Origin of the sequence: Pseudoduganella rhizocola, from assembly GCF_045984285.3 — a bacterium.
Taxonomy (GTDB): Bacteria; Pseudomonadota; Gammaproteobacteria; order Burkholderiales; family Burkholderiaceae_D; genus Rugamonas.
Genome location: NZ_JBJQIK030000018.1, coordinates 1 through 40,528 on the forward strand (window position 1 = coordinate 1; position 40,528 = coordinate 40,528).

The 40,528-nt window shown below is 64.7% G+C and carries 40 protein-coding genes; 21 read left to right on the forward strand and 19 right to left on the reverse strand.

All coding sequences use genetic code 11. From position 1 onward, the window contains the following. Positions 1 to 131: 131 nt before the first annotated feature. The 3 genes from ACJRPG_RS24155 to ACJRPG_RS24165 all read right to left on the reverse strand — a co-directional run bounded on the left by ACJRPG_RS24155 (position 132) and on the right by ACJRPG_RS24165 (position 2,097). Entirely contained in the window at positions 132 to 1,316 is a 1,185-nt protein-coding gene (locus ACJRPG_RS24155) for an acyl-CoA dehydrogenase (RefSeq protein ID WP_408002662.1), read from the reverse strand. Between the two features lie 93 nt (positions 1,317 to 1,409). Then, complete coding sequence (locus tag ACJRPG_RS24160; protein WP_408002663.1) at positions 1,410 to 1,913, reverse strand: flavin reductase family protein; 504 nt, start codon at positions 1,911 to 1,913, stop codon at positions 1,410 to 1,412. Positions 1,914 to 1,974: 61 nt separating this feature from the next. Continuing rightward, positions 1,975 to 2,097, reverse strand: coding sequence for a hypothetical protein (locus ACJRPG_RS24165; protein ID WP_408002664.1), 123 nt, complete (start codon positions 2,095 to 2,097; stop codon positions 1,975 to 1,977). A gap of 107 nt (positions 2,098 to 2,204) precedes the next feature. On the opposite strand from ACJRPG_RS24165, the gene ACJRPG_RS24170 reads away from it, so the two are divergent. Together ACJRPG_RS24170 and msrA are read left to right on the forward strand one after the other, a co-directional pair. Continuing rightward, positions 2,205 to 3,134: a LysR substrate-binding domain-containing protein gene (locus tag ACJRPG_RS24170; RefSeq protein WP_408002665.1), complete on the forward strand. Its 930-nt coding sequence runs from the start codon at positions 2,205 to 2,207 to the stop codon at positions 3,132 to 3,134. A 49-nt stretch (positions 3,135 to 3,183) separates the two neighbouring features. After that, the gene (msrA, locus tag ACJRPG_RS24175; RefSeq protein ID WP_408002666.1) at positions 3,184 to 3,723 is read left to right on the forward strand and encodes a peptide-methionine (S)-S-oxide reductase MsrA; all 540 of its coding nucleotides are present in this window, start codon (positions 3,184 to 3,186) and stop codon (positions 3,721 to 3,723) included. Here msrA and ACJRPG_RS24180 read toward each other — a convergent pair whose 3' ends face one another. Continuing rightward, complete coding sequence (locus tag ACJRPG_RS24180) at positions 3,724 to 4,926, reverse strand: class I SAM-dependent methyltransferase (protein WP_408002667.1); 1,203 nt, start codon at positions 4,924 to 4,926, stop codon at positions 3,724 to 3,726. Positions 4,927 to 5,052: 126 nt separating this feature from the next. After that, a complete protein-coding gene (gene pdxH / locus ACJRPG_RS24185) occupies positions 5,053 to 6,243 on the reverse strand; it encodes a pyridoxamine 5'-phosphate oxidase (protein ID WP_408002668.1) in 1,191 nt (396 codons plus the stop codon). Between the two features lie 76 nt (positions 6,244 to 6,319). Between pdxH and tcdA the strand changes: the two genes are divergently transcribed. After that, entirely contained in the window at positions 6,320 to 7,171 is an 852-nt protein-coding gene (gene tcdA / locus ACJRPG_RS24190) for a tRNA cyclic N6-threonylcarbamoyladenosine(37) synthase TcdA (protein WP_408002669.1), read from the forward strand. Here tcdA and thpR read toward each other — a convergent pair. Further along, positions 7,152 to 7,658: an RNA 2',3'-cyclic phosphodiesterase gene (thpR, locus tag ACJRPG_RS24195; RefSeq protein WP_408002670.1), complete on the reverse strand. Its 507-nt coding sequence runs from the start codon at positions 7,656 to 7,658 to the stop codon at positions 7,152 to 7,154. The two genes, tcdA and thpR, sit on opposite strands and share 20 nt — an antisense overlap. A gap of 33 nt (positions 7,659 to 7,691) precedes the next feature. Between thpR and ACJRPG_RS24200 the strand changes: the two genes are divergently transcribed. The 3 genes from ACJRPG_RS24200 to cysK are packed head-to-tail and all read left to right on the forward strand — an operon-like array spanning position 7,692 to position 9,667. After that, complete coding sequence (locus tag ACJRPG_RS24200; RefSeq protein ID WP_408002671.1) at positions 7,692 to 8,171, forward strand: FKBP-type peptidyl-prolyl cis-trans isomerase; 480 nt, start codon at positions 7,692 to 7,694, stop codon at positions 8,169 to 8,171. A gap of 10 nt (positions 8,172 to 8,181) precedes the next feature. Further along, positions 8,182 to 8,691 (forward strand): FKBP-type peptidyl-prolyl cis-trans isomerase, encoded by a 510-nt coding sequence (locus ACJRPG_RS24205; RefSeq protein ID WP_408002672.1) that lies wholly within the window; start codon positions 8,182 to 8,184, stop codon positions 8,689 to 8,691. A 40-nt stretch (positions 8,692 to 8,731) separates the two neighbouring features. Then, the gene (gene cysK / locus ACJRPG_RS24210) at positions 8,732 to 9,667 is read left to right on the forward strand and encodes a cysteine synthase A (protein ID WP_408002673.1); all 936 of its coding nucleotides are present in this window, start codon (positions 8,732 to 8,734) and stop codon (positions 9,665 to 9,667) included. Here the strand turns inward: cysK and ACJRPG_RS24215 are convergent. The 6 genes from ACJRPG_RS24215 to ACJRPG_RS24240 all read right to left on the reverse strand — a co-directional run bounded on the left by ACJRPG_RS24215 (position 9,661) and on the right by ACJRPG_RS24240 (position 13,701). Then, positions 9,661 to 10,650 (reverse strand): cation diffusion facilitator family transporter, encoded by a 990-nt coding sequence (locus ACJRPG_RS24215; protein ID WP_408002674.1) that lies wholly within the window; start codon positions 10,648 to 10,650, stop codon positions 9,661 to 9,663. The two genes, cysK and ACJRPG_RS24215, sit on opposite strands and share 7 nt — an antisense overlap. Next, positions 10,647 to 10,964, reverse strand: coding sequence for an ArsR/SmtB family transcription factor (locus ACJRPG_RS24220; RefSeq protein WP_408002675.1), 318 nt, complete (start codon positions 10,962 to 10,964; stop codon positions 10,647 to 10,649). Before ACJRPG_RS24220 ends, ACJRPG_RS24215 begins: the two co-directional genes overlap by 4 nt. A gap of 109 nt (positions 10,965 to 11,073) precedes the next feature. Next, entirely contained in the window at positions 11,074 to 11,574 is a 501-nt protein-coding gene (gene traM / locus ACJRPG_RS24225) for a conjugal transfer transcriptional regulator TraM (protein WP_408002676.1), read from the reverse strand. Positions 11,575 to 11,579: 5 nt separating this feature from the next. After that, positions 11,580 to 12,308 carry a P-loop NTPase family protein gene (locus ACJRPG_RS24230; RefSeq protein ID WP_408002677.1) on the reverse strand — a complete coding sequence of 243 codons (729 nt, stop codon included), beginning with the start codon at positions 12,306 to 12,308 and terminating at the stop codon, positions 11,580 to 11,582. Positions 12,309 to 12,331: 23 nt separating this feature from the next. After that, positions 12,332 to 13,183: a metallophosphoesterase family protein gene (locus ACJRPG_RS24235; RefSeq protein WP_408002678.1), complete on the reverse strand. Its 852-nt coding sequence runs from the start codon at positions 13,181 to 13,183 to the stop codon at positions 12,332 to 12,334. A 35-nt stretch (positions 13,184 to 13,218) separates the two neighbouring features. After that, positions 13,219 to 13,701 (reverse strand): CinA family protein, encoded by a 483-nt coding sequence (locus ACJRPG_RS24240; protein WP_445322696.1) that lies wholly within the window; start codon positions 13,699 to 13,701, stop codon positions 13,219 to 13,221. 242 nt (positions 13,702 to 13,943) lie between these two features. Here ACJRPG_RS24240 and ACJRPG_RS24245 point away from each other — a divergent pair, with 242 nt between their 5' ends. Genes ACJRPG_RS24245 through ACJRPG_RS24255 form a run of 3 tightly spaced genes read left to right on the forward strand, consistent with a single transcriptional unit; the run spans position 13,944 to position 19,014 of the window. Beyond that, positions 13,944 to 14,441, forward strand: a complete 498-nt coding sequence (locus tag ACJRPG_RS24245; protein ID WP_408002680.1) for a TOL_0243 family YfiR-like periplasmic protein — start codon at positions 13,944 to 13,946, stop codon at positions 14,439 to 14,441. After that, a complete protein-coding gene (locus tag ACJRPG_RS24250) occupies positions 14,438 to 16,432 on the forward strand; it encodes a sensor histidine kinase, YfiR-like protein-associated (protein ID WP_408002681.1) in 1,995 nt (664 codons plus the stop codon). The genes ACJRPG_RS24245 and ACJRPG_RS24250 overlap by 4 nt, the downstream gene beginning before the upstream one ends. Then, positions 16,429 to 19,014: an EAL domain-containing protein gene (locus ACJRPG_RS24255; protein WP_408002682.1), complete on the forward strand. Its 2,586-nt coding sequence runs from the start codon at positions 16,429 to 16,431 to the stop codon at positions 19,012 to 19,014. Before ACJRPG_RS24250 ends, ACJRPG_RS24255 begins: the two co-directional genes overlap by 4 nt. Here the strand turns inward: ACJRPG_RS24255 and thiL are convergent. The 4 genes from thiL to ACJRPG_RS24275 are packed head-to-tail and all read right to left on the reverse strand — an operon-like array spanning position 18,998 to position 20,746. Further along, positions 18,998 to 19,963, reverse strand: coding sequence for a thiamine-phosphate kinase (gene thiL / locus ACJRPG_RS24260; RefSeq protein ID WP_408002683.1), 966 nt, complete (start codon positions 19,961 to 19,963; stop codon positions 18,998 to 19,000). The genes ACJRPG_RS24255 and thiL overlap by 17 nt on opposite strands. A 3-nt stretch (positions 19,964 to 19,966) precedes the next feature. Further along, entirely contained in the window at positions 19,967 to 20,113 is a 147-nt protein-coding gene (locus ACJRPG_RS24265; protein WP_408002684.1) for a hypothetical protein, read from the reverse strand. After that, complete coding sequence (locus tag ACJRPG_RS24270) at positions 20,113 to 20,277, reverse strand: rubredoxin (protein WP_408002685.1); 165 nt, start codon at positions 20,275 to 20,277, stop codon at positions 20,113 to 20,115. Before ACJRPG_RS24270 ends, ACJRPG_RS24265 begins: the two co-directional genes overlap by 1 nt. Before the next feature lies 1 nt (position 20,278). Further along, entirely contained in the window at positions 20,279 to 20,746 is a 468-nt protein-coding gene (locus tag ACJRPG_RS24275; RefSeq protein ID WP_408002686.1) for a rubrerythrin family protein, read from the reverse strand. A gap of 164 nt (positions 20,747 to 20,910) precedes the next feature. Here ACJRPG_RS24275 and ACJRPG_RS24280 point away from each other — a divergent pair, with 164 nt between their 5' ends. The 6 genes from ACJRPG_RS24280 to ACJRPG_RS24305 all read left to right on the forward strand — a co-directional run bounded on the left by ACJRPG_RS24280 (position 20,911) and on the right by ACJRPG_RS24305 (position 28,071). Continuing rightward, positions 20,911 to 23,229, forward strand: coding sequence for an NADP-dependent malic enzyme (locus ACJRPG_RS24280; protein ID WP_408002687.1), 2,319 nt, complete (start codon positions 20,911 to 20,913; stop codon positions 23,227 to 23,229). Positions 23,230 to 23,241: 12 nt separating this feature from the next. Then, positions 23,242 to 23,691 carry a DUF2214 family protein gene (locus ACJRPG_RS24285; protein ID WP_408002688.1) on the forward strand — a complete coding sequence of 150 codons (450 nt, stop codon included), beginning with the start codon at positions 23,242 to 23,244 and terminating at the stop codon, positions 23,689 to 23,691. A 199-nt stretch (positions 23,692 to 23,890) separates the two neighbouring features. Next, positions 23,891 to 24,934, forward strand: a complete 1,044-nt coding sequence (gene gmd, locus ACJRPG_RS24290; RefSeq protein WP_408002689.1) for a GDP-mannose 4,6-dehydratase — start codon at positions 23,891 to 23,893, stop codon at positions 24,932 to 24,934. A gap of 1 nt (position 24,935) precedes the next feature. After that, a complete protein-coding gene (locus ACJRPG_RS24295) occupies positions 24,936 to 25,832 on the forward strand; it encodes a GDP-mannose 4,6-dehydratase (RefSeq protein ID WP_408002690.1) in 897 nt (298 codons plus the stop codon). After that, positions 25,829 to 26,953, forward strand: a complete 1,125-nt coding sequence (locus tag ACJRPG_RS24300; protein WP_408002691.1) for a glycosyltransferase family 4 protein — start codon at positions 25,829 to 25,831, stop codon at positions 26,951 to 26,953. Before ACJRPG_RS24295 ends, ACJRPG_RS24300 begins: the two co-directional genes overlap by 4 nt. 5 nt (positions 26,954 to 26,958) lie before the next feature. Next, on the forward strand, positions 26,959 to 28,071 hold the full coding sequence (locus tag ACJRPG_RS24305; RefSeq protein WP_408002692.1) for a glycosyltransferase family 4 protein: 1,113 nt from the start codon (positions 26,959 to 26,961) through the stop codon (positions 28,069 to 28,071). On the opposite strand, the gene ACJRPG_RS24310 is transcribed toward ACJRPG_RS24305, so the two are convergent. The 3 genes from ACJRPG_RS24310 to ACJRPG_RS24320 all read right to left on the reverse strand — a co-directional run bounded on the left by ACJRPG_RS24310 (position 28,068) and on the right by ACJRPG_RS24320 (position 33,745). Further along, a complete protein-coding gene (locus ACJRPG_RS24310) occupies positions 28,068 to 29,060 on the reverse strand; it encodes an HD domain-containing phosphohydrolase (RefSeq protein WP_408002693.1) in 993 nt (330 codons plus the stop codon). The genes ACJRPG_RS24305 and ACJRPG_RS24310 overlap by 4 nt on opposite strands. Next, positions 29,060 to 32,437, reverse strand: coding sequence for an MHYT domain-containing protein (locus tag ACJRPG_RS24315; protein ID WP_408002694.1), 3,378 nt, complete (start codon positions 32,435 to 32,437; stop codon positions 29,060 to 29,062). Before ACJRPG_RS24315 ends, ACJRPG_RS24310 begins: the two co-directional genes overlap by 1 nt. 129 nt (positions 32,438 to 32,566) lie before the next feature. Then, complete coding sequence (locus ACJRPG_RS24320; protein WP_408002695.1) at positions 32,567 to 33,745, reverse strand: YbfB/YjiJ family MFS transporter; 1,179 nt, start codon at positions 33,743 to 33,745, stop codon at positions 32,567 to 32,569. 79 nt (positions 33,746 to 33,824) lie between these two features. Between ACJRPG_RS24320 and ACJRPG_RS24325 the strand changes: the two genes are divergently transcribed. The 6 genes from ACJRPG_RS24325 to ACJRPG_RS24350 all read left to right on the forward strand — a co-directional run bounded on the left by ACJRPG_RS24325 (position 33,825) and on the right by ACJRPG_RS24350 (position 40,474). Continuing rightward, positions 33,825 to 34,409 carry a TetR/AcrR family transcriptional regulator gene (locus ACJRPG_RS24325; RefSeq protein WP_408002696.1) on the forward strand — a complete coding sequence of 195 codons (585 nt, stop codon included), beginning with the start codon at positions 33,825 to 33,827 and terminating at the stop codon, positions 34,407 to 34,409. Positions 34,410 to 34,543: 134 nt separating this feature from the next. Further along, complete coding sequence (locus ACJRPG_RS24330) at positions 34,544 to 35,923, forward strand: MFS transporter (RefSeq protein ID WP_408002697.1); 1,380 nt, start codon at positions 34,544 to 34,546, stop codon at positions 35,921 to 35,923. Then, positions 35,923 to 37,026, forward strand: a complete 1,104-nt coding sequence (locus ACJRPG_RS24335; RefSeq protein ID WP_408002698.1) for an aldose epimerase family protein — start codon at positions 35,923 to 35,925, stop codon at positions 37,024 to 37,026. The genes ACJRPG_RS24330 and ACJRPG_RS24335 overlap by 1 nt, the downstream gene beginning before the upstream one ends. A 98-nt stretch (positions 37,027 to 37,124) precedes the next feature. After that, the gene (locus ACJRPG_RS24340; RefSeq protein WP_408002699.1) at positions 37,125 to 38,117 is read left to right on the forward strand and encodes a LacI family DNA-binding transcriptional regulator; all 993 of its coding nucleotides are present in this window, start codon (positions 37,125 to 37,127) and stop codon (positions 38,115 to 38,117) included. Between the two features lie 76 nt (positions 38,118 to 38,193). Then, on the forward strand, positions 38,194 to 40,083 hold the full coding sequence (locus tag ACJRPG_RS24345) for a hypothetical protein (protein WP_408002700.1): 1,890 nt from the start codon (positions 38,194 to 38,196) through the stop codon (positions 40,081 to 40,083). Positions 40,084 to 40,090: 7 nt separating this feature from the next. Next, positions 40,091 to 40,474, forward strand: a complete 384-nt coding sequence (locus ACJRPG_RS24350) for a 5-carboxymethyl-2-hydroxymuconate isomerase (RefSeq protein ID WP_408002701.1) — start codon at positions 40,091 to 40,093, stop codon at positions 40,472 to 40,474. Positions 40,475 to 40,528 lie beyond the last annotated feature (54 nt).

The window sequence follows — 40,528 nt, forward strand, 5'->3', positions numbered from 1 at the left end:
CATCAAGCTCAAACTAAAAGGGCTGAGTCCTGTGCAATACAGAACCCAGCCCTTGGCCGCTTAGGCAAACTAACCGTCCAACTTTACGGGGTCAGTTCAAGCTGCGGGGTTTTTTTTATGCGGTGTCGTCTTTACTGGAAAGCCTGGATGCCGGTCTGGGCGCGGCCCAGGATCAGGGCGTGGATGTCGTGCGTGCCTTCGTAGGTGTTCACCACTTCCAGGTTCACCATGTGGCGGATGATGCCGAACTCGTCCGAAATGCCGTTACCGCCCAGCATATCGCGCGCGGTGCGGGCGATGTCCAGGGACTTGCCGCAGGAGTTACGCTTCATCATCGAGGTGATTTCCACCGCCGCCGTGCCCGCGTCCTTCATGCGGCCCAGCTGCAGGCAGCCCTGCAGGCCCAGCGTGATTTCGGTCTGCATATCGGCCAGTTTCTTCTGCACCAGCTGGTTCGCGGCGAGCGGACGGCCGAACTGCTTGCGGTCCAGCACATACTGGCGCGCCGTGTGCCAGCAGCTTTCGGCCGCGCCCAGCGCGCCCCAGGCGATGCCATAGCGTGCCGAGTTCAGGCAGGTGAACGGACCCTTCAGGCCGCGTACGTCCGGGAAGGCGTTCTCTTCCGGCACGAACACATTGTCCATCACGATTTCGCCCGTCACCGAAGCGCGCAGGCCGAACTTGCCGTGGATGGCAGGCGCGCTCAGGCCCTGCATGCCTTTTTCCAGAATGAAGCCGCGGATCGCGCCTTCGTCGTCCTTGGCCCACACCACGAACACATCGGCGACCGGCGAATTGGTGATCCACATCTTGGCGCCGGTGAGGGAATAGCCGCCCGCCACTTTTTTGGCGCGGGTGATCATGGAGCCTGGGTCGGAACCGTGGTTCGGCTCGGTCAGGCCGAAGCAGCCGATCCATTCGCCGGTGGCCAGCTTCGGCAGGTATTTCTGGCGCTGTTCTTCGGTGCCGAATTCATGGATTGGCACCATCACCAGCGAGGACTGCACGCTCATCATCGAGCGGTAGCCGGAGTCGATGCGCTCCACTTCGCGCGCGATCAGGCCGTAGGCCACATAATTCAGGCCGGGGCCGCCGTACTGTTCCGGAATGGTCGGGCCCAGCAGGCCCAGCTCGCCCATTTCGCGGAAGATCGAGGTATCCATGCGCTCATGGCGGAAGGCTTCCAGGATGCGCGGCGCCAGCTTGTCCTGGCAATACGCGGCAGCGGCATCGCGCACCATGCGCTCGTCGTCGGTCAGCTGGTCGTTCAGCAGCAGGGGATCGTCCCAGTGGAATGCGGCGCGGGCTTGGCTCATGGTGTTTCGTCTCCGGATGGATTGTGCAATCCTGCCATTCTATGCCGCGCCCCCTGTGCCCGGCTTTCCAAATGGCGACACCAATTTGCTTTTTTAGCGCAGGCTGCCGAATTGCCCGCCGTGGAACACGAGGGGAGGCTGGGGCGAGAATTCGCAGTGCTCCACTTCGCCCACGAAAATCACATGGTCGCCTTCCGGGTAACGGCTGCGGTTATGGCATTCGAACCAGGCGGTGGCGCCTTTCAGCACCGGCTGGCCGGTGCGCGACAGTTCATACTCCACCGTGTCCCAGGGATCGGCGGTGCGGGTGGAAAACAGCTTGGCCAGGTGGGCCTGGTCGGCGCTCAGCACATTGATGACGTAGTGCGAGTTGCCGCTGAAGATGGGCATGCTGTTGGCCCCGCTGCCCAGGCTCCACAGCACCAGCGGCGGGTCCAGCGACACCGAATTGAAGGAGCTGGCAGTCAGGCCGCGGAAACTGCCGTCCGCCAGGCGCGTCGTGATGACGGTAACGCCGGTAGCGAACTGCGAGAGGGCTTGGCGGAAGTGCCGGCTGTCGAAGCCGGGCGCTTCCGCGCGGGGAGAGCTGGTATTCATGGGGGACCTTGTTTTCCCCCATTATGCCAAAGATCGGCGGGCCTAAGCCAAAGAAGACGGGTCAGCCCTTGCGCGCCAGCTGCGCCAGGATGTCGATGACGCGATGCAGCACGGCCGCCGCGAAGTCGGCGTTGATGGCCCGCGTGCTGGTGGGAATCGGTTTTCTGAGGGCGGTGCTGGTCATGGCAGTGCTCCTTGGCTGGTGAAGAATTCCTTGTGCTGACTCCATTGTCATCGTGTATCCTTGCGTTAGCAAACGAGAAATATTGAGGCCGAGAGCAAGGAAAACTTATGCACGACACGACAAACCGGCCACTGCGCTCGCTGTCCGGCCTGCTCGATTTCGACGCCACCGCGCGCTGGGGCAGTTTCAAGCTGGCGGCGCAGGAGCTCAGCAAGACGCCCGCCGCCGTCAGCCTGCAGGTGAAGCAGCTGGAGGAAGCGCTGGGCTTCGCGCTCTTCGTGCGCCATCCGCGCCATATCGAGCTGACGGAGCGGGGCCAGTCGCTGGCCATGGCGGTGGCGCGCATGCTGCGCGAGCTGCGGGTGCAGGTGTCCAGCCTGCAGGACAGCAATGAAGAGCGCGTGCTGCGCGTGACCACCTCGCACTCGCTGGCCTTCAAATGGCTGGCGCCGCGCATTGGCCGCTTCACCAAGCTGTATCCGGAGCTGGACCTGCAGATCGACGCCAGCGACCGCCTGGTCGACGTGGAGGACGGCAGCGTGGACGTGGCGCTGCGCGCCGGTCCCGTCACTGCCGGCGCGCCCGGCGTGGTGTTCGTGGACCGGCCGCTGGTGGCCTACAGCCCCATCCTGCTGGAGCCGGGCCAGCAGGAGCTTGGCCTGGCCGACCTGCAGCGCTTCCCCTTGCTGTTCGACGACAGCCCGGATGCCTGGATCGCCCTCCTGCGCGAAAACGACGCGCTGGACGGGCGCTACGACTTTTCGCGCGGCTTCAGCCACCAGGGCGTGCTGGCGCAGGCCGCGCTGGCGGGGCATGGCATCGCACTGCTCAGCTACCCGGTGGCGCACGACGATATCCGCAGCGGCGCCTTGAAGATGATGCCTTGCCGCCGCAGCCGCAACGGGCGCGGCTACCGCTTCATGTCCGCGCGCAGCAAGGAGTGCCTGCCCAAAGTAATGCGTTTCCGCGACTGGATTACGGCCGAAATGCAGGACATGCAGCTCGCGCTTGAGGCCACACACTCTGGCACCATATAGGGATGGGAAAAAGTGCTACAGTAGGCACCATCCATTGACAGGAGGCAGTATGACGACGAATGCGGCTACCGAAGTCGCCGTACTGGGCGGCGGATGCTTCTGGTGCACCGAGGCGGTGTACCTGGAAGTGAAGGGCGTGACGAAGGTGGAATCCGGCTATACGGGCGGGGCCCGGCCGGACCCGACTTACGAGCAGGTGTGCTCAGGCACCACGGGCCATGCGGAAGTGGTGCGGCTGGAGTTCGATCCCGCGCTCATCAGCTACCGCGACATCCTGGAAATCTTCTTCACCATCCACGATCCCACCACGCTGAACCGGCAGGGCAACGACGTGGGCACGCAGTACCGTTCGGTGATCTATTACCAGTCGCCGGAACAGGAAGCCACGGCGCGCCAGGTCATCGCCGAGATGGCCCATGTGTGGGATGCGCCGATCGTGACGGAAGTGTCCCCGGCCCAGGCCTACTACAAGGCCGAGGACTATCACCAGAACTACTTCGCCCAGCATCCGCTGCAGGGCTACTGCGCCTTTGTGGTGGAGCCGAAAGTGGCCAAGTTCCGCAAGACGCAGACCAAATTCCTGAAGTAGTCAGCGGTAGATGTAATTGCGCGACCAGGGCAGGGCGCGCGGATGGCGGCCGGCCTTGCCGCATACGATCTGGTACAGGCTGATCCAGTCCTGGTCGAAGGCATAGCTGCAGCCGGCCAGGTAGACGTGCCAGATGCGGAAGCGCTTCTCGCCTGCCAGCTCCTTCACCTTGTCCGCCTGCGCCTCGAAATTGTCGGTCCAGATCGCGCAGGTCTTCGCATAGTGCCGCCGCAGGTTCTCCACGTCGAAGGCTTCGAGGTTGCCCTGCTGCATGGCTTTCAGCACCTGGCCGATATGCGCCAGCTCGCCATGCGGGAACACATATTTTTCGATGAACTCGCCGCCGCCGTAAGGCGTTTCCCCGTTGTCCGGATCGGTGGAGGTGATGCCGTGGTTCATGCACACGCCGTCTTCCGCCAGCAGGCGGTTGATGATGCCGAAGTAGTCGGCCAGGTGGCGCAGGCCCACGTGCTCGAACATGCCCACGCTGGTGATGCGGTCGAAGGTGCCGCGCACGTCGCGGTAGTCCTGCAGGCGGATCTCGATGCGGTCTTCCAGCCCGGCCGCCTTCACGCGTTCGGTCGCCAGCGCAAACTGGTTCTCGGACAGCGTGATGCCTACGCACTTCGCGCCGAACTTCTGCGCCGCGCGGATCACCAGCGCGCCCCAGCCGCAGCCGATGTCGAGCAGGGTCTGGCCCGGCTGCAGGCGGATCTTGGTCAGGATATGGTCGATCTTCTTGAGCTGGGCCGTTTCCAGGTCTTCGTCGCCGTTCTCGAAGTAGGCGCAGGAATACACCATGTTCGGGTCCAGGAACTGCCGGTAGAACTCGTTGGATACGTCGTAGTGATAGCGGATGGCTTCCGCATCCTTCTTGCGGTCGTGGCGGAAGGTGCGCGCGATGCGCGCCAGCTTACCGTCCGTCTTCAGCGTGGAGCGGGCCAGGGCGTTGACCACATTGATCATGTCGCGCGCCGCGCCGCGCACCTCGATCGCGCCTTCCACATAGGCCGTGCCCAGGTTGGACAGCGAAGGCGTGAGCAGGTAGCGCGCGGCCGAGGCCTGCGGCAGGCGGATCGTGACGCGCGGCGCTTCATTCGAGAAGTCGAACTTCTGGCCGTTCCACAATTCCACCCGCAAGGGCAGTTTCATCTGGCTGGTGACGCCTGCCATCCAGGCGCTGAGTCGGTTTTGTACGAACAAGATAGCCTCCGGTAAGTACTGCGAAAAAACGACTGCGCTGCATGGCAACGTCGCCCTCGCGAAAGCGGGGGCCCAGGTGTGAGTTCGCGGCGGAACTCCTGGGTCCCCGCCTGCGCGGGGATGACGTTACGGCTGGATGCGTTCCTTGCGCCAGCTGCCGTCCGCTTGCAGCGTATACACGATCCGGTCATGGAAGCGCGACTGGCGCCCCTGCCAGAACTCCACCCGTTCCGGCGCCAGGCGGTAGCCGCCCCAGTGCGCCGGACGTTGCGGCTTGCCGCCGCTGGCCGCTTCCACGGCCGCATAGTTCGCTTCCATTTCGTCGCGGCTGGCGATGGGCTGGCTCTGGCGCGAGGCAATCGCGGCCAGCTGGCTTTTCACCGGACGGCTGTAGTAGTACTTGTCGCTGTCCTCGGACGATGTCCGCTCCACGCGTCCTTCGATGCGGACCTGCCGCTCCAGCTCCGGCCAGAAAAACAGCAGGGCTGCGTAAGGGTTCTGCGCGAGCTGTTGGCCTTTCTGGCTCTCGTAATTGGTGTACCAGGTGAAGCCGCGTTCATCGTACTGCTTGATCAGCACGATGCGGGAGCTGGGGCGGCCCGCGCTGTTGGCGGTGGCCACGCTCATCGCGTTCGGTTCATTCACCTGCGCCTTCATGGCTTCGCTGAACCACTTGGCAAATTGTGCGACCGGGTCGGCCAGCGTGTCCTCTTCCGACAGGCTGGCGCGGCCGTAATCCAGGCGCAGGTCGGCCAGCGCGATGCCGCCTGCCTGCGCTGCCGCGGGGCCGATATTGCGCCGCCGCTGCATGGCCTCACCCAGCAGCTGCATCTGGGTAGGGCTGAAGATCCGCTTTGCCATCGGGGCGATATGACCCTCTTCGCGCTCCATATGGCTCGTATAAGCCGCCACGAAGCGCGCCACGTCGTCGGGAGACAGGGCCGCGCCGGAGCCGTTGGCAATCTTGTCCAGTTGTGAATTAAGTATATGCCAATCTTGCTCCATTTGCTCGTGCTGGGCCAGGATCTCCGGCTTCATGGTGCGCAGCAGCTCGGCATCGATGCCCTCGGCGGTCGCTTCCAGCATGGGCAGCAGGTCCTGCTCCTCGTCCTGGTGGTGCAGCTGGGCCGCCTGGTTGAAATACTTCTGCACCGCCTGTGCGGCCTGCTGGGCGGCCGCGTCGGCGCCGTGGCTGGGCAGGTGGGTGAGCAGGTTCTGCAGGGTGGCGAGCTGCTTGCGGATCTTGTCGTGGCAGTGCTTCAGCACGGCGATCGGCTGGTCGAAGGGAGGCGCGGAATCGGGCAGGAGAGAGGTCATGGCGGTCAATATTGATGGCTTGCTAAGTAAACCATTGTAGATGAAAGCTTCAGGCGGCGTCCGGTAGAATGGCGGGATGACTGAACACGATATCGATTTCGAGCGCCGCTTCGGCGGCATTGCACGGCTGTACGGCGACGCGGCGCTGGCACGCTTCCGCAGCGCCCATATCTGCGTGATCGGCGTCGGCGGCGTGGGGTCCTGGATTGTGGAGGCGCTGGCGCGCAGCGCCATCGGCCGCCTCACGCTGATTGACCTGGACAATGTGGCCGAATCGAATATCAACCGCCAGATCCAGGCGCTCAGCAGCACCGTCGGCATGGCCAAGATCACGGCGCTGGCCGAGCGCATCGCGCAGATCAATCCCTATTGCGAAGTGACCCAGGTCGAAGACTTCATCACGCCGGATAACCTGGACGAGATGATCGGCGCCCACGATTACGACTACGTGGTCGACGCCATCGACAGCGCCAAATCGAAGACGGCGCTGGTGCATTACTGCCGCAGCAAAGGCATTCCGCTGATCGTGATCGGCAGCGCGGGCGGCCAGACCGACCCCACGCGCATCGAAGTGCGCGACCTGGCCAGGACGGAGCAGGAGCCGCTGCTGAAGAAGGTGCGCCGCCGCCTGCGCAGCCAGTACAACTATCCGCCGAACTCGAAGAACAAGCTGAATGTGGACGCCGTGTTCTCCATGGAGCCGCTGAAGTTTCCCGAAACGGGCGAGGTGTGCTCGGTGGACGGCGACGACCGCGGCGCCGCGCCGCAGCAGGGCGTCACCGGCATCAACTGCGCGGGCTTCGGCTCGGCCATGGTGGTCACGGCCACCTTCGGCATGGTGGCCGCGGGCCACCTGCTGCGCAAGCTGGCGGCCGAAGCGGCGCCGGCTGAAGAAGAGGCCGGGCAGCTCAGCGCTGCAGCGCAATAGGGCGGTATTCGCCGTCCGGCATCGACTCCACCAGCGCCACTTCGCGCACATGCCATAGCACCGCCTCGAACCGCGCCGGCGGCGGTGCGGTCTTCGCTTCGCGCGCCAGCGTGATGTGGGGGCGGAAGGCATCGTGCGCGGCAGCCGCGATGCCTGCCTGTTGAAGGCGCAGCATCAGCTCCGCGTGCAGCGTGGCGAGTTCCGGCGGCGGCTGCGTCATGCCGGCCCAGGCGATGCGCGGGCGCGTGAAATAGCCGTAGCAGTCGATCTCCAGACGCATCGGCGCCAGCGGCAGCGCATGCAGGATATCCAGCAGCTGCGGCAGGCGTTCGGCGGGCTGCTGGCCGAGGAAGGCCAGTGTGAGATGCAGCTTGCCGCGCGGCGTGAGGCGGCCGCGCACGTCATCCTGCAGCCGGGCCAGCGCGTTACGTTCGGCATCACCCGGCCATAAGGCAAAAAATAGTTTGTGTCCGTGATTTGTTATCATGGCGCCGCCTCGGAAAACCAAGAAAGAGACATCATGACCCGAATTCCCGTTTTGCTCGCATTTGTTTGCCTCGCCGGCGCCGCCCAGGCGCAGACTCCCGCCGCCGCTCCGGCACCGGCTCCTGCAGCGGCTCCCGTCGTCGTGGGCTCCGCAGCGCCCGGCCCCGTGGCCGACAAGCTGATTGTCACCGATACGCAGGAAGGCAAGGGCACCTCTGTCATCGCGGGTAATACCGTGCGCGTCAACTATACCGGCTGGCTGTATCGCCCCCTCGCGCGCAATATGCGCGGCCTGCAGTTCGACTCCTCGATTCCGCGCGGCGAACCGCTGGAATTCACCATCGGCCGCGGCCAGGTCATCAAGGGCTGGGACCAGGGCGTGGTGGGCATGAAGGTGGGCGGCAAGCGCACCCTGATCATCCCGTCCGACCTCGCCTATGGCAAGAGCGGCCAGGGCAATATTCCGCCGAACTCCGCGCTGCTCTTCGAAGTGGAGCTGGTCGAAATCAAATAAGGAAGACACGATGAAACGATTGTCCGTACTGGGCGCGCTGCTGATCGCGGCGTTTGCCTGCCAGGCGCAGACACAAACCGCGCCTGAAACCCCGCAGCCTCCCGTGCAGCCGGCGGCAGCCGAAGCGCCCGCCGTCCCGCAAGAGCCGGAAGCCGTGCCGGAGCCGGAAGGCGCCAAACTGGTGATCAAGGACACCCGCGTCGGCAAGGGCCGCGAAGCTGCCAGCGGCGATATGGTGCGCGTGCACTATACCGGGTGGCTGTACAACTTCAACGCCAGGGATGGGAAGGGCCGCAAGTTCGACTCCTCGCGCGACCGCGGCCAGCCGCTGGAACTTCCGATCGGCGTGGGCAAGGTGATCAAGGGCTGGGACCAGGGCATCGTGGGCATGAAGGTAGGCGGCCGGCGCACGCTGGTGATTCCGCCGGAGCTGGGCTACGGTGCGCGCACCATGGGCAATGGCATCATCCCTGCCAACTCAACGCTCATGTTCGACGTGGAGCTGGTCGGTATCAAATAGGCGTACACTGGTCTCCCACACACCGTGCGGAGACCACGCCATGAATATTGCAAACGACGTCACCGGACTGGTCGGCAATACGCCGCTGGTCCGCATCAACCGGCTGCTGGCAGGCGCGAAGGCGCAAGTGCTGGCCAAGCTTGAGTTCTACAATCCGGCCCATAGCGTGAAAGACCGCATCGGGCTGTCCATGATCGAAGCCGCCGAACAGGCGGGGCTGATCCGCAGCGACACCATCATCATTGAACCCACCAGCGGCAATACCGGCATTGCGCTGGCCATGGTGTGCGCGGCGCGCGGCTACCAGTGCACGCTGGTGATGCCCGAAACGATGAGCCGCGAGCGGCGCATGCTGCTGCGCGCCTACGGTGCCGAATTGATCCTCACGCCGGGCAGCGAAGGCATGGTGGGCGCCATCCGCAAGGCGGAGGAAATGGTGGAATCCGATAAGCGCTACCTGATGCTCCAGCAGTTCAACAATCCCGCCAACCCCGAAGTGCACCGCCGCACCACGGCCGAAGAAATCTGGCGCGATACGGACGGGCAGGTGGACATCCTGGTAGCCGGCATCGGCACCGGCGGCACCATTACCGGCGTGGGCGAAGTGATCAAGGCGCGCAAGCCGGGCTTCCGCTGCGTGGCAGTGGAGCCGGATGCTTCACCCGTGCTGTCGGGCGGCGCCAAGGGGCCGCACCCGATCCAGGGCATTGGCGCGGGTTTCGTGCCGCAGGTGCTGAATACGCAGATCTATGACGAAATCGTCCGCGTGAAGAACGACGACGCCTTCGACTATGCGCGCCGCGCGGCGCGCGAGGAAGGGCTGCTGGTGGGGATCTCGTCCGGCGCTGCACTGTGGGCGGCGGGCCAGGTGGCGCAGCGGCCCGAAAACGAAGGGAAGATCATCGTGGTGATCATTCCCTCCTTCGGCGAACGCTATCTGTCTACGCCGCTGTTCGCGGGGCTGGCCGATCAGTGAGCGTGACCGTGATGATGACCGTGGCCGTGATGGCCGTGGTCATCATGCTCGTGGGGCTGCTGGTGCAGGCAGCAGGCATGTTCGGTAGTGCCCTGTTCCGTTTGCAGCGTGGTGTGGTGGATGGAGAACTTCTCCTTCAGCTGCCGCGTGATCTCGTCGAGCGCTGCATCGCCGGGATAACCTGAAGGCATGACAAGGTGGGCGGTGAGCGCGGTCTCGGTCGTGCTCATTGACCAGATATGCAGGTCATGCACCTCGGTCACGCCGCTGCAGCGGCGCAGGAAGTCCTCCACTTCCTGCGGGTTCACGTTCTGCGGCACGGCGGCCATCACCATGCGCAGGGATTCCTTCAGCAGCGACCAGGTGCCGGCCATGATCAGCAGCACGATCGCGATACTCACCACAGGGTCCAGCCAGCTCCAGCTCGTGAACATGACGATGACGCCCGACACCAGCACGCCCAGCGAGATCGCCGCATCGGCCGCCAGGTGCAGGTAAGCGCCGCGGATATTGATATCGTCCTTGCTGCCGGCCATGAACAGCCAGGCCGAGAAGCCGTTCACCGCGATGCCGATGGCGGCCACGATGGACACGGTCGACCCCTGCACCGGCGTGGGCTGCAGCAGCTGCTGCACGGCTTCCCAGGCGATGGCGCCGCAGGCCAGCATCAGCAGCATGGCGTTGAACAGGGCGGCCAGCATCGAGCTGCCGCGCAGGCCGTAGGTATAGCGTCCCGACGGCTCGCGCTTGCCGAGCACGGCGGCGCCCCAGGCCAGCATCAGGCCCAGCACATCGGACAGGTTATGCCCGGCATCGGCCATCAGCGCGGTCGAATTCGCAATGAAGCCATAGCCGAACTCCACGGCCACGAAGACGGTGTTCAGGGCGATGGCGATGGCGAAGGCGCGGCCATGGCTGGCCGGGGCGTGATGATGGTGGTGGCCATGATCGTGGCCGTGGTGATGGTGGTGATGGCCGCTCATGGCTCGGTTCCGGTAGAAGGTTCAGCGATATGTTCGAGCATATCGCGCAGCACGCCGCTGATATGCGCATCGGCGGCGGAATAGAATACCTGCTTGCCCTGGCGTTCGGACTTCACGATACGGGCAGCGCGCAGCAGGCGCAGATGGTGGCTGACGAGCGAAGGGCTCAGCTCCAGCGACGCGGCAATCTCGCTCACGGCAATCGGCGCCGGCACGCAGGCCAGCACGATGCGCAGGCGGGTCGGGTCGCCCAGCAGGTGAAACAGGTCCGCCAGTTGCGCCACCGACGCGTCGTTGTCAGGATAAATGCTCATCTCATCAACATATGAATAGGTATTCATATGTTACCAGAAATATTTCCCGAAAATTGGGGACAGACCCGGATTTCTAAAATCAGGGTCTGTCCCCAATTTTTGCGCAACTTTAGGGTTTGGCGAGCTCGGCCTGGAGGGCGGCGCGGGTTTTGGGGTCGAGGCGGGGCAGCACTTTGTTCAGCTTCTCGCCGGTGGCGATGGCGGCGATCTGCTCGCTGGTCAGCGCCGTGGTCTGCACCACGGGCGCCGGCGCCGGTTTGCTGAACAGGGCCTGGGCGCCAACCACGATCAGCGCGGCCAGCACCGACAGGCCGGCCGATACGGCCAGCAGCCGCAGTTCGCGCGGCGTGAACAGGGGATGCTGGGTGGCGATGGGGCGCACGCCTGCCGGCGCGGCCTGGTGCGGCGCAGGCGCCGGCGTAACGCCGCCGGCGGCGCGCGCCAGCTGCGTCAGCTCCTGCGATGCCGCATCGATCTGCGCGATGTGGCGTTCCACCGCTTCCGCCAGCACCGCTTCGTTCAGCGCCACCAGCGCGAATATGGGGTCGTCGACGTCCACCTTGACGCCGGTTTTTTCGAACACGAGGCTGCGCAGCTTCTGCTGGTCCATGGCGCTTACCAGTCCACACGGTCAAGCTGCTCGTACAGGTCCTTGAAGATGACCTTGATGCGCTGCTTTTCCATGACGTTGAATTTGTCGCTGCCTTTCACTTCGTCTAGCGTGAGGCGGCCCGTGTTCATCTTCTTCAGGTCGGCGCCGAAGGTGTCCGCATTGCGCTGTTCGAGCACCACGCGGCCTTTCACGCGGCTGGAATTCTCGGCATAGGTCTGCGATTCGAGGAAGGATTTGCCGGATGCCGACTGCAGCAGGCCGAAATGCTCGTTCTCCCACAGCACCAGCGGCACATTGGTGGACTTGGCGGTGGACACGAAGCCCATCGCCGTATCGTGCAGCGTGTCGCCGCCGCCCACGATGGTGTGGATGTAGACCTTGCGGCCCGATTCTTCCAGCAGCGAGAAGCAGTCGTTCTCGATCAGGTAGGCCACCAGCGGCGAGAAGGTGTTGGCGCCGTTGTCGATCACGCAGTTGCCGTCTTCTTCCAGGATGTCGATCATCAGCGCATCGAAGCGCTTGGGATCGATGGTGCGCGACTCGGTCATCACCGGCACATGTTTCACGTTCAGCGATTTGTAGCGCGAGAAGGTGGGGTTCTCCTGGTCGGTGTCGTAGCAGCGCAACGGTGTTTCGTCTTTCGACTTGAGCCATTGCGCGAGGATGGTGGATACCAGCGTCTTGCCGATGCCGCCTTTACCTTGCAGGATGAAGTGAACCGTGTTTTGCATCTGAAACTCCCGAATCGCTTTTGTCATTGACAGGAGGCCGAGCCGCGATCGCCCGCTTCCTGTTCGGGGAACTCCGGCGATACCGCGTTCGCGGCCGCCAGGAATTCCCAGTCATACCCGTCTTTCCTCAGCACCAGCCGCAGCACGCCGTTGTGCGTGTTGTTGCGCGCCTCGCTGTTAGGCTGCACCAGGCGAAAAGGCGTGAGGAAGGCCCCGCCGGAACCGACCACGAACTGCCGCAGGCCCTGCGCATCGCGCAGGCCGTCGGCGTCCATCGGCGCAAAACGCTCGTAGCCGTGATCGTGCCCGGACAGCACCAGTTCCGCCCTCGCCTGCCGCAGCAGCCGCCAGGCCTCGCGCATATGCGGGTTTGCCGAGTGTCCGCCGGAACTATACAGCGGCGCGTGCCAATAGGCGAGTGTGCAGCGGGCGGGATGCCGCGCGAGGTCGTCTTTTAGCCACAGGAGCTGGCGCTGGTGTTCTTCGCCCTTCATATGGCTATTGAGGGAGACAATATGCCAGCCGCCCGCATCGAAGCTGTAGTAGCCGCGCCCGCGCGGGCCCGCAGCTGCGCCGAAATAGCCATAGTAGCCGTCCGCGCTGCCGCCATAGTATTCATGATTGCCGGGCGCGGGCCGGGTGATGGCCTTGAAGCGCCCCCAGGTGGGATGGTAGCAGTCCGAGAATTCTGCGGCCAGGCCCTTGGGATAGGTGGTGTCGCCCAGCGTCAGCACCAGCTGCGCATCGGGACCAATCAGCGCCGCAGTCGCTGCCGCGCCGCTATAGGCGGGACGGCTGAAGCGGCAGTCGGCGATGTCGCCTGCCGCATAGGCCACCAGCGGTGCGGCAAAAGCGCTGCAGGCCGGCGCCAGCAAGGCGGCGCAGGCGCCCAGCCAGTACCGCGCAAGCTTCAGTTGAGGAAGCGCAGCAGGCCTTGCAGCGCGTGGATCACGGTCTGTTCGCGCACCGCGTGGCGGTCGCCGCTGAACACCAGCCGCTCGGTATGCACCGTGTCGTCATTGGCCCAGCCGAAGCATACCGTGCCTACCGGCTTGCCGGGTACCGCACCGGTCGGTCCCGCAATGCCTGTCGTGGACACGGCAATGTGGCCGTTGCTGTTGCCCAGCGCCCCCTGCGCCATGGCCGCGGCCACTTCCTCGCTCACGCTGCCGAATTGGGCGATCATGGCCGCCGGAACCTCGAGCAATTCGGTTTTGGAGGCATTAGAATAGGTGATAAAGCCACAGTCGAACCAGCCCGTCGACCCGGCAATCTCGGTAATCGCCTGCCCCACGCCGCCGCCAGTGCATGACTCCGCGGTGACGAGCAGCAGACCTTTTTCCTGGAGCGCGCGGCCGACCTGGGCCGCCAGTTCGTTAATATTCGTACTCACGTGTGGCTCCTTGTGCGAAGATTCCGATGGAACCATTCTAGCGCGCCTGCCCCGCATTCGGGCACGCGGATGGTAAAAAATGCGCGGCGCCGCAAAGTGGCGCACGCAATACAGACTAGACGGTACAATTCTTACGGGTCCGGAGGGGGATTCCGGCCGCTGAAACGCGAGGCATTGTGCGCTTGAACCGATGGTTAATCCCCACCTGCTGGGGGCGTTGGCTTCTGCTGGTCTTCGCGATCATGCCTGCGCTCGTCCTTGCCGACAACGAGACCGCGCTGGAGCGCCAGGTCAAGGCGGCCTATCTCTATAAATTCAGCACCTTCGTAGAATGGCCTGCGGCCAGCTTCGCGCGTCCTGACAGCCAGCTGGTCATCGGCGTGGCCGATGGCGATGCCCTTGCCGCGGAACTGGAACGCACCGTCAATGGCCGTACCGTGAACGGCCATCCGCTGCAGGTGAAGCAGCTGAAAAAAGGCGATGCGCCGGCCGCGGTCCATATCCTTTTCATCGGCGACCGCAGCAGCGCCCAGGAGCTGCTGGCGCAGGTGCGCGGGCAGCCGGTACTGACGGTGTCCGACCGCGACGACGTGTTTGGCATGGGCAGCGTGATCAACTTCGTGGTGGCCAATGAGCGCCTGCGCTTCGAGGTGTCGCTGAAGGCCGCCGCCAGCGCGGGCCTGCATATCAGTGCGCGCATGCTGTCTGCCGCCTACCGTGTACAGCAGGGGGGCGCATGATACGCATGCGTTCCGTGCGCTCCAAGCTGTTCTCGATCGTGATGATCGTGACGCTGGCCGCGCTGTTCGTCTCCATCGGCATCACCATCGCCTACGACCTGCATGTGTACGACCAGAGCATCCGGGCGGACATGGAAACGCAGGCCGAACTGCTGGGCCATATGAGTTCCCCCGCGCTGGCCTTCGACGACCAGCGCCTGGCGCGCGAAAACCTGGCCTTGCTGCGGCTGCGGCCGAAAGTGCATGCCGGCGCGCTGTATAACGCCCGCGGCGCGCTGTTTGCAAGCTACACCGCGCAAGGGCGGGCGGCCGCCATACCGCCGCAGACGCAGGCGGAGGGCTTCAGCTTCGCCGACCGCAACCTGGTGCTGTACAAGCGTATCTACGATAACGGCGAACTGCTGGGCACCGTCTACCTGCGTGCCGAGTACGAAATGCTGGCGCGCTTCCTCGACTACCTGCTGATCGGCATTGCCGGCGCGGTGCTTGCCGTGGCCATGGCCTACCTTGTGCTGCGGGGCCTGAGCCGCGTGATCACGCAGCCGCTGATGAGTGTCTCCGGCGTGGCGCGCGACGTGGTGGCCACCGGCGACTATTCGCGCCGCGCCCAGCGCATCGGCAACGATGAACTGGCGGAACTGGCCGATGCCTTCAACCGCATGCTGAGCGAAATCGAAGCCCGCACCAGCGAGCTGCAGGCGTCGAACGCGGAGCAGCTGCGCACGCAGCAGGAAGTGCTGCGCCTGAACTCCGAACTGGAGGAGCGGGTGCACGAGCGCACCATGCAGCTGGAGCTGGCCAACAGCGAACTGGGACTGGCGATGGAGGAGGCGCGCAGCGCCAACCAGGCCAAGTCGGCCTTCCTGTCCTCGATGAGCCATGAGCTGCGCACGCCGCTCAATGCCATCCTGGGTTTTGCGCAGATACTCACCTCGGACAAGCTGCCGTCCACGCTGGCGCAGAAGAAGGAATTCGCCGGCCATATCCTGAAGTCGGGCCGCCACCTCCTCACGCTGATCAACGAGATCCTGGACCTGGCCAAGATCGAATCCGGCGCCGTGGCCCTGTCCATGGAACCGGTGGAGATGCAGGAGATGCTGGCCGAGTGCCGCACCATGATGGAGCCGCTGGCGGCGCAGCGCGGCATCCGCGCCCTGTTCCCGGACCGCTGCCATGTCAGCGTGATGGCGGACCGCACCCGCCTCAAGCAGATCCTGCTGAACCTTCTCTCCAACGCCATCAAATACAACCGCGAAGGCGGCGCCGTGGTGGTGGACTGCAGCGAACCGTCGCCCGACATCCTGCGCATCTCGGTGCAGGATACGGGCATGGGCCTGAAGCAGGAACAGCTGGACATGCTGTTCCAGCCCTTCAACCGCCTGGGCCAGGAGTCGGGCGTGGAAGAGGGCACCGGCATCGGCCTGGTGGTCACGCGGCGCCTGGTGGAGCTGATGGGCGGCACCATCTCCGTCAGCAGCAGTCCCGGCGTGGGCAGTGTGTTTTCGGTGGACCTGCGCAGCACTGCGCCGGTGCAGGCGCCCGCAATGGACGTGGCGGATGCCGCGGCCGGCCACGCCGTGGCGCAAGAGGAAGTCACGCTGCTGTACGTGGAAGACAATCCCGCCAACCTCAAGCTGGTGCAGGAGATTATCCGCTTCCGCCCCGGCATGCGCCTGCTGACCGCGCCCGACGCGCAGCTCGGGCTGGAGATGGCGCGTGCTCATTTGCCTGACATCATCCTGATGGACGTGAACCTGCCGGGCATGAGCGGCCTGGATGCCGTGCGCGTGCTGCGTGCGGACGCCCGCACCGCGGATATTCCGGTGATTGCCCTCACCGCCAATGCCATGCCGCGCGATGTGGAGCGCGGCATGGCGGCAGGCTTCTTCCGCTACCTGATCAAGCCGATCAACATCGATGAGTTCACGGAGGCGATCAACAGCACCCTGGGCTGGCTGGCCTCGCGTTCACCGGGGAAGGACGACGCATGATTTCACGGGCCGATATCCTGAATGCACGGATCCTGATTGTCGACGACCAGCCGGTCAACGTGCAATTGCTGGAGTACCTGCTGCAATCCACGGGCTACCGGCAGATCAGCTTCACTTACGATCCGCGGACGGTGGCGCCGTCGCATGAGGAGAACCAATACGACATCATCATCCTCGACCTGCACATGCCGGGCATGAGCGGTTTCGACGTGATGAAGGCGCTGCGGCCGCTGGAGCCGGAAGGCTACCTGCCGGTGCTGGTGGTGACGGCGCAGCCGGACCAGAAACAGGCCGCGCTGGATGCGGGGGCGCGCGATTTCGTCAGCAAGCCTTTCGACCCGCTGGAAGTGCTGACCCGCATCCGCAACCTGCTGGAAGTGCGCCTGATGCAGCGCGAGGCGAGCCGCTATAACGCCCTGCTGGAGCAGACCGTGCGCGAACGCACGGCGGAGCTGCAGCGCTTCCGCAGCGCGATGGATGCCACGGCCGATGCCATTTTCCTGTTCGACTCCGCCGACATGCGCGTGGTGGACATCAATGAAGGCGCCTGCCGCATGCTGGGCTACAGCCGGCAGGACCTGCTCGGCCAGGAGCCGGAGTACCTGGGCCTGGCCGGCAAGGAAAGCCTGCGGGAGTACGCGCTGGCGCATGCGCGGGAAGCGCGGCAGGTGCGCACACCGGAACTGTTCGAAACAGAGCTGCTGCGGCAGGACCGCAACAGCGTGCCCGTGGAGCTGTACTGGCAGCTGCAGCAGGACGGCGACCCGCGCCACCGCACCCTGATCTGCGTGGCGCGCGATATCACGGAACGGCGCCAGGCCGAGGAGCGCCTGATGCACATGGCGCATTACGACAGCCTGACCGGCCTGCCGAACCGCACCCTGTTCTACCGCACGCTGGGTGAATCGATCGAACTGGCGCAGGACAAGGACTGGAGCATCGTAGTGCTGTTCATCGGGCTGGACCGCTTCAAGAGCGTCAATGATTCGCTGGGCGGGGCCATGGGCGACGCGCTGCTGCGCGAATTCAGCAACCGGCTGGTGCAGTGCGTGCGCATCCGCGATACCGTTGGCCGCCTGGGCGGCGACGAATTCGGCCTGATCCTGACCATGACGCGCGACCAGCAGGATGCCGTGCTGGTGGCCGCCGAGATCCGCGAGGCGCTGCGCGAGCCTTTCCATCTGGACGGCCATCCGGCTACACTGACGGCCAGCATCGGCATCGCAATGTATCCGGAAGACGCCACCGATCCGGAAACGCTGGTGAAATACGCCGATACCGCCATGGGCCGGGCCAAGGAGGCGGGGCGCGACTGCTACCGCTTCTTCACGGCCGGCATGAACGCCCAGGTGCTGGCACGCATGGACATGGAAATCGCCTTGCGCAAGGCGCTGGACGAAGGGGAGCTCGAACTGTTCTTCCAGCCCAAGGTGAACCTGCACACCGGCCACCTGAGCGGCGCCGAAGCGCTGCTGCGCTGGAACCGCCCCGGCTATGGCGTTGTGACACCGGCGGAATTTGTCGGCGTGCTGGAAGATACGGGACTCATCGTGCGGGTCGGGGCCTGGATCCTGAACGCCGCCTGCCGCCAGATTGCGGCGTGGATCGCCTCCTCGGTTGGGCGTGTATGCATTGCCGTGAACGTGGCGAGCCGCCAGTTCATGGAAGGCGACCTGGTACAGGAAGTGCGCAACCTGCTGGAGCAGTACAGCATTCCGCCCGAGCTGCTGGAGCTGGAAATGACGGAAAGCGCGCTGATGTCGAATGCCGAGCGGACCATCAGCATTCTCACCACGCTCAAGGAAATGGGGATCAAGATCGCGATCGACGATTTCGGTACCGGCTACTCATCGCTGGCCTACCTGCAGCGCTTCCCGATCGACAAGCTGAAGATCGATATCGCCTTCGTGCGCGACATCACCACCAACCCGAACGATGCCGCGATTGCACTGGCCATCATCAGCATGGCGCACAGCCTGAAGCTGCGCGTGATCGCGGAAGGCGTGGAATCGCGGCCACAGCTGGAATACCTGCGCCGCAACCGCTGCGACGAAATCCAGGGCTATTACTTCAGCCGTCCGCTGAATGCGGCCGATATGGGGGAGCTGGTGGAAGCCGGCAAGAGCCTGCCGCCGGATCCGAACCTGTCCGATCCCGATGTGCAAACCCTGCTGATTGTGGACGACGATGTGAACGTGCTGTCTTCGCTGCACCGCCTGTTGCGGCGCGACGGCTACCGCATTCTCACGGCGGTGTCGCCGCAGGAAGGCTTCGACCTGCTGGCCCTGCACCCGGTGCAGGTGGTGGTGTGCGACCAGCGCATGCCGCTGATGAGCGGCACCGAATTCCTCAGCAAGGTGAAGGAGATGTATCCGGATACCATCCGCATCATCCTGTCAGGCTATACCAGCCTGGAGGCGATGCTGGATTCCATCAACCGCGGTGCCATCTACCGCTTCTATACCAAGCCCTGGGACGATACCGAGCTGCGCGACAATATCCGGCTCGCCTTCCACCATTACTGGCTGCTGCATGGCGGCGGCCACCATGCCGAAGACGCGCAGGCTATGCCGGATCAGTGAAGTGGTCGAAGCTGCTCAATGAAAGATCGAGCGCGGCGCCTTGCCCATCAGTGAGGCGCAGCCCTGGCGCGGCTTCGATGCGGCCCACGCGCGTTACTGCCGTGCCGCTCGACGCGGCAGCTGCCAGCACCGCATCGCGCGCTGCCGCCGGCGCGGTAAAGCACAGCTCATAATCGTCGCCGCCCGCCGCGGTGAAGGCGCGGCGCTGCGCGGTATCGCGCGTGGCCAGCACGGGGCCGGCAGGCAGGGCATCCACGTCCAGCGTCGCGCCCATACCGGAGCGTTCGAGGATATGGCCAAGGTCGCCCACCAGCCCATCGGAGATATCGATGGCCGCATGGGCGATGCCGGCCAGTGCAAGGCCCAGCTGCACGCGCGGCGTGGGCAGGTGCATGCGCTGCGCGGCGGCGCGCTGCTGGTCCGCGCCGAGCGTGCATTCCAGGCGGTAGCCCGCCAGCGCAAGGCGCGCATCGCCCAGCGTGCCCGAGATCCAGATATCGTCGCCGTCGCGCGCGGCGTCGCGGCGCAGTGCGCGGCCCGGCGCCAGCTCGCCGAACACAGTGATGCAGATGTTCAGCGGGCCTTTTGTGGTGTCACCGCCTATCAGTTCGCAGCCATGCTCGTCGGCCAGCGCGAACAGGCCTTCCGAGAAGGCGGCAAGCCAGTCGCGCTGCGCTTCCGGCAGCGCCAGGGCCAGCGTGAAGGCGACCGGTTTCGCGCCCATGGCGGCCAGGTCGGAGAGATTCACGGCCAGCGCCTTGTGGCCGAGGCGGCGCGCATCTTCGCCGGCGAAGAAGTGGCGCCCTTCCACCAGCATGTCCGAAGAAATGGCCATCTGCATGCCGGGCGTGGGCGCCAGCAGCGCGCAGTCGTCGCCGATGCCCAGCACCGCGTTTTGCGCGCGCGGGCGTTTGAAGTACTCCTTGATCAGGTCGAATTCGGACAGCACGCGTCAATCCCTGTCAATCATGTCGAACAGGCCGGCGATGTCGGCTGCCTCGGCGAGTTCCTCGGCCGCCTCGCGGCGCTTGCGCCGGCGCCATGCGGCGACGGCCAGCAGCACGGCCACGCACAGGAGCACGATGGGAATCAGCACCATCAGATTTCCACCATGTCGAAATCGCGCTTGGCCACGCCGCAGTCCGGGCAGGCCCAGTCGTCCGGCACGTCTTCCCAGCGCGTGCCGGGCGCGATGCCGTGCTCGGGCGCCCCGGCTTCCTCGCTGTAGATGAAACCGCATACCACGCACTGATAGGTTTTCATGTCAGTCTCCGGACAGTTGCGCCAGCGCCTTGCGGTAGGCATTCGCGTGGCGTTCTTCGACATTGGCCAGCGCGCCGAAGCGCTTGGCCGCTACTTCCAGCATGCGTTTGAAGGCTGCCGCATGGTCCTGCGATTCGCCGATCTGCTCCGCGAACTCCTGCGCCGCCGCGCTGTTGCCTTCTTCCAGCGCCAGGTGGCGGAAGGCCGGGTACATCTCGGTGTATTCGTAAGTTTCGTTCTCGATGGCCAGCTGCAGCGCCTTGTCCGGCGTGGTGCGGTCGCGCGGGTAGAGCAGGTCCAGGTGGCCGAAGGCATGCAGCACTTCCTGTTCGGCGGTTTCCTCGAACAATTTTGCGATCTCCGGCGCGCCATGGGCGCGCGCCAGTTTGGCGAAATAGCGGTACTTGATATGCGCCATGGCTTCACCGGCAAAGGCGGCTTCGAGGTTTTTCAGGGTTGGCGAGGACATCGGCTACTCCGTGTTCAGGACTTATTGCAACTATTAATCATCTTGTTGATTTTAATAGAAATTTCCGCACTTCACAGGCCCTTGGTGAAAATACCTAGTTTGCCGAAAACGGTGGTCTGCTAGAATCAAAGGATTTCAGACAGCACACGGAAGGCAGTACCGCAATGGATTCGTCCCCCGAGAAGAAAGAAGAACTGAGACAGCAACTGCGCCTTGCCGCGCTGGAATATCACGAGTGTCCGCGCCCCGGCAAGATCAGCGTAACTCCTACCAAGCAGTTGACCAACCAGCGCGACCTGGCGCTGGCTTATTCTCCCGGTGTGGCTGCTCCCTGCGAAGAAATTGTTGTCGATCCGGCAAACGCTTATAAATATACCGCACGCGGCAACCTGGTGGCCGTGATCTCCAACGGCACCGCCGTCCTGGGCCTGGGCAATATCGGCGCGCTGGCGTCCAAGCCGGTCATGGAAGGCAAGGGCGTGCTGTTCAAGAAGTTCGCCGGCATCGATGTGTTCGACATCGAGATCAACGAGCAGGACCCGGACAAGCTGATCGACATCATCGCCGCGCTGGAACCGACTTTCGGCGGCGTGAACCTGGAAGACATCAAGGCGCCCGAGTGCTTCTACATCGAGCGCAAGCTGCGCGAGAAGATGAAGATCCCGGTCTTCCACGACGACCAGCACGGCACCGCCATCATCGTGGGCGCGGCGATCCTGAACGGCATCCAGCTGGTGGGCAAGAACATCAAGGAGTGCAAGCTGGTGGTGTCGGGCGCGGGTGCTGCGGCGCTGGCCTGCTTGGACCTGATCGTGGACCTCGGCTTCCCGCTCGAGAACATCTATGTGACCGACCTGGCCGGCGTGGTCTACAAGGGCCGCACCGAACTGATGGACCCGGACAAGGAGCGCTTCGCGCGCGACACCACGGCCCGCACCCTGGCCGAAGTGATCGCCGATGCCGACATCTTCCTCGGCCTGTCCGCCGGCGGTGTGCTGAAGCAGGACATGGTCAAGCAGATGGCGCCGAATCCCATCATCCTGGCGCTGGCCAATCCGAATCCGGAAATCCTGCCGGACGACGTGAAGGCCGTGCGCGGCGACGCCATCATCTGCACCGGCCGTTCGGACTTCCCGAACCAGGTCAACAATGTGCTGTGCTTCCCTTACATCTTCCGTGGCGCGCTGGATTGCGGCGCCACCACCATCACGCGCGAAATGGAAATCGCCGTGGTGCACGCGATTGCCGAACTGGCGCATGCCGAACAGTCGGACATCGTGGCCACCACCTACGGTTTCACCAACCTGGCCTTCGGTCCCGAGTACCTGATCCCGATGCCTTTCGATCCGCGCCTGCTGATCAAGATCGCGCCGGCCGTGGCGAAGGCCGCCGAAGATTCCGGCGTGGCCACGCGTCCGATCAAGGACCTGGAAGCCTACGCCGACAGCCTGCAGGAATTCGTATACCGCTCCGGCTCCTTCATGAAGCCGCTGTTCTCGGTGGCGAAGGCCCAGCATCCTGAGCTCAAGCGCATCGTGTATGCGGAAGGCGAAGAAGAGCGCGTGCTGCGCGCGGTGCAGGTGATCGTGGATGAACGCCTGGCGCGTCCTATCCTGGTGGGCCGTCCGGCCGTGCTGGAAAGCCGCATCCAGAAATTCGGCCTGCGCCTGAAGCAGGGCGTGGACTTCGACGTCATCAATCCCGACTACGACGACCGCTACCGCGACTACTGGACTGCCTACTACGAGCTCACCAAGCGCAAGGGCGTGACGGTCGAATACGCGAAGCTGGAAATGCGCCGCCGCCATTCGCTGATCGGCGCCATGATGATCAAGAAGGGCGATGCCGACGGCATGATCTGCGGCACCTTCGGCACCACCGAACTGCACCTGAAATACATCGACCAGGTGCTGGGCAAGCGCGCCGGCGCCAATGTGTATGCGGCGATGAATGTGCTGGTGTTGCCGGAACGCCAACTGGCGATGGTGGACACCCACGTCAACGAAAACCCCACCGCCGACCAGCTGGCCGAAATCACCATCCTGGCGGCGGAAGAGATGCGGCGCTTCGGCCTGCATCCAAGCGCCGCCCTGCTGTCGCACTCGAACTTCGGTTCCTCCAACAGCGAGTCGGCGCAGAAGATGCGCGCCGCGCTGGCGCTGGTGCGCGAACGCGCGCCGGAACTGGAAGTGGACGGCGAAATGCACGGCGACACGGCGCTCGATTCCAAGCTGCGCCGCAAGCTGATGCCGGATTCCACGCTGGAACGCGACGCCAACCTGCTGGTGATGCCGAACATCGAATCCGCCAACATCGCCTACAACCTGGTGAAGACGGCGGCCGGCAACGGCATCGCAGTGGGCCCGATCCTGCTGGGCTGCGCGGCGCCGGTGCACATTCTCACGCCATCGGCCACCGTGCGCCGCATCGTCAACATGACGGCGCTGTGCGTGGTGGACATCGTGGCGCAGCGCAAAGGCTAAAGGAGAGGGGCGATGGCTGACCTGGTTCTTGCAATCGTCCATCACCTGCTGGCCTTCGGCCTGTTCGCGGTGCTTACCGCGGAACTGATGCTGGTGCGCTACGCCGTCAATCCGGTCGCCCTGCGCCGCCTCGGCATGCTCGATGCGGTGTACGGCGTGGTCGCCATCTCCCTCATCATCGTCGGCTTCGCGCGCGTGTTCCACGGCGCGAAAGGTTCCGAATTCTATTTGCAGAACCCCGTGTTCTGGACCAAGGTGGCGCTGTTCGCCGCGGTCGGCCTGCTCTCCATCGTGCCGACCGTGCGCATCCTCGCCTGGCAGAAGCAGCTGAAGGCCGACGGCGGCTGGCAGCCGCCGGCCGCCGAACTGCAGCGCGTGCGCCGCTTCGTCATGGCCGAAATCCACATCGCCGCCTTCATCCCCATCGCCGCCGCCATGATGGCGCGCGGCATCGGCTATTAAACACGTCCTTCCCCGTGGCGGCGCTGGCGTCGGGGGCGTGGCTGGCCTGGGGGGAACGGGAGCCGGTGGAAGAGGGCTGAAAGTTGCTCTGTAACAAGGTGTAACTGTTGTAATGCTCGTATTCTGGCAGGCAAGCGGCAAGGCGGCTCTGTTACAATGTCGGGCTTAATTGTCAAAAGTTCTACTGGATACCGAATCTATGCAAACGACCAAGCGCGCCCTCATTACGGGCATCACCGGCCAGGATGGCGCCTACCTCGCCCAGCTGCTGCTCGAAAAAGGTTATGAAGTCAGCGGCACCTTCCGTCGCACCAGCTCCGTCAATTTCTGGCGCATCGAAGAGCTGGGCATCCAGAACCATCCGAAGCTGAAGCTGGTCGAGTTCGACCTGACCGACCTCGGTACCTCCATCCGCCTGCTGCAGCAGGGGAACTTCGACGAAATCTATAACCTGGCCGCGCAGAGCTTTGTCGGCGTGTCCTTCGAACAGCCGGTCACTACCGCCGAAATCACCGGCGTGGGCGTGGTGAACCTGCTGGAAGCGATCCGTATCGTCAATCCGAAGATCCGCTTCTACCAGGCATCGACCTCCGAAATGTTCGGCAAGGTGCAGGCCATTCCGCAGAAGGAAGACACGCCTTTCTACCCGCGCAGCCCTTACGGCGTGGCCAAGCTGTACGCGCACTGGATGACGGTGAACTACCGCGAGTCCTACGGCATCTTCGGTTCCTCGGGCATCCTGTTCAACCATGAGTCCCCGCTGCGCGGCCGCGAGTTCGTGACCCGCAAGATCACCGACTCGGTCGCCAAGATCAAGCTGGGCAAGCTGGACGTGCTGGAACTGGGCAACCTGGACGCCAAGCGCGACTGGGGCTTCGCCAAGGAATACGTGGAAGGCATGTGGCGCATCCTGCAGGCCGACAAGCCTGATACCTATGTGCTGGCCACCAACCGCACCGAGACCGTGCGCGATTTCGTGACCATGGCCTTCAAGGCTGCGGGCATCGCGATCGAGTGGCAGGGCAGCGGCGAAAACGAAACCGGCCATGACGCGCAGAGCGGCAAGGTGGTGGTGCGCATCAGCCCGAAATTCTACCGTCCGGCCGAAGTCGACCTGCTGATCGGCGATCCGGCGAAAGCCATGAAGGAACTGGGCTGGAAGCCGCAAACCTCGCTGGAAGAGCTGTGCCAGATGATGGTGGAAGCCGATATCCGCCGCAACACCGCAGGCTTCTCCTTCTGATATGGCAGGCCGCCTGGAGCTGCTGTCGCCGGCGCGTGAAGGCGCCGGCAAGCGTGCGCTGGTGACTGGCCTGTCCGGCTTCACCGGCAAGTACGTGGAGCAGGAACTGCGCCATGCGGGCTATGAAGTGGCCGGCATCGGCGCCGACCTGACCGACCGCGCGGCCCTCGCCGCCGTAGTGCAGGCCCTGCAGCCGGACGTGGTGGTGCACCTCGCGGCAATCGCCTTTGTCGCGCATTCGGACATCGAACAGATCTACCGCGTCAACGTGGTCGGCACGCGCAACCTGCTGGAAGCGCTGGCTGCCTTGCCGAAGAAACCATCGGCAGTGCTGCTCGCATCAAGCGCCAATATCTACGGCAATACCGATGTGGCAGTCATTCATGAAGACGTGCCGGCCGCGCCGGCCAACGACTACGCCGTCAGCAAGCTGTCCATGGAATACATGGCGCGGCTGTGGATGGACAAGCTGCCCATCATCATGGTGCGCCCCTTCAACTACACGGGCGTGGGCCAGCACGAGAACTTCCTGCTGCCGAAAATCGTGTCGCACTTCCGCCGCAAGGAAGCGCGCATCGAGCTGGGCAACCTGAACGTGTGGCGCGATTTTTCCGACGTGCGCGTGGTGGCTGCCGCCTACCGCCATCTGCTGGCGAATGCGCCTGCGGGCCAGGTGTTCAACATCAGCTCCGGCAAGGCTTACTCACTGGGCGAGGCGCTGGAAATGATGGCGCAGATTGCCGGCTACAAGATCGACGTGCACGTCAATCCGGCCTTCGTGCGCGCCAATGAAGTGGCGCGCCTGACGGGCGATAACCGCCGCCTGGCATCCGTGGTGGGCGATATCGATCCGCCGCCGCTGGAGCAAACCCTGCGCTGGATGTACGAGGCTCCGTGACTTCGGGCGCAAGCATCCCGCAGATTGGCCTTTCCACGACGACGACTGAACCCGGGCTGACCGGCGGCCGCCTCGATGGAATCGGCGTGTACAGCCGCGCGCTGCTGCGCTACCTGCCGCAGGCGGGATGCGATGTCAAACCGCTGTCCTTCGGCCCGGCCGCCAGCCTCTCGGTGGGGCGGCCCATGCCTTCCTCTTTTCCTCTGGCCACGCTGCGCGACCTGGCCACGCCGCTGCGCCAGCAGATGGACGTGGACCTCTATCACGCCACCGACTACCGCATCGTGCGCATGGACCGGCCCATCGTGGCCACCCTGCACGACGCGCTGCCCATCGTGCATCCCGAGTGGTGCAATCCGCGCCTGCGCGGACTGAAGAACTGGCTGCAGGCAAAGGCCGCGCGCAAGGCCGACCGCGTGATCGCGCATACCCGCTATACGATTCCCGAACTGGTGCAGGCCTTCGGTGTGGACGAGCGCCGCATCAGCGTGGTGCCCTGCGGCGTGGATGAGGAATGGCTGGATGCGCCGGCGCCGGAAGCGGTGCAGGCCACGCTGGCGGAATACGGGCTGCGTCCCGGCTACTACTTCTTCGTCGGTACCATCCAGCCGCGCAAGAACGTGGACCGCCTGCTGGAAGCGTACCTGGCGCTGCCTGCCAGCGTGCGTGCGCAGCGCCAGCTGCTGATCGTCGGGGCGCCCGGTGCGCGCTCGAACGAAACGCTGGCACGCATCAGGGCCGCACAGCAGAACGGCGAGAACGTGCTGTGGCTGGACCGCCTCACCAGCCATGAACAGCTGCGCCATCTTTATGCGGGCGCCGGGGTGTTCGTGTTCCCTTCGCTGTATGAAGGCTTCGGCATCCCGGTGGTGGAAGCCTTCGCATCCGGCGTGCCCGTCATTGCATCGAACACGACCTCGCTGCCCGAAGTATCGCAGGGCGCCGCGCTGGAAATCGACCCGCTGTCCTCGCAGGCGCTGGGCGCTGCCATGCTGGAAATGGCGCGCGATGAAGCGCTGCGCAAACGCTGCATCGCGGCGGGCCGGGTGCGCGCGGTGGAACTCACCTGGCGCGAAACGGCACGCAAGACCGCGGCCGTCTACAAGAATCTCCTGAAGTAAGCATCATGCGCGTCCTCCATTTTTACAAGACCTACTATCCCGACTCCTGGGGCGGCGTTGAGCAAGTCATCCGCCAGATGTGCGTGGGAACCTCCGCGCTCGGCGTGCACAATGAAGTGCTGACGCTCACGCGTAACAGCGGTCCCGAAGAAATCGTGATCGAGGGCCATACGGTGCACCGGGCGCCGCTGAATTTCGAGCTCGCGTCCAACTCGGTGTCGCTGGCCTCCATCGGCAAGCTGGCAAGGCTGGCGAAGGAGGCGGACGTGATCCACTACCACTTTCCATGGCCCTTCATGGACATGGCCCACTTCATGGCGCGCGTGCAAAAGCCGAGCGTGGTGACTTACCACTCGGACATCGTGCGCCAGAAAAGGCTGATGAAGTTCTACGCGCCGCTGATGCACCGCTTCCTCGGCAATGTGGATGCCATTGTGGCCACCTCGCCCAACTATTTCGCTTCGTCGGAAGTGCTGAAGCGCTATAACGGCAAGGTACGCTCGATCCCGATCGGCCTCGACAAGTCTACCTATCCGGTGGCGCGGCCCGAGCTGATGGCGCAGTGGCGCGAGCGCTGCGGCGAACGCTTCTTCCTCTTCGTGGGCGTGCTGCGCTACTACAAGGGCCTGCATATCCTGCTCGACGCGATGGCGCAGCTGGACTACCCGGTGGTGATCGTGGGCGCGGGCCCGATCGAGACGGAGCTCAAGGAGCACGCGCAGCGCCTCGGCCTGACCCATGTGCAGTTCGTGGGCGCCGTCGATGAACACGACAAGGTGGCGCTGCTGGAGCTGTGCTATGCCATGGTTTTCCCTTCCCACCTGCGTTCGGAAGCCTTCGGCATCTCGCTGCTGGAAGGCGCCATGTACGGCAAGCCGATGATCTCCAGCGAGATCGGCACCGGCACCACCTATATCAATGTGGATGGCGAAACGGGCCTGGTGGTGCCGCCGGACGACCCGCAAGCCTTCCGCGCCGCGATGCGGCAGCTGTGGGAAAACCCGGACATGGCGGCGGAGATGGGCCGCCACGCGGCAGCGCGCTACTGGGAACTGTTCACGGCGCGCCAGATGGCGCAGAGCTACGCGGAACTCTACCGCGAAATCGTCAAGGCCTAGCGCTCGGCCCAGCGTTCCATGATGTCCAGAATCAGCGGCATCTGGGTCAGGAACAGGTCCACCAGCGCCGGGTCGAAATGCTTGCCGCGCTGTTCTTCCAGGTAGGCGACTGCCTGTTCCAGCGGCCAGGCCGGCTTGTATGGCCGCGCCGAGGTCAGCGCGTCGAATACGTCCGCAATCGCCACGATGCGGCCTTCCAGCGGAATCTGTTCGCCGGCCAGCCCGTTCGGGTAGCCGCTGCCGTCATACTTCTCGTGGTGGGTGAGCGCGATATTGCGCGCCAGCTTCAGCATGCCGTGCGTATGCTCGCCGATGATGTCGCCGCCGATGATGGCGTGGCGCTGCATGACGGCCCATTCTTCCGCGTCCAGCTTGCCCGGCTTCTGCAGGATGCGGTCGGGAATCCCGATCTTGCCCACATCGTGCATGGGCGCGGCGTGCAGCAGGTCGTCCGCTTCCGCCGGATTCAGGCCCGCGGCCACGCCCAGCAGATGAGCGTAATGGCTCATGCGGATCACGTGCATGCCGGTTTCATTGTCCTTGTACTCGGCGGCGAGGCCGAGCCGCTGCACGATCTGCAGGCGGGTTTCCTTCAACTCGTCCATGCGCACCAGCGACAGGTGGGTGCGCACGCGGGCGCGCACGATGGGCGGGCTGACCGGTTTGGTGATGTAGTCAACGGCGCCCGCTTCGAAGCCGCGCACCTCGTCTTCCGGATCGCTCAGCGCGGTCACAAAGATCACGGGGATGCGCGCCGTGGCGGGTTCGGCCTTCAGCACGCGGCAGGCTTCGTGGCCGCTCATGCCCGGCATCATCACGTCCAGCAGGATCAGGCTGGGCTGCTCCTGGCGCGCCAGTTCGAGGGCGCGCGCCGCATCCTTGGCAAACAGCAGGCGGTAATGGTCCTGCAGGATCTGGCGCAGCAGTTGCAGGTTGCTCGCTTCGTCGTCTACCGCCAGGATCAGCGGCAGCGGGGAGGTATTCGTCATCAGAGGGTTTCCGGATCGGTGGCCAACAGCGGCGCGGTGAGCGCCTGCAGGCGCTGGCGGGCCAGCGCAAAATCAAAATCGTCGATCGCCATATGCAGCTGGGCCATGGTGGCCGGCGCCACATGGCCTTGCAGCAGCGCGGACAGGCGGGCCAGCGCCGCATCGTCCAGCGCACCGCGCGCCAGCGACTGTTCCAGCGCGGCGGCCGTGCTGCGCAGTGCCGCGGTATCCAGCGCCTGCTGCGGCGCCGGTGGCGGCGGCAGCTGTTCGGTGCAGTCCAGGGCGTCGACCGCCTTGCCCGCGTCCTCCAGTTGTGCGCGCAGGCGCAGCAGGGCGGCCGGCAGGGCGTCGGCGGTATGCAGCGCTTCGGCTTCCGCGCCCAGCTGTTCCAGCTCGGACAGCGTGAGCGACAGCTGTTCGAAGCCGAGGTTGGATGCCACGCCGCGGATGCGGTGCGCCAGCGCCTGCAATGCCTTGAAGTCGGCGCGGCGGTACTGGTCTTCCATCTGCGCGGCGCAGCCGCCATATTCTTCCCCGAAGCGGCATAGCGCATGGTTGTAGGCGCCCTCGTTGCCGCTCCAGCGCAGCAGGCCAAGCTGCTGGTTCAGCACCAGCGGGCCGCCGGCCGGGCGCGCGGCGCCGACCGGGCCCACGGTGGCCAGGCCCAGCACGCGCGCGATCTCGTGCGACAGCGTGTACCAGTCCACCGGCTTGGAGACGAAACCGTCCATGCCCGCCGCGGCGCTGGCGCGGCGGTGCGCTTCCAGCACGCTGGCCGTCATGGCGACGATGGGCACGCGCGCGCGGCCATTCTGTTCGGCTTCCGCGCGGATCATGCGCGTGGCAGCCAGGCCGTCCACGTGCGGCATCTGGACGTCCATCAGGATCACATCGAAACTCTGCTGCGAGGCCAGTTCGGCGGCATGCGCGCCGTCGTGCGCCATCACCATCGTGTGGCCGCGCTTGCCGAACAGCAGGGACAGCAGCTCCAGGTTCTGCGCCACATCGTCGGCCGCCAGCACGCGCAGCGCCGGCAGTTCGAAGGCAATGCGCTGGCGCGGCCGCGGCACGTGCGGCTGGTGCGGTTCCAGCGCGGGCTTCAGCGGCAGCATGATGTGGAAGGTGGTGCCCTGGCCCGGTGCGCTCTCGGCCCAGATGCGGCCGCCCATCAGCTCCACCAGCTGCTTGCTGATGGTGGTGCCAAGGCCGGTGCCGCCGAAGCGGCGCGTCATCGACGCGTCGGCCTGGGTGAAGGGTTCGAAAATGGCGGCCAGGCGGTCCGGCGCGATGCCGATGCCGGTATCGCTCACCTGCATGTGCAGGCCGTTGCCTTCCTGCTGCACGCGCAGCGTGACGCTGCCCGCCGCGGTGAACTTGATGGCGTTGTCGAGCAGGTTGGTCAGCACCTGGCGCACGCGCAGCTCGTCGCCGTGCAGCCATGGCGGCAGGTCCGGCGCATACACGATCTGCAGCGCCAGTCCCTTGCTGCGCGCCGTCGCGTTATACGTGGAGGACAGCTCGTCGATCAGGGCCAGCAGGTTGAAGTCGGCCAGCTCCAGTTCCACGGCGCCCTTGTCCAGCTTGGCCGTATCGAGGATCTCGTTCAGGAGGCGCAGCAGGGAGCGGCCCGCATTGCGCACCGTGTCGAGGTGGGTGCGCTGTTCCGGGCGCAGGTCGGTATCCAGCAGCACGTCGGTGAAGCCGAGGATGGAATTCATCGGCGTGCGGATCTCGTGGCTCATATTGGCGACGAAGGTGGCGCGCGATGCCGCCGCCTGCTCCGCCTTTTCCTTGGCGTGGCGCAGGTCTTCCTCCATCTGGCGCCGCTCCGTGATGTCGAGGATCACGCCATCCAGCCAGCGCGCGGTGCCGTCATCGCCGCGCACCAGGGCGCCGTGCTCCCACATCCAGCGCATGCTGCCGTCGGCATGCTTCAGGCGGTATTCCACAGTGTAGGCGTGGCCGGTAGCCACGCACTGGTCGATGGTGGCGTGCACGCGCGGCAGGTCGGCCGCGAAGGTGAGGGCGTCGAAAGTGCGCGAGCGCACCGGGCCCACGAAATCGGTCACGGGATAGCCGAGGATGCGCTCCACGCCATCGCTCAGAAAGACCAGCGCCTTGTCGTCTTCCACGCGGCAGCGGAAGGAGATGCCGGGAATATTGCGGATCAGGGAACGGAACTGCAGCTCGCTGTCGCGCAGCGCCTGCATGATGGCGCGGCGTTCGCTGATGTCGGTAATGAAGAGCACATACAGGTCCTTGTCGCCGAGCCGCGCCTGGCCCATGGCGCGCCGGATCGGCAGGGTGCTGCCGTCCTTGCGCAGGGCCATCACCTCGCTGCCAGAGCGGGCCTTGGTATCGTCGCCGGTGGCGAGGAAATGCAGGAAGCCGTCCTGCTGCGAGCGGGCCGGATCGGCCATCAGCGTCCTGATCGGCTTGCCGCTGATCTCGTCGCGGCTCCAGCCGAAGATGCGCTCCGCCGACTTGTTGAATTCATGGATGATGCCAGCGCTGTCCACCGTGATCACGCCATCCACCGTGGTGGTGAGCAGTGCGCGCATCCAGCTTTCGCTCTGCTGCAGGTGGCGGTACATCTCGCGGTAGCGCAGCAGGCCGTTGGCCGCCATCACGAATACCGTGAACAGCACGGTGGTGATGCCGATGGCGAAGGCGAGGAAGGTGGTGTCGGTCGGCGCCGAACCGGGCGGCGGCACGCCGATAAAGCGCGCCGCGGCCATGCCCGTGTAGTGCATGCCGGAGATGGCGCAGCCCATGACGACGGCGCTGATCAGCAGTCGCATGGAGGGACTGAGCTGCCAGCGCATGTCGCGCAGGCCGAAGCGCACGCCCAGCGCCACGGTGGCCAGCACCACCGCCACCACGATCGACAGCGCAAACATATAAGGATCGTAATGCAGGGCCAGGCCCACGCGCATGGCGGCCATGCCGCTGTAATGCATGGCGCCGATGCCCGCGCCAACCAGCACGCCGCCCAGCAGCAGGGTGCCCGCGGTGAGCTGCTCGCGGCGCGTAATGGACAGCGCCACCATCGATGCTGCCAGGCTGGGCAGCATCGACAGCAGGGTGAGCGTGGGGTCGTAGCTGGTATAGGTGCAGAGGTCGAAGGCCAGCATGCCGATGAAGTGCATGGCCCATACACCCGCGCCCAGCGCCAGGCTGCCGGTCATCAGGGTGGCCACGCGCAGCAGGCGCGACGGCGCCTTGCGGGTCTGGCCAGCCATTTGCAGGCCCATCCACGAGGCGAAGATAGCCACCAGCACCGACAGCACAACCAGCCGGGTGTTGTACAGGCCGTAGTTGAGCAGCGACGGGTCTGCTGACGGCGAGAACAGGTTCTGCAGTGAGGCGAAATCCATAGGAAATGGGTGAGGGCGAGAGCGTAGCAGGCTAAGCGACAGTAACACATTTCCCGTCGGAAAGTGAGAGCCCTGCGGCAGCTCTTTGTGCTGGCGCAGGGCTCCGCGGGGCGCGGCGTGTGACTGTTGCTATTTTGTCGTCGCGCTTTTGCGACGCAGAGTTGCCAGCTCGGCCAGCATGCAAAGCAGGAGGGCGGCCGCGGCGGCCAGGAACAGCAGGCGGTGCTTGCCGCCGCTGGCGCTGAGCAGCCAGGAACTCGCATAGCCGGCCAGCGCCTGGACCAGGGCGAAAATCATGGTGGCGCGGCTGAACGCAGCGGTATGCGCGGCCGGGTTGCCGTCTACCGCCTGGTGGATCTTGCTCAGGTAGAGCGGCACGATGCCGGGCGGGTAGGTGCCGAGCACGAAGGTGGCGAGCGCGATGGCCGCGTGCTGCTTTGCGCTGACCAGCAGGGCCACCGCCGCCAGCTGGCCCAGTATCGATGCGATGGCGGTGCAGCGCACGCCCAGCTTGTCTGCCATGCCGCCGTACAGCATCGGGCCCAGCATGGCGCCCAGGCCGTACAGGATCCAGAACAGCGCCGCATCGTGTACTCCCCAGCCCAGGCCGCGGGCGATGAAGTCCACGATGAAGACCATCATCGGCACGAAGCCGATGCCGTTGATGGCGTACTGCGCATAGATCAGCCGCAGCGCGCCGTGGTGGCCGTCCGGGGCGGCGGCGGGCGCAGGCGTGCCGGGCGCGGCCTGCAGCGGGCGGGGCCACCAGGTCCAGCTGAGGGCGGTGAGCACCGCCGCCATCAGGCCGAGGCCGAGCCAGGTCTGCGCCAGGCCCAGTGCCAGCAGGGACGGCAGCACGGTGCCGGAGCCGGCAATGCCGAGGCCCACGCCCAGGAAAATCATACCGCTTGCCAGGCCGCGGCGTTCAGGCGGCACGTGGGGCAGGATCGATGTGGCCGCCAGCACCATGATGATGCCGCCTGCCAGTCCGGACAGGAAGCGCCAGAGGAAGAACCAGGGCACCGAGACCGGCACGGCGCAGGCGAAAAAGGTCAGCGTGGCCAGCGCCATCATCAGTTGCAGTGCAGGGCGCGAGCCGATGCGCGCAGCCAGCGGCCGGCCTGCCAGCGCGCCCGCCAGGTAGCCGATCAGGTTGGCGGCGCTGAGGAAGAGCACATCATCGGCCCCGAACCAGCGCGCCTCGATCAGCGGAGGAATCAGCGGCGTATAGGCGAAGCGCGCGAGGCCGATGCCAACCAGGCTGGCGCACAGGCCGGCCAGTACGGCGCGCAGGGAAGAAGGGGGCATACGGGACTTTCCGGAGTACTGATGTTTGACAGGGTAGTCAAACTTGACGGGTATGTCAAGAAAGGATTAGAATCGCCCCATGGCCGGCACCCGTCAATTCAATGAAGAAGAAGCGCTGGATAGCGCAATGCTCCTGTTCTGGCGCAGAGGCTACGGCGCGACCTCCATGCAGGATCTGGCCGAAGCCACCGGCGTGCTGCGCGGCTCCCTCTACAACGCCTACGGCGACAAGCAATCCATCTTCCTGCTGGCTTTCGCCCGCTACCGCCGCAACTTCATGGCCCAGGTGCGCGACACGCTGGAGCAGCCTACGGTGGCCGAGGCGCTGCGCGCCTACCTCGACCTGTCGATCCGGGCCATGACGCTGCCGGAAGAGGAGCGCAGCGGCACCCGCGGCTGCATGTCCACCAAGATCGCCGTCGATGAAACGGCGCGCGACGAAGCGATACGCACTGCGCTGCGCGGCCTGCTGGACGAGCTGGCCGGCCTGCTGGAAGCGCGCTTCGCGGCCGCGCCGGAAGAAGTGGCCCTGCCGCCCGCCGCCGCGGCCCGCCTGCTGGTGACGGCCACGCGCGGCATGGTCGTCGTCGAACGCGTGTACCAGGACGAAGGCCGCCTGCGCGAAACGGCGGAATCCCTGGCCACGCTGCTGCTTCCCAAGTAAACTCCCAAGTCGTCATACAACCGGCGGAATTCCGCTTGCTTATGCCCCGTTTAGGTTGTACGATGACATACAACTAGCAGCTGATCTCGCTGGAGACCGAGAGATCGAACGACAACCACTTTAAAAGTGATCCTATGAAGCTGAATGAGCCTGTAAGCCAGCAAGTCGTTGGCAAGTACAGATGGACCATCTGTGCCCTTCTGTTTTTCGCCACCACCGTCAATTATCTCGATCGCCAGGTACTGAGCCTGCTGGCGCCCCAGCTGTCGAAAGAATTCAACTGGTCCAATACGGACTACGCGAACATCACTGCCGCCTTCCAGTTCGTGTACGCGGTCTCCATGCTGTTCGCGGGCCGCGTGGTGGACGCCATCGGCACCAAGAAGGCCTATATCCTCGCGATCGTGATCTGGTCGCTGGGCGCCGTCATGCATGCCTATTCGGTGCCCATGGGCTCCGCAATCGGCCATGTGATGGGCGCGCTGGGCCTGGCCGTGGTGCCGGCCTCCATCGCCGGCTTCATGCTGTCGCGCGCCGTGCTGGCGGTTGGCGAAGCGGGCAACTTCCCGGCGGCGATCAAGGCCACGGCGGAATACTTCCCCAAGAAAGAACGCTCTTTCGCCACCGGCATCTTCAACTCCGGCGCCAATGTCGGCGCCATCCTCGCGCCGCTGACGGTGCCGCCGATCGCCCTGCTGTGGGGCTGGCAGGCGGCCTTCATCGCCATCGGCGCGATCGGCTTCCTGTGGATGGTGGCGTGGCAGGTCTTCTACGATCCGCCCGAACAGCAGAAACGCCTCGGCGCCGCCGAACTGGCCTTTATCCGCAGCGATGCGCCGGCCGCCGCGCCTGCAGCGCCGGCGGGTGCAAAAGTGCCTTGGTTCCGCCTGCTGGGCTACCGCCAGACCTGGGCCTTCGCCTTCGGCAAATTCATGACGGACGGCGTGTGGTGGTTCTTCCTGTTCTGGCTGCCGAAATACCTGTCCGCGCAGTACGGCATGGGAGCGGCCGACATCGTGGTGCCGCTGGCTGTGCTGTACAGCATGACCATGTTCGGCAGTATCGGCGGCGGCTACTTCCCGGCCTATTTCATGAACCGCGGCCAGTCGGCGTATGACGGCCGCATGAAAGCGATGCTGGTGATTGCATTGTTCCCGCTGGTGGTGCTGCTGGCGCAGCCGATGGGCGGCATCAGCCCATGGGTGCCTATCCTGCTGATCGGCGTGGGCGCTTCGGCGCACCAGGCGTGGTCGGCCAACCTGTTCACCACCGTGTCCGACATGTTCCCGCAGCGTACCGTTGCCTCGGTGGTGGGCATCGGCGGCATGGCCGGCGGCATCGGCGGCGTAGTGCTGTCCAAACTGGGCGGCTGGCTGTTCGACTACTACGGCGCGCAGGGCCAGATCGGCACCGGCTACATGATCATGTTCACGATCTGCGCCGTGGCCTACCTGCTGGCATGGGGCGTGATGAAGGCGCTGGTGCCGCGCCATAAGGAAATCACGGACCTGTAATGCGCCTCTTCCTGGCGATCACCCTGCTCGGTGCGGCAGGGCAGGGCGGCTGTACCGGCATCTCGGTGCAGCCGTTCGGCTATATGCCCTCCGGCGAGCGCGTGGAAAAAGTCACGCTGACCAATGAGCGGGGCATGCAGCTGTCCTATATCGATTATGGCGCCACGCTGACCTCCGCCCTGGTGGCGGACCGCCGCGGCGAGCGCCGCAACATCATCCTCAATCTTCCCGACCTGCCGTCCTACCTGCGCACCACGCGCCGCTACGCCGCCATCATCGGACGCTACGCGGGCCGCATCGGCAACGGCAGTTATGAACTGGATGGGCGCACGGTGCAGCTGCCGGTCAATGCGCGCGGCACGGCGCTGCACAGCGACCCGAATGGTTTCGACAAGCGCCTGTGGCGGCGCCGCGATTTTGCCGATGCGGCCTCCATCGGCTCCGTCTACACCCTGGTCAGCGCGGACGGCGAGCAGGGGCATCCGGGCCGGCTGGAGGTAAGCGTCACCTACCGCCTGCTGCGCAGGAGCGACGAATTCCGCATCGAGTATGCGGCCGTGACGGATGCGCCCACGGTCATCAACCTCACCAGCCACGCCTACTTCAACCTGGCCGGCGCCGGCAGCACGGGCCTCGATACCCACCGCTTCCGCATCAATGCGCCGCAGTACGCCGTGCTGGATGCGAAGAAGGTGCCCACCGGCGAACTGGCGCCGGTTGACGGCACGCCGCTGGATTTCCGCCGGCCCGCCAATGCCATGGCGCGGCTGAAGCCGTCGGCCCTGCTGGGCGACCCGGCGGAGTACGACCATGCCCTCGTCTTTGATAAACCGGGCCTGGTGGGCGTGATCGACGAAACGCGCAGCGGGCGCCGCATGGAAGTGCGCACCACCGAGCCTTCGCTGGTCTTCAACACCGGCGGCGGCTTCGACGGCAGCGAGAAGGGCGGCGAAGGCTACGCCTACCAGCGCCACGACGGCTTCGCCTTCGAAACCCAGCACCTGTCCGACAGCCCGAACCGGCCGAACTTCCCCAGCACCGTGCTGCGGTCCGGCCAGCGCTTCGCTTCCGAAACGAGCTTCCGCTTCACTTCAGGGAAGTGAGGTAAACGTTTAACTCGCTTTTGCCGGCGGTTTTCCCCGCCCGGCAGCGTGTTACTATGCTCGTTGCCCGTTAAGCGATTACCGTTTCCGATAACAATATGAAGAAAAATGTACCCACCATCCGTGACGTCGCTGCCGCTGCCGGCGTCTCCACGGCCACCGTCTCCAAATTCATGAACGGCACGCAGCGCTTCTCGCCTGCGGTGGAAGCAAAGGTGAGCAAGGTGATCGCGGAGCTGGGGTACAAGTCGAATCCGCTGGCGCAGTCCATGATCACCGGCCGCACGCGCACGGTCGGCCTCTCGGTGCTGGACGTGTCCAATCCCCACTTCACCAGCATCGTCAAAGGCGCCAACCGCGTGGCGTTGCAGCACGGCTATACCCTGCTGCTGGTGGATACGGAAGAAAACCCGGGCCGCGAACGTCCACTGCTGGAAGCGCTGAGCCGCCGCGTGGACGGCATGATCGTCTTCTCGCGCATGCAGGAGAAGGAAATGGACTGGATGGTCGAGCTGGACAAGCCGCTGGTCTTCTTCGGCAGCCTGAATCGCCTCTCCATCCCGCACGTGGCCAGCGACGACCACCGCGGCGCCTATATGGTCACGCGCCACCTCGTCACGCTGGGCCACAAACGCATAGCCTACCTGGGCTTCTCCAAATCGCGGCGCGACGAGGAACGCATGGGCGGCATCAAGGAATGCCTGGCGGCGCACGGCATGTCGCTGCAGGTGTATGACGGCAGTGCGCCGTCTGCGCTGGAAGGGGAGCGCATCTGCTCCTCCATCATGCTGGGTTCCGAACATCCCGACGCGCTGATCTGCTACAACGACCTGATGGCGCTCGGTTTCATGAAGGCGGCGCAGATCCTCGGCTTCAAGCTGCCGGCCGATATCTCGGTGGCGGGCTTCGACAATATCCAGTTCGGGAACTACACCTCGCCGCCGTTGACGACGGTGGACCTGCAAAGTGAACGCATGGGCATCGCCGCCATGGAGAAGCTGCTGGACACCATCGAAAGCAAGCCGACCGCGCCCTTCACGATGATCGAACCGCAGCTGATCCTGCGCTCCTCCACCATCAACCGGAACTAGTTACGACATTTCGCTTTACCTCGGCGGCAAAATCTTCTACCATCAAGTTAAACGTTTAACTAACAATGATGAGACGATGAACATTTCCCGCACACTCCTGTCTTCCGCCGTCCTCGGCGCCCTGGTCGCCCTCGGCGGCGCTGCTCCTGCCGCTATCGCCGCCAATCCTTACGCCGACTACGTTCCCCCTCTGGCCGCCCAGCCGATGAACCGCATCGTGCAGGACAACGCCTATAAGCAGCTGAACTACTTCTTCCAGAAGCTGGCGGCGGAGAAGGAAGCCATCATGATCGACGGCTATGCACCCTTCAAGTCCGGCGACAAATTCCTGCCCGGGAAAGTGGCGGCAGGCCTCGGCCACGTGCTGCTGAACACCCCGAAGGACGATCCGCGCCTGCCGCAGCTGCTGCAGCAGTACAGCGACATCGCAGACATGACGGTGGACATGGACAACCACACCTGGGGCATCTACTACTACATGCTCATGCTGCGCAAGCTGAAGGATGCGGGCCTGCTGGAACGCGCCATCAAGCCCGCCACGCTGGAAAAGCTGAAGCAGAAGCTGGACTGGCGCAGCTTCGTCACCCAGCCCGGCTATGAGCTGATGGAGCTGCCCACCAACTACTTCGGCGTGGCCTTCAGCATTGCCCGCCTGCGCGTGCTGATGGGATGGGAAGACGACAGCGGCGCCAAGGTCCTGCTGAACAAGATGATGGAGCACTACGCCGCCTACTCGGGCAAATACGGCTTCTCGGACGAGACCTCGGGCGAGGGCCGCTTCGACCGCTACAGCATCCTGCTGATTGCCGAAATCTGCGAACGCTTCATCGAAACCGGCGTGCCGGTGACGCCGGAACTGAAAACCATGCTGCGCAAGGCCGCCGTGGTGGCGCTGAATGCGGCCAACCCGTCCGGCAATGGCTTCAGCTTCGGCCGCAGCCTCGGCCCGTATGGCGAAACGGCGATGCTGGAAATCCTGTCGATCTCCGCCTACCTCGGCGTGCTCACGCCGGAAGAAAAGGAATACGCCTACAGCTACTCCTCGCGCATCGCGGCGCGCTACATGGACTTCTGGTACAACCCGTCCATGAATTCGGTGGACATGTGGAACCAGGGCCGCCGCACCGACACCTATCGCGGCAAGCACCGCATCCTCGGCGAGAACTTCTCGCTGCTGCACCAGCTCATCTTCACCAACGAGCAGTGGAATATGGCGGGCATGAAGGACAAGGCGCCGCGCCAGGATCTCGCGGCATGGCTGGAAAAAACGCAGCCCGGGTTCAGCATGACCTGGTTCGCGCAAGGCGAGTACGACCGCGCGCTGGCCATCTTCCGCGACCGGAAGAACGTCTTCAGCCTGCTGATGATCAACGGCGGCCAGAGCCAGCATGGCAACAGCCCTTACTATCCGCTGCCGTTCGCGCCCGGCATTATCAGCGGCATTGCCGACAGCGGCTCGAAGCACCCGCAGCTGCTGCCGAAGTTTACGATGGCGGACGGCAGCCAGCTGCTGCCAACTTCCTATATCAAGGACATCAAGGACAGCCGCAAGGGCAAGCAGTATCTGGTGAGCTACCGCCAGGACGAGCTGTCGAAGCAGGGCGGCCGCGTGCCGGTGAAAGATGCGCGCATCAAGCTCGATACGGTCTACACGCTGGAGAAGGGCGTGATTACGCGCACCGACACCTACACCCCGGTAGGAACGCAGGAAGTAGCAGGCATTGCGCTGGAATTCGCCAGCTTCTCGGACGGTGCGAAACTGGACGGCAAGCGCGTGAGCTTTGCGGAAGGCGCGGTTTATGAGTACAGTGTGAACGGGCTCGAAAGCTGCAAGGCCGAGCCCACGAACGGCAGCGACCTGTACAAGGCGCCCTACGGCCCGATGAAGACCCTGGTCAGCTGCAGCAGCGGCAAGTTCACGATGGACAAGCCGCTGCTCATCCAATGGACAATGAAATACCGCTGAAAATGTTATGCCGCACCTGAGAATCGAATACACGTCGAACCTGGACCAGCACCTCGACATGCAAGCGCTGTGCGTCGTGCTGGCCCGCACGCTGACGCAATTTGAAGACGACACCGGCGCCCGGGTGTTCCCGCTGACGGGGACCCGGGTGCTGGCCTACCCGGCGCCATACTTCGCGGTAGCCGATGGAGCCCCCGACCGCGCCTTCCTCTACCTGAACCTGCGCATTGCACCTGGCCGCGACAAGAAGCTGCTGGAATCGATCAGTAAAGCGCTGCTGGCCCAATGTGACGGCCTGCTGGCCCGCATCACCGCCTTGCGCTCCATCCGCGCCACCCTCCACATCGACGAAGGCCACCCCGCCGCCGAATCCAAATGGGCCTCTGCGTGACACAAAAAACATGACACCGTGGGGTCAGGCACCGGCTGTCACATGACAGCGGTG

What these genes read in the sequence shown, in the direction of transcription:
- ACJRPG_RS24155 (WP_408002662.1), bottom strand. Translation starts at nt 1,316, where the DNA reads ATGAGCCAAGCCCGCGCCGCATTCCACTGGGACGATCCCCTGCTGCTG.
- ACJRPG_RS24160 (WP_408002663.1), bottom strand. Translation starts at nt 1,913, where the DNA reads ATGAATACCAGCTCTCCCCGCGCGGAAGCGCCCGGCTTCGACAGCCGG.
- ACJRPG_RS24165 (WP_408002664.1), bottom strand. Translation starts at nt 2,097, where the DNA reads ATGACCAGCACCGCCCTCAGAAAACCGATTCCCACCAGCACGCGGGCC.
- ACJRPG_RS24170 (WP_408002665.1), top strand. Translation starts at nt 2,205, where the DNA reads ATGCACGACACGACAAACCGGCCACTGCGCTCGCTGTCCGGCCTGCTC.
- msrA (WP_408002666.1), top strand. Translation starts at nt 3,184, where the DNA reads ATGACGACGAATGCGGCTACCGAAGTCGCCGTACTGGGCGGCGGATGC.
- pdxH (WP_408002668.1), bottom strand. Translation starts at nt 6,243, where the DNA reads ATGACCTCTCTCCTGCCCGATTCCGCGCCTCCCTTCGACCAGCCGATC.
- tcdA (WP_408002669.1), top strand. Translation starts at nt 6,320, where the DNA reads ATGACTGAACACGATATCGATTTCGAGCGCCGCTTCGGCGGCATTGCA.
- thpR (WP_408002670.1), bottom strand. Translation starts at nt 7,658, where the DNA reads ATGATAACAAATCACGGACACAAACTATTTTTTGCCTTATGGCCGGGT.
- ACJRPG_RS24200 (WP_408002671.1), top strand. Translation starts at nt 7,692, where the DNA reads ATGACCCGAATTCCCGTTTTGCTCGCATTTGTTTGCCTCGCCGGCGCC.
- ACJRPG_RS24205 (WP_408002672.1), top strand. Translation starts at nt 8,182, where the DNA reads ATGAAACGATTGTCCGTACTGGGCGCGCTGCTGATCGCGGCGTTTGCC.
- cysK (WP_408002673.1), top strand. Translation starts at nt 8,732, where the DNA reads ATGAATATTGCAAACGACGTCACCGGACTGGTCGGCAATACGCCGCTG.
- ACJRPG_RS24215 (WP_408002674.1), bottom strand. Translation starts at nt 10,650, where the DNA reads ATGAGCGGCCATCACCACCATCACCACGGCCACGATCATGGCCACCAC.
- ACJRPG_RS24220 (WP_408002675.1), bottom strand. Translation starts at nt 10,964, where the DNA reads ATGAGCATTTATCCTGACAACGACGCGTCGGTGGCGCAACTGGCGGAC.
- traM (WP_408002676.1), bottom strand. Translation starts at nt 11,574, where the DNA reads ATGGACCAGCAGAAGCTGCGCAGCCTCGTGTTCGAAAAAACCGGCGTC.
- ACJRPG_RS24230 (WP_408002677.1), bottom strand. Translation starts at nt 12,308, where the DNA reads ATGCAAAACACGGTTCACTTCATCCTGCAAGGTAAAGGCGGCATCGGC.
- ACJRPG_RS24245 (WP_408002680.1), top strand. Translation starts at nt 13,944, where the DNA reads ATGCCTGCGCTCGTCCTTGCCGACAACGAGACCGCGCTGGAGCGCCAG.
- ACJRPG_RS24250 (WP_408002681.1), top strand. Translation starts at nt 14,438, where the DNA reads ATGATACGCATGCGTTCCGTGCGCTCCAAGCTGTTCTCGATCGTGATG.
- ACJRPG_RS24255 (WP_408002682.1), top strand. Translation starts at nt 16,429, where the DNA reads ATGATTTCACGGGCCGATATCCTGAATGCACGGATCCTGATTGTCGAC.
- ACJRPG_RS24265 (WP_408002684.1), bottom strand. Translation starts at nt 20,113, where the DNA reads ATGGTGCTGATTCCCATCGTGCTCCTGTGCGTGGCCGTGCTGCTGGCC.
- ACJRPG_RS24270 (WP_408002685.1), bottom strand. Translation starts at nt 20,277, where the DNA reads ATGAAAACCTATCAGTGCGTGGTATGCGGTTTCATCTACAGCGAGGAA.
- ACJRPG_RS24275 (WP_408002686.1), bottom strand. Translation starts at nt 20,746, where the DNA reads ATGTCCTCGCCAACCCTGAAAAACCTCGAAGCCGCCTTTGCCGGTGAA.
- ACJRPG_RS24280 (WP_408002687.1), top strand. Translation starts at nt 20,911, where the DNA reads ATGGATTCGTCCCCCGAGAAGAAAGAAGAACTGAGACAGCAACTGCGC.
- ACJRPG_RS24285 (WP_408002688.1), top strand. Translation starts at nt 23,242, where the DNA reads ATGGCTGACCTGGTTCTTGCAATCGTCCATCACCTGCTGGCCTTCGGC.
- gmd (WP_408002689.1), top strand. Translation starts at nt 23,891, where the DNA reads ATGCAAACGACCAAGCGCGCCCTCATTACGGGCATCACCGGCCAGGAT.
- ACJRPG_RS24295 (WP_408002690.1), top strand. Translation starts at nt 24,936, where the DNA reads ATGGCAGGCCGCCTGGAGCTGCTGTCGCCGGCGCGTGAAGGCGCCGGC.
- ACJRPG_RS24305 (WP_408002692.1), top strand. Translation starts at nt 26,959, where the DNA reads ATGCGCGTCCTCCATTTTTACAAGACCTACTATCCCGACTCCTGGGGC.
- ACJRPG_RS24310 (WP_408002693.1), bottom strand. Translation starts at nt 29,060, where the DNA reads ATGACGAATACCTCCCCGCTGCCGCTGATCCTGGCGGTAGACGACGAA.
- ACJRPG_RS24315 (WP_408002694.1), bottom strand. Translation starts at nt 32,437, where the DNA reads ATGGATTTCGCCTCACTGCAGAACCTGTTCTCGCCGTCAGCAGACCCG.
- ACJRPG_RS24320 (WP_408002695.1), bottom strand. Translation starts at nt 33,745, where the DNA reads ATGCCCCCTTCTTCCCTGCGCGCCGTACTGGCCGGCCTGTGCGCCAGC.
- ACJRPG_RS24325 (WP_408002696.1), top strand. Translation starts at nt 33,825, where the DNA reads ATGGCCGGCACCCGTCAATTCAATGAAGAAGAAGCGCTGGATAGCGCA.
- ACJRPG_RS24330 (WP_408002697.1), top strand. Translation starts at nt 34,544, where the DNA reads ATGAAGCTGAATGAGCCTGTAAGCCAGCAAGTCGTTGGCAAGTACAGA.
- ACJRPG_RS24335 (WP_408002698.1), top strand. Translation starts at nt 35,923, where the DNA reads ATGCGCCTCTTCCTGGCGATCACCCTGCTCGGTGCGGCAGGGCAGGGC.
- ACJRPG_RS24340 (WP_408002699.1), top strand. Translation starts at nt 37,125, where the DNA reads ATGAAGAAAAATGTACCCACCATCCGTGACGTCGCTGCCGCTGCCGGC.
- ACJRPG_RS24345 (WP_408002700.1), top strand. Translation starts at nt 38,194, where the DNA reads ATGAACATTTCCCGCACACTCCTGTCTTCCGCCGTCCTCGGCGCCCTG.
- ACJRPG_RS24350 (WP_408002701.1), top strand. Translation starts at nt 40,091, where the DNA reads ATGCCGCACCTGAGAATCGAATACACGTCGAACCTGGACCAGCACCTC.